Here is a 46,100-nt window from a genome sequence, read left to right as displayed (position 1 = left end):
CTTCCCTTCGGTGTTTCCGACTCTATCAGATCTTTTTCCGATCCGATTTCCTCGGTGCTTTCCAGGTTTCCGCTCTCGCGTTTCCCTTTCCGGCGACTCCGACTTTATCAGAGATTCTGAGTCGGATTTCCCGCCGCTTCCGGGAACGTCCTCCGAAGTGCATGAAGCCCTCGGGTTCCCGTCCTGGCGGAGCCGTAAACGTACTGGAGCGGGGCGCCCCGATGCAAATCGAGGTGCCCCGCCACCAGTTCGCGCGTCCCGGGGGACGTGCGGGGGTCAGACCTCCACGACGACCGGGAGGATCATCGGCCTGCGCCGATAGGAGTCCGAGACCCACTTGCCGAGGGTGCGGCGGATGAGCTGCTGAAGCTGGTGGGCATCGGCGATGCCCTCCTGGGCGGACTTCTCCAGGACTTCCGCGATCTTCGGGATGACCGCGGCGAAGGCGGAGTCGTCGATGCCCGAGCCGCGGGCCTGGACGTGCGGGCCGCCGGTGACCTTGCCCGTGGTGGAGTCGACCACCACGAAGACCGAGATGATGCCCTCGTCGCCGAGGATCTTGCGGTCCTTCAGCGCGGGCTCGCCCACGTCGCCGACCGAGAGGCCGTCGACGTACACGTAACCGGCCTGGACCTTGCCGGAGATCTTGGCATTGCCCTCGACCAGGTCGACGGTCACGCCGTCCTCGGCGATGACGATCCGGTCGTGCGGCACTCCGGTGAGGGCACCCAGTTCGGCGTTGGCCCGCAGATGGCGCCATTCCCCGTGGACCGGCATCAGGTTCCGCGGGCGGCAGATGTTGTAGAAGTACAGCAGCTCGCCGGCCGAGGCGTGGCCCGAGACATGGACCTTGGCGTTGCCCTTGTGCACGACGTTGGCGCCCCAACGGGTCAGACCGTTGATGACCCGGTACACCGCGTTCTCGTTGCCCGGGATCAGCGACGACGCCAGGATCACCGTGTCGCCCTGGACGATGCGGATCTGGTGGTCGCGGTTGGCCATGCGGGACAGGGCCGCCATCGGCTCGCCCTGGGAGCCTGTGCAGACGAGCACGACCTCGTGGTCGGGCAGGTCGTCCAGGGTCTTGACGTCGACCACCAGACCCGGCGGGACCTTCAGGTAGCCCAGGTCCCGGGCGATGCCCATGTTGCGGACCATGGACCGGCCGACGAAGGCGACCCTGCGGCCGTACTCGTGCGCGGCGTCCAGGATCTGCTGGATGCGGTGGACGTGGCTGGCGAAGCTCGCCACGATGATCCGCTTGCGGGCGCCGGCGAAGACCTGGCGCAGCACATTGGAGATGTCCCGCTCGTGCGGGGTGAAGCCGGGGACCTCGGCGTTGGTGGAGTCGGTGAGGAGGAGGTCGATGCCTTCCTCGCTCAGCCGGGCGAACGCGTGGAGGTCGGTCAGGCGGTTGTCCAGCGGCAGCTGGTCCATCTTGAAGTCGCCGGTGTGCACGACCATGCCCGCGGGGGTGCGGATGGCGACCGCGAGGGCGTCCGGGATGGAGTGGTTGACCGCGATGAACTCGCAGTCGAAGGGGCCGACGCGCTCGCGCTGCCCTTCCGCGACCTCGAGGGTGTACGGACGGATGCGGTGCTCCTGGAGCTTGGCCTCGATGAGGGCGAGGGTCAGCTTGGAGCCGATGAGGGGGATGTCCGGCTTCTCGCGCAGGAGGAACGGGACACCACCGATGTGGTCCTCGTGGCCGTGGGTGAGGACGATGCCCTCGATGTCGTCGAGGCGGTCCCTGATGGACGAGAAGTCCGGCAGGATCAGGTCGATTCCGGGCTGCTCCTCCTCGGGGAAGAGCACTCCGCAGTCGACGATCAGCAGGCGGCCGCCGTATTCGAAGACGGTCATGTTCCGGCCGATCTCGCCGAGGCCGCCGAGAGGGGTGACTCTCAGACCGCCGTCGGGGAGGCGCGGGGGCGAGCCCAGTTCAGGATGCGGATGACTCAAAAGACTCTCCTCACCACGCGCGCCACGTACCGGTGGGCACGTGGCGCGCGTGACGTTCGTGCAGAAGCAGTTGTCATGGTGGGATGCGGGCACCGGTGTGGCCCGCCTATTCAGTTGTCAGGCCTCGGGTGTTACGGGGTGGTGCGAAGTCTCGTTGTCAGAGCTGTACCCCGCCGGCGGCAAGATCGATCTTGAGCTGCTCGGTCTCCTCCGGCGTGAGCTCCACCATCGGGGGCCGCAGCGGGCCGCCGGGCAGGCCCTGCAGCGCGAGCGCGGCCTTGGTGGTCATGACGCCCTGGGTGCGGAACATGCCGGTGTACACCGGGAGCAGCTTCTGGTGGATCTCGGTGGCCTTCTGGACGTCGCCGGCGGTGAATGCCTCGACCAGGGCGCGCAGGTCCGGGGTGACGACGTGGCCGACGACCGAGACGAAGCCGACCGCGCCCACCGAGAGCAGGGGCAGGTTCAACATGTCGTCGCCGGAGTACCAGGCGAGACCGGAGCGCGCGATGGCCCAGCTCGCCCGGCCGAGGTCGCCCTTGGCGTCCTTGTTGGCAACGATCCGCGGATGCTCGGCGAGGCGGACGATCGTCTCGGTGTTGATCGGGACGCCGCTGCGGCCGGGGATGTCGTAGAGCATGACCGGCAGGCCGGTGGCGTCGGCGATGGCCTTGAAGTGGCGGTACAGGCCCTCCTGCGGGGGCTTGTTGTAGTACGGCGTGACGGTCAGCAGGCCGTGCGCGCCGGCCTGCTCGGCGGCGCGGGCCAGTTCGATGCTGTGGCGGGTGTCGTTGGTGCCGACGCCGGCCACGATGTGGGCGCGATCGCCGACCGCGTCCAGGACCGCGCGTACCAGGTCCGTTTTCTCCGCATCGCTGGTGGTGGGGGACTCGCCGGTGGTGCCGTTGACGATCAGGCCGTCGTTGCCTGCGTCCACCAGGTGGGCGGCGAGCCGCTGCGCGCCGTCGAGGTCGAGTGCGCCGTCCGCCGTGAAGGGCGTGACCATGGCGGTGAGGACCCGCCCGAAGGGGGTCTGCGGAGTCGAGGTCGGAGCCATGGGTAACACGCTACTCGCTGCTCAATGTGAGGGCTGCCCTCGGGGGGCGGGCCGGCGGGTGGTGGCAAAAGTGGAGCCCGGCACTGCCTGCTCGGGGGTTCAAGCAGTGCCGGGTCCGTTTGATCAGGCTAGATGAACTTCTCCAAAGGTCGCAATCCGGACACTTCGCGCGGCTGAACCGTACATCTGTACCTGAGTGGGCAGGCGGTCTCCGGCTACGGCGCGACCCGGCCGTTGGCGTTGAAGGCGGCGTAGGTCAGCGGCATGAGCCTGGCCCACTCGGCCTCCATCTTCTCGCCCACCATCTCGATCTCCCGCTGCGGGAAGGACGGCACCTTGGCCAGCTCGTGCTGGGTGCGCAGACCGAGGAAGTGCATCAGCGAGCGGGCGTTGCAGGTGGCGTACATCGACGAGAACAGGCCGACCGGGAGGACCGAGCGCGCCACCTCACGGGCGACGCCGGCCGCGAGCATCTCCTGGTAGGCCTCGTACGCCTCCCGGTAGGAGTCCGCCATGACCCGGCCGACCAGCTCCTGCTGGGCCTGGGTGCCCTCGACGAACCGGTACTTGCCCGGGCGTCCCTCCTGCACGAGCTTGCGGGACTCGTCGGGAACGTAGAAGACCGGCTCCAGCTCGCGGTAGCGCCCGCTCTCCTCGTTGTACGACCAGCCCACGCGGTGCCGCATGAACTCGCGGAAGACGAAGATGGGGGCGCTGACGAAGAAGGTCATCGAGTTGTGCTCGAAGGGGCTGCCGTGCCGGTCGCGCATCAGGTAGTTGATCAGTCCCTTGGAGCGCTCGGGGTCCTTGTCCAACTCGGCCAGGGACTGCTCGCCGAGGGTCGAGACGCGGGCCGCGAACAGCACGTCGGCGTCGGACGCGTTGTGCTTGACCAGTTCGACGGTGATGTCACTGCGGAAGCTGGGCTTCGGGTCGTCGGCGGGGGTGGCGGTCACGGCTCGGAGGGTCCCTTCCTTGACGGCTGACGGGCGGCGACCACTCTACGGCCCGGCTCTGACATCGGGGCGATCGGTGCCGGGGCACGACATCTTCGGTGAAGATCTGCGAATTCGGTGAAACCGGGCACCTTTTGGGACACTCGGTCGTCTGTATGGGTGAGACACCCCAGTTCGACCCCCGGAAGGAGTCGTACCCCCGATGCTCCGTCGGCGCGAGCCCGTACCGTTCGCCTTCGTCGCCGAAGCCGACCGGTTCCGCAGCAATGTCGCTCCCCCGCCCCGCGAACGCGCGTCCACCGGCCGAATAGCCGGGCGCTGCCTGCTGGGGCTGACCATCGTCGCCGCGCTCGTGGGCTCCGTGATCCTGGGGACGCCCGCGCTGACCATCAGCCACTCCCCCACCGAGACGCAGCAGTCCCAGGTCTCCCCCGGGCACTGAGCGGGTACGGGCCCCCTGCCGCCGCGCCGGTGGCCCGGCGGTCGCCTTCGCGGCCCCCACGGGTGGTGGGCACGGACACAGGCGGATAGCCTCACCGGGCACAGCCCATGCATGGATTTGAGTGAGGACCAGCCGTGCCCCTGTCCTTCCTGACGGCCGACCGCGCCTTCGACGCGGCGGACGACGTAGCGCTGCCGTTCGACGACCGCGAGCGCTGGCGACGCCCCTACCGGCCCGGGCCGTGGCGTGTGGGGGCGGCGGCCCTCCTGCTGCTGCTCGCCTCCTTCGTACTGCTCGCGGGGGTCGTCACGGCGCTCACCGCCACGCTGTCCTCCGCGGGTTTCTGCTTCGTCGTCGCCCTGATCGTGATCGCCGGCGCGCTGCGGCTGCTGCGCATGGGGGTCTGGGTCAGCGCACGCGGGCTGCGGCACGTGAGCCTCCTCGTCACCCGGACGACGCCGTGGGCTCAGGTCGCCGGCGTGCGGACGGTGCAGCAGCCGGTGCGCTGGCTGGGGCTGCCGCGCACGGTGCAGGGGCAGGCGCTGGTGCTCGGCCGCAGGGGCCGTGCGCAGCAGGAGCTGCCGGCGCTGGTGACCACGCACAACGCCGACTTCCTGGGTCGCTTCGAGGCCTTCGACCGGGCGGCGGACGCGGTGGAGGCGTGGGCGGACGAGAACAGGACGCACTGACCCCGGCCGACGGCATGCCAAAGGGGCCCGGTCCGCGCGCGGACCGGGCCCCTCCGCGTTCACGGGGGTGTTCCGGAGGTCAGGCGGCCTGCACCGGTTTACCGTCGTGCAGGGCGATCGCCCGCTGCATCGCCTTGCGGGCGCGAGGGGTGTCGCGGGCGTCGTGGTAGGCGACGGCGAGGCGGAACCAGGTGCGCCAGTCGTCGGGGGCCGCCTCCGTCTCGGCCTTGCGCCGGGCGAAGACCTGGTCGGCCGAGTCGCGGTCGACGCGCCCGCTGGGCGTGCGGGCCAGCTCGTCGACGGGCAGGCCCCCTTCGGCGTCGAGTTCGGCGGCGAGCTGGTTGGCCCGGCGGACGAACTGGGTGTTCTTCCACAGGAACCACAGGCCGATCAGCGGCAGGATCAGCACGGCGATCCCGAAGGCGACGGTGACGGGTGTGCCGTACTGGATGAGCATGACGCCGCGGCTGCCGACCAGGACGAAGTAGAAGACCAGGACGGCGGCCGTGACGAGGTAAGTGATCTTCGCGCGCATGAGGGGCTTCGGGGCTCAGTTCAGGTCGAGGAAGTGCTCCAGGCCGACGGTCAGGCCCGGAGTGGTCACCACACGGCGCGCGCCGAGCAGGATGCCCGGCATGAAGCTGCTGTGATGGAACGAGTCGTGGCGGATGGTGAGCGTCTCCCCCTCGCCGCCCAGCAGGACCTCCTGGTGGGCGAGCAGTCCGCGCAGGCGCACGGCGTGGACCGGGACCCCGTCGACGCTGGCGCCGCGCGCTCCGTCCAGGGCGGTGACGGTGGCGTCCGGCGCCGGGGCCGAGCCCGCCTCGGCCCGGGCCTCCGCGATGAGCTGCGCGGTGCGGGTGGCGGTGCCGGAGGGGGCGTCGACCTTGTTCGGGTGGTGCAGCTCGATGACCTCGACCGACTCGAACCAGGGCGCGGCGATCTGAGCGAACTTCATGGTGAGCACGGCGCCGATGGAGAAGTTCGGGGCGATGAGCACACCGGTCTGCGGGGACTGGGCCAGCCAGCCCCGCAGCTGCGCGAGGCGCTCGTCGGTCCAGCCGGTGGTGCCGACGACGGCGTGGATGCCGTGCCGTACGCAGAAGTCGAGGTTGCCCATGACCGACCCGGGGGTGGTCAGTTCGACCACCACCTGGGCGCCCGTCTCGGCGAGGGTCTCCAGCTTGTCGCCCCGGCCGAGGGCGGCGACCAGTTCCATGTCCTCGGCGGCCTCGACCGCCCGTACCGCCTCGGACCCGATCCGGCCCTTGGCACCGAGGACCGCCACGCGCAGCTTGCTCATCTCTTGCTTCCTTACCACCGACGGACGGACAGGGGGTTAGGCGACCGCGTCGTGCAGACGCGCGGCCTGCTTGTCCTTGAGCGGGCCGATGACCGACAGCGACGGGCGCTGTCCCAGGATCTCCCGGGCGACGGAGCGGACCTCGTCCGGGGTGACCGCCGCCATCCTGGCCAGCATGTCGTCGACGGAGATCTGCTCGCCCCAGCACAGTTCACTCTTGCCGATACGGTTCATCAGCGCACCCGTGTCCTCCAGGCCGAGGACCGTGGAGCCCTGGAGCTGGCCGATGGCGCGACCGATCTCGTCGTCGGTCAGGCCGTTCTCGGCGACGTGGTCGAGTTCGTCCCGGCAGATCTTCAGCACGTCGTGCACCTGGCTCGGGCGGCAGCCGGCGTAGACGCCGAACAGTCCGCAGTCGGCGAAGCCGGAGGTGTAGGAGTACACGCTGTAGGCCAGGCCGCGCTTCTCCCGGACCTCCTGGAAGAGGCGGGAGGACATGCCGCCGCCGAGGGCGGTGTTCAGCACGCCCAGGGCCCAGCGCCGGTCGTCGGTGCGAGCGAGGCCGGGCATGCCGAGGACGACGTGCGCCTGCTCCGTTCTGCGGTTCTGGAGTTCGACCCGGCCGGCGGTGCGCAGGGTGCGCCGGCCGTCGCGCGGGGCGATGGGGGCGGCCTGGGCGTTCTTGAGGGTGCCGGCCTTCTCGAAGGCGGCGCGGACCTGGCGTACGACCTTGGCGTGGTCGATGTTGCCGGCGCAGGCGACCACCAGGTGGGTGGGGTCGTAGTGCTTCTTGTAGAAGCGGCGGATGCGGTCGGCGGTGAGGGCGTTGACCGTGTCGACCGTGCCGAGGACGGGGCGGCCGAGGGGGTTGTCGCCGAACATGGTGTGCGCGAACAGGTCGTGCACGCAGTCGCCGGGGTCGTCCTCGGTCATGGCGATCTCTTCGAGGATCGCGCCGCGCTCGACGTCGACGTCCTCCTCGAGGATCAGCGAGCCGGTGAGCATGTCGCAGACGACGTCGATGGCGAGGGGCAGGTCGGTGTCGAGCACGCGCGCGTAGTAGCACGTGTACTCCTTGGCCGTGAACGCGTTCATCTCGCCGCCGACGGCGTCGAGCGCGGCGGAGATGTCCAGGGCGGACCGGCGGGACGTGCCCTTGAAGAGCAGGTGCTCCAGGTAGTGCGTAGCACCGTTGAGCGCGGGGGTCTCGTCGCGGGAGCCGACGTGCGCCCAGATGCCGAAGGTGGCCGAGCGCACGGAGGGCAGGGTCTCGGTGACGATGCGCAGGCCACCCGGGAGGGTGGTCCTGCGGACGGTGCCGATGCCGTTCTGGCCCTTGATGAGGGTTTGGGTACGGGCGACGGCCCGCGCCTCCGAAGAGGTGCGGGCCGTCGCCTTGAAGCTACGGGACGTCACTTGTCGGCGTCGTCCTTCTTGTCGTTGTCGTCTTCCTCGCCCTCGATCACGGGGACCAGGGAGAGCTTGCCGCGGGAGTCGATCTCGGCGATCTCGACCTGGACCTTGTGGCCCACACCGAGGACGTCCTCGACGTTCTCCACGCGCTTGCCGCCGGCCAGCTTGCGGATCTGCGAGATGTGCAGCAGACCGTCCTTGCCGGGGAGCAGGGAGACGAACGCGCCGAAGGTGGTCGTCTTCACGACCGTGCCCAGGTAGCGCTCGCCGACCTCGGGCATCGTCGGGTTGGCGATGCCGTTGATCGTGGCACGGGCGGCCTCGGCCGACGGGCCGTCGGCGGCACCGATGTAGATCGTGCCGTCGTCCTCGATGGTGATCTCGGCGCCCGTGTCCTCCTGGATCTGGTTGATCATCTTGCCCTTGGGGCCGATGACCTCGCCGATCTTGTCGACCGGGATCTTCACAGTGATGATCCGCGGCGCGTTCGGGGACATCTCGTCCGGCCTGTCGATCGCTTCCATCATCACGTCGAGGATGTGGAGGCGGGCGTCACGGGCCTGCTTCAGGGCCGCGGCCAGCACGGAGGCCGGGATGCCGTCCAGCTTGGTGTCGAGCTGGAGGGCGGTGACGAACTCCTTCGTACCGGCGACCTTGAAGTCCATGTCGCCGAAGGCGTCCTCGGCACCGAGGATGTCGGTCAGCGTCACGTAGTGCGTCTCGCCGTCGATCTCCTGGGAGATCAGGCCCATGGCGATACCGGCGACCGGGGCCTTCAGCGGCACACCGGCGTTCAGCAGCGACATGGTGGAGGCGCAGACCGAGCCCATCGAGGTCGAACCGTTGGACCCGAGGGCCTCGGAGACCTGACGGATCGCGTAGGGGAACTCCTCGCGTGCGGGCAGCACCGGCACGAGCGCGCGCTCGGCGAGGGCGCCGTGGCCGATCTCGCGGCGCTTGGGGGAGCCGACGCGGCCGGTCTCACCGGTGGAGTACGGCGGGAAGTTGTAGTTGTGCATGTAGCGCTTGCGGGTCACCGGGGAGAGGGTGTCCAGCTGCTGCTCCATGCGGAGCATGTTCAGGGTGGTGACGCCCAGGATCTGGGTCTCGCCACGCTCGAACAGCGCGGAGCCGTGCACCCGCGGGAGCGCCTCGACCTCGGCGGCCAGCGTGCGGATGTCGGTGACACCGCGGCCGTCGATGCGCTTCTTCTCCTTGATGACGCGCTCACGGACCAGGGTCTTGGTCAGCGAGCGGTACGCGGCGGAGATCTCCTTCTCGCGGCCCTCGAACTCGGGCAGCAGCTTCTCGGCGGCCAGCCCCTTGACGCGGTCCAGCTCCGTCTCGCGCTCCTGCTTGCCGGCGATGGTGAGCGCCTGGGAGAGCTCGGGGCGGACGGCGGCGGTGAGCGCCTCCAGGACGTCGTCCTGGTAGTCGAGGAAGATCGGGAACTCGCCGGTCGGCTTGGCGGCCTTGGCGGCGAGGTCCGACTGGGCGCGGCAGAGCACCTTGATGAAGGGCTTCGCGGCGTCCAGACCGGCGGCGACGACCTCCTCGGTGGGGGCCTCGGTACCGCCCTCGACCAGCTTGATGGTCTTCTCGGTGGCCTCGGCCTCGACCATCATGATCGCGACGTCGCCGTCCTCCAGGACGCGGCCGGCGACCACCATGTCGAAGACGGCGTCCTCGAGCTCGGTGTGCGTCGGGAAGGCGACCCACTGGCCGCGGATCAGCGCGACGCGGACGCCGCCGATCGGGCCGGAGAAGGGCAGGCCGGCCAGCTGCGTGGACGCGGACGCGGCGTTGATCGCCACGACGTCGTACAGGTGGTCGGGGTTGAGCGCCATGACGGTGCAGACGACCTGGATCTCGTTGCGCAGGCCCTTCCTGAAGGACGGGCGCAGCGGGCGGTCGATCAGGCGGCAGGTGAGGATCGCGTCCTCGCTCGGCCGGCCCTCCCGGCGGAAGAAGCTGCCGGGGATCTTGCCGGCGGCGTACATCCGCTCCTCGACGTCCACCGTGAGCGGGAAGAAGTCGAGCTGGTCCTTGGGGTTCTTGGAGGCGGTGGTGGCCGACAGCACCATGGTGTCGTCGTCCAGGTACGCGACGGCGGAGCCGGCGGCCTGCTTGGCCAGGCGGCCCGTCTCGAAGCGGATGGTACGGGTGCCGAAGGGGCCGTTGTCGATCACGGCTTCGGCGTAGTGGGTCTCGTTCTCCACTAGCGTTTTCTCCTCGTCGTCGTCCTCCCGCCCGTGTGGCGGGGGGACGGTGGCGGAGAAGCGCTCCGTCTGGTGCGGGCCGGTCTTCGATCGAAGCACCCGGGGTTCGTTCTCCCGGGGGCCACTACCGAGGACCGGCGGCGGCGAGGTGCGCTCCTCCTCGTTCGTCGGGCGCGATGACGTGCCGTGCCCTCTTCGGGCAGGCCGTATCACGCCGTGTTATGAGTACTGCGTCTACTGCGTCGTGCTACCACACTACAAAGCGGCACCGACACTCCGCACGTTCCCGTACGTTCCCTTGCGTACGGCAAAGGGAGCGGTCCCCTGTCTCCCGGGAACCGCTCCCTTCACGACGTCTTACTTGGCGCCCGCCGCACCACGGCGGATGCCGAGGCGGTCGACCAGCGCGCGGAAGCGCGTGATGTCCTTCTTGGCGAGGTACTGCAGCAGGCGACGGCGCTGACCGACCAGGATCAGCAGACCGCGGCGGGAGTGGTGGTCGTGCTTGTGGGTCTTGAGGTGCTCGGTCAGGTCGGAGATCCGACGGGACAGCATGGCGACCTGGACCTCGGGGGAGCCGGTGTCACCCTCCTTGGTACCGAACTCGGTGATGATCTGCTTCTTCGTTGCGGCGTCGAGCGACACTCGTACTCCTCGTGCTCCGTGAGTGGCCTCCGAGTGCCCCCGGTCTTCATCTCAGGGGAGCTTCCGTTACTCGGGAGGCGGGGATCCGCTGGGCGCGGCCTCCAGGACCCGCAGGACTTCCTGCGAGGGCTCCGGAGGTGCGTACACAAACGGCCGTCACACAGGGTACCAGGCCGCGACGGCCCGATTTCCCCCGGTTCTCCGATCCCGCCGAGGCGGGTGGGCGGGCCACTAGGGTGAGCCCGGCACCGTTGGGCGCGTCTGGAAGGGGTCGCTGCGACATGGCGGAGACGGAAGCGGAGATCAAGGCCCGCAAGGAGCGTGAGCGCGACGAACTGTACGCGCTCGACATCTCCGGCGTGCAGTGGCACTGCGCGCCGGGCACGGAGGAGCACGAGGAGCGCGTCGAGATCGCCTACCTGCCCGGCGGCGCCGTCGCCATGCGCTCCTCGCTCGACCCGGACACGGTGCTGCGCTACACGGAGGCGGAGTGGCGGGCGTTCGTGCTGGGCGCACGGGACGGTGAGTTCGACCTGGAGCCGGCTCCGCACAACGGGGGTCTCGCCACCGAGTGAGGGGTGCGCGGATACGAGAGGGGGCGGCACGTGCGCGTGCCGCCCCTTTCTTTGTCAACCGACCCGTCAGATGTGCGTGGTTGACGGGTCCGGTCTTCAATGACGCTGCCGGGCAGGCCGGTTCGTGAGCCCTGGTGCCTCGGGTTCAGTGTTCACCTTCTGTACGGCTTGGCCGCGGATGTGTCCGGTTTGCTTGCGGATGCCTTGCTGCGTACGGCGATTCCGGGCAGGTTGTCGTCGAGTGGGCGGGCGTCACGAGACGGATGGGCCTGCCATGGTGAGTCTCCTGGTGATTAGGCTGGTACATGGGGGCGCGATGTCAGAACCCGTGGACCGGACATCGTCGTCACGGGGGGAAGTCGGTGGATCGGACGACCTCGAACGACCAAGGACGACGAGAAATGGTCGCCCCCGCACGGCATTGAGGGTGCTCGACCACACCAGGAGGAACTGTGAGCAGCGATCGGGACGGGATCCGCGGGGGCTGGGCCACGCCCGGCGACGACCAGCCCGACGCGGCGTCCGCCATCGAGACGACGGGCGAGTTCACGATCGACTACGCACCGCCCGCCTGGTACACGCAGAACGCGTCGAGTGGTTCGGGGTCCGGGGCGGAATCCGGGTCGGGGCAGGGAGGCAACGCGGCCGGTGCGGCCGGGGGTCCTTCCGCTGGTGCGCCGGGCTCGCCGAGTGGTCCCGCGCGGCCCGCTGCTCCGAGCGGTCCGGTTCCCGGGCTGACTCCGCCGCCGCACGCGACGGGGGTGCCCGGCGCGCCCTTCACACCTCCTCCGCCTCCTCCGCCCGCGCCGGGAGCGCCCTTCACTCCGCCGGCTCCGGCGCCGGGAGCGCCCTTCACGCCTCCCCCGCCGCCGATGGGGAGCCCGATCGCCGTGCCGAAGCTGCCGGCGGGGAGCGGGTTCGAGCCGCAGCCGGCGGCGGGCTCCTCGGAGAGGGATCCGGCCGGTGCCGGGTCCCCGACGGCGGTGCCGAACATTCCGGTGGGCGGGTTCCCGTCGCCGGGAGCGCAGGCGGCGCGGCCGCAGACGGAACAGGATGCGGGTGCCGGGGCCGGTGACCTCGAGAGCGGTGCCACCATGCGGATCTCCGCCGTCTCCGTGCGGCGGGAGGTGGCGGCGGCCGCCGCCGAGGCGCAGCCGGAGCCGGCCGACGAGCAGGGTGAGGTGCCCGGCGTCGAGGACCGGGAGGACGAGTCGGCCGCGGTGGCGGACACGGGGGCCGAGTCAGAGGCCGGGGCCGACGCCGGGATCACGGCTCACGAGGCCGACAAGGTGGAGGACGACGAGGCGGACGAGTCCGGGGAGACCGGGCCGACCGAGCTTCGGGACGGCTCCGACGTAGCGGAGGACGCGGCCGAGGAAGTCGGCTCGGCCGACGTGGACACGGCCCCGGCGGACTCCGGCGCTGAGGTGTCCGGTGACGTGGAGACCGAGACGGACCAGGTCTCGGAGGCGGACGAGACGGAGGAGGGGGAGGCGGGTACCGCGGGTGTCCCCGATGCCTCGGCCTCCGACACCGAGGCGGCGGACGGCGAGGCAGCGGACGGCGAGGCAGCGGACGGCGCGCCCGAGGATTCCGCTGCCGCGGTCTCCCAGCCCGTCACCACCGAACCCCAGGACGCTGCTCCCGAAGACTCCACGCCCGCCGCGGAACCGCAGGACGCCGCCCCGCAGGACTCGGAGCCGCAGGATGTGGTTCCGCAGGACGCGGTTCCGCACGAGTCCGCACCGCAGGACGTGGTTCCGCAGGACGCCGTTGCTCGGGCCCCGGCGTCCCCGTCCCAGGACATGGCGTCGCAGGAAGTCGCCCCGACCGCGGCAGCCGAGGCTTCGCAGGGCGCGCCCGCCGCCTGGGCTCCGCCGCCGGTCCCGCAGGGTCCGGTGCCGCCCCTGCCGCCGTCGTACCAGCCCGCGGCGCCCGCGTCGGCGGCCCAGTGGCCCAGCGAGCCGCAGTCGGCGGCTCCGCAGGGGCAGCCGCACGAGCCGGCTCAGCAGCCGCCCTTCCAGCCGCAGGCACCTCAGCCGGCTCCCGCCGCCTGGAATCCGCCTGCCACGCAGACACCGCCGCCCCCGGCGCCCGCTCCAGCGGCCCCGCAGCAGGGCTACGGCTTCCCGCACCCCGGCACGCAGCAACCGCCCGCCCCGCAGTCGGCGACCGCTCCCACCGCACCCCCTGCCACCCCCCAGGCCGGTTACGGCTTCCCCCAGCCCGGCACCCCCGGTGCGCAGCAACCACCGACCAGCCCCACCGCACCGCCCGCCAACCCCAGTGCCGGATACGGCTTCCCCCAGCCCGGCACTCCAGGTGCGCAGCCCGCGCCGACGGTCCAACCGCCGACCAGCCCCAGCGCACCCCCCGCCAATCCCCAAGCCGGATACGGCTTCCCCCAGCCCGGCGCCCCCGGTACACAGCAACCGCCTGCCCACCAGCCGCCGGCCGGACCTCCCGCGCCCCCGGCCAACCCCCAGCCCGGTTACGGGTTCCCCCAACCCGGCACCCCCGGTGCGCAGCCCTCGTCGGCGGTCCAGCCGCCGGTTCCGGGCTCGGCAGGCGCGCAGCCGCCGAACGGCTACGGGTTCCCCCAGGCCCAGGCCGCCCCTCCCGGCGTCCCCAACCCGCCCGCGCAGCCCGGTGGCTACGGCTTCCCGCAGCAGCCCGCGCAGCCCGACGGTGCTCAGCCCCAGCCGCCGGCTTCCACGCAGCAGCCCGTCGACCCCCGTCTCGGGGCCAGTTGGCCGCAGCCGATACAGCACGACCAGCGGCAGCCGACCAACCCCGGTGCGGCGCCTCTCGGTTACACCGCAGCCGTGGAACTGTCCTCCGACCGGCTGCTCAACAACAAGAAGCAGAAGGCCCGCAGCACGCGGCCTGCCGGTCCCGGGCCGCGGTTCCGGATCGGCGGGAAGAAGGAGGAGGCCGAGCGGCAGCGGAAGCTGGACCTGATCCGTACGCCCGTGCTGTCCTGCTACCGCATCGCCGTCATCAGCCTCAAGGGCGGCGTGGGCAAGACGACCACCACCACCGCGCTCGGCTCCACGCTCGCCACCGAACGGCAGGACAAGATCCTCGCGATCGACGCCAACCCGGACGCCGGCACGCTCGGCCGCCGGGTGCGCCGGGAGACCGGGGCCACCATCCGTGACCTCGTCCAGGCGATCCCGTACATCAACTCCTACATGGACATCCGGCGGTTCACGTCCCAGGCACCCTCCGGCCTCGAGATCATCGCCAACGACGTCGACCCGGCCGTGTCCACGACGTTCAACGACGAGGACTACCGCCGCGCGATCGACGTGCTCGGCAAGCAGTACCCGATCATCCTCACCGACTCGGGTACGGGTCTGCTCTACAGCGCCATGCGCGGTGTGCTCGACCTCGCCGACCAGCTCATCATCATCTCCACGCCGTCCGTGGACGGTGCCAGCAGTGCCAGTACGACGCTGGACTGGCTCTCGGCGCACGGGTACGCCGACCTCGTCGCCCGTTCCCTCACGGTGATCTCCGGGGTGCGCGAGACCGGCAAGATGATCAAGGTGGACGACATCGTCGCGCACTTCCAGACCCGTTGCCGCGGTGTCGTCGTGGTGCCCTTCGACGAGCATCTGTCCGCCGGTGCCGAGGTCGACCTCGACATGATGCGGCCGAAGGTGCGGGAGGCGTACTTCCACCTCGCGGCGATGGTCGCGGAGGACTTCGTCCGGCATCAGCAGGCGCACGGGCTGTGGACCTCCGACGGCAACCCGCCGCCGGTTGCGGCCCCGCCGATGCCGGGCCAGCCCATGCCGGGTCAGCCGGTTCCGGGACAGCCGTACCCAGGGCAGCCGTACCCAGGGCAGCCGGCGCCTGGTCAGGCGTACCCCGGGCAGCCGGTTCCGGGGCAGTTCGCTCCCCAGCAGCAGCCCGGCCAGCCCGGCCCTGGTCAGCCGTACGCGGGTCAGCCGCAGCCGTACCCCGGCCACCCCTCCCAGCCGGAGCACTTCGCACCCCCGCAGCAGCCGGGCCGGCCCGACCAGTCTTACCCCCAGGCCCCTCACCACCCCCAGCAGCACCCGCAGCATCCGCAGCACCCCCAGGGGCAGACCCCGCCCCCTCCCCCGCCCCACCAGTAGCTCCACCGCACCCCTCCGGGCCCGCGCCGTTCCCGACGGCGCGGGCCTTCGCGTGTTCGCAGTCAGAACCGGTCGGATTCCGCCGCCACGCCCTCACCAGGGAGGCTTCAGTGGTCTCCACCAATGGGAGCAAGATCGCGGTCAAGTCGTTATTTCCGCAGGCCACATGGGGTTTGACATACCGTTGACGCGCGCAGACTGCCGCTGATAGACACTCACTTCATTCCGCCGGCGTCACCAGGTCAAGCCCGTTCAAGCCCGCCCGGCAGAAGGCGCAAACCGTCTTCTGCGTGCGACGACGCGAGGTCACCGAGCCATGAAGACACATGATCAGCACGGCAGAGGACGTACCGGCCCCCGCCTGAAGGGCATACGGCTCCTGGCCGCGGGCATCGCCGCCCTCGTCGTCACGGCCGGGCTCGCGACCCCCCTCGCTCCGGCCGCGCCGCAGGCCCACGCCGCGGAGAGCGCGCAGGGCAAGAAGGACGGCAAGAAGGTCCTCACGGTCGCCGTCGCGCAGAGCGTCGACTCGCTCAGCCCCTTCCTCGCAGGACGACTGCTCAGCACGAGCGTCCACCGGCTGATGTACGAGTACCTGACCAACTACGACCCCAAGGACGCCCACGTCGTCCCGGCCCTGGCCACCAAGTGGGAGTCGTCGCCGGACAAGCTGACCTGGACGTACACGATCCGCTCGGACTCCAAGTGGTCGGACGGACAGCAGGCCACCGCCGATGACGCGGCGTGGACGCTCAACAAGATGATGACCGACGAGGGCGCCGCCACCGCCAACGGCAACTTCGTCACCAACTTCGCCGAGGTCACCGCGCCCAGCCCCACCCAGCTGGTGATCCGGCTGAAGAAGCCGCAGGCCACGATGACCGCGCTCGACGTGCCGATCGTGCCCAAACACGTCTGGGAGAAGGTCACCGACTTCTCCAAGTTCAACAACGACAAGAACTTCCCGATCGTCGGGAACGGGCCGTTCGTCCTGACCGACTACAAGCCCGACAGCTATGTGCGGCTGGAGGCCAACAAGAACTTCTGGCGAGGCGCGCCGAAGTTCGACGAGCTGGTCTTCCGGTACTACAAGGACCAGGACGCGGCCGTCGCCGCACTGCGCAAGGGCGAGGTCTCCTTCGTGGCCGGCTCGCCGGCCCTGACACCCGCGCAGGCCGCCTCGCTCAAGGGCGAGCAGAACATCCACGTCAACGAAGGCCCCGGCCGCCGCTTCTACGCCCTCGCCACCAACCCGGGCGCCCAGGCCAGGAACGGCAAGAAGTTCGGTGACGGCGACCCGTCCCTGCTGGACGAGCGGGTGCGGCACGCGCTGTTCATGGCGGTGGACCGGCAGGCCATCGTGGACAAGGTCTTCCAGGGCCACGCGGAGCAGGGCCAGGGCTACATCCCGCCGCGCTACGAGTCGTACTTCTGGAAGCCGTCGGCGGACCAGGAGCTGGCGTACGACCCGGCGAAGGCCGCCCAGCTCCTCGACGAGGCGGGCTACAAGGAGAACGCGGACGGCAAGCGCGCCGGCAAGGACGGCAAGCCGCTGAACTACCGCGTGCTGTGCCACGCCACCGACCCCAACGACAAGGCGGTCGGCAAGTACCTCCAGGAGTGGTGGGGCAAGCTCGGCATCGGGGTCCAGCTCAACTGCCTGGACAACGTGACCGACCCGTGGCTCGCGGGCAAGTACGACCTCGCCTTCGACGGCTGGTCGGTCAACCCGGACCCCGACTACGTGCTCTCCATCCACACCTGCGCCGCGCTCCCGGCGACCCCGAAGGACACCGACGCCACCGACGACTTCATCTGCGACAAGAAGTACGACGAGCTGTACGCCCAGCAGTTGGCCGAGTACGACCCCGCCAAGCGGGCGGACCTGGTCAAGCAGATGGAGTCGCGGCTGTACGACCTCGGGTACATGAACGTCATGGCGTACCCGAACGCGCTCGAGGCCTACCGCACGGACCAGATCGGGTCGATCACCACCATGCCGGCCAAGGCGGGCAACATCTACGGCCAGGACGGCTACTGGAGCTGGTGGTCGGCCGTTCCGGCGAACTCCGACGATTCCTCGGGCGGTTCCACGTCGACGGGCGTCATCATCGGGATCGTCGCGGGCGTCGTCGTCCTCGGCGGCCTCGCGGTGCTCCTCACGGTGCGCCGCCGGGCGACGGCAGAAGACCGTGAATAGGCAGTGAGCGCACATGACCGCTGAAGCGACACCCGCGCTGGTCGAAGGGCCCGCCGCCGATCCGGGGAAGTCCGGGCCGGCGGCGGGCCGCGGGCCCCGGGCGCGGACCGGTACCGCGTATCTGCGGTACGCGGCGGGCAAGCTGGCCGGTGCGGCCGTGTCACTGCTCGCCGTACTCGTCACCAGTTTCTTCCTCTTCCGGCTGATCCCGGGCGACCCGGTGAAGTTCATGACCGCCGGCCGGCCGGTCTCCGCGCAGCAGCTCGCCGCCTACCGGCGGGAGTTCGGGCTCGACCTGCCCATGTGGCGGCAGTTCACGGACTACTGCGGCAAGGCGCTGACCGGGGATCTGGGGACCTCGTACCAGTTCCGCACGCCGGTCATCGACAAGATCACCGAGGCGCTGCCGAACACCCTGCTGCTGACCGGTACGGCCTTCGTGCTCTACACCGCTCTCGGAGTCCTTCTCGGCACCCGTTCCGCATGGCGGCACGGCGGGCTCGGCGACCGCCTCAACACGGGGCTGGCGCTGACGCTCTACTCGATTCCCTCGTTCTGGCTGGGCCTGCTGCTCATCATCGTGCTCTCGGTCGGCGTGGGCCCGGTCCCGGGCCTGTTCCCGACCGGGGGCATGGAGTCGGGCGGCAAGGAGGGCTTCGCGTACGCCGTCGACGTCGCCCACCACCTCGTGCTGCCGGTGGTGACGCTGGTCGCGGTCGAGTACGGGCAGACGTTGCTGGTCACGCGGTCGGCGCTGCTGGACGAGATGGGCAGCGACTATCTGACGACCGCACGTGCCAAGGGCCTTCGCGACGACCTCGTACGACGGCGGCACGCCGTGCCGAACGCGCTGCTGCCGACCGTGACACTGATCTTCGTCAATCTGGGGCGGACGGTCGCGGGAGTGATCCTCGTCGAGACCGTGTTCTCCTGGCCGGGTCTGGGCGGGCTGTTCTACCAGGCGTTGAGCGTGCCCGATCTGCCGCTGGTGCAGGGGCTGTTCTTCGTTTTCGCCGCGGCGGTGATCGTGATGAACACCCTTGCCGACATCCTGTATCCGCTGCTCGACCCGAGGGTGGGCCGATGACCGCCGACACCGCCACGACCGCCGGCCCGGACCAGGCGCCCGGCTCCGGCCCCGGCCCCGGTCCCCGCGCGCTCGCCCGGCAGCGCCGCCGGGCCTCGGTCGTCCGCTTCTGGAGGCAGTACCGGACGCACCGGGCGGGTCTGGTGGGCCTCGCCGCCCTCCTGCTGTGCGCGCTGGTCGCGCTGACCGCGCCGTTGACCGTCGGGGCGGACGTGCAGAGCGTGACCGACGCGCCCGGCAGGCCGCTGGAGAGTCCGAGCGCCCACTTCCCGCTGGGCACCGACCAGTTCGGGAGGAACCTGCTGGGCCTGGTGATCTGGGGCTCGCGCGTCTCGCTGCTGGTCGGACTGCTGGCCGCCGTGCTGTCGGTGGCGATCGGGACGGTCATCGGCATCACCGCCGGGCACTTCCGCGGCTGGTACGCCACGGTGATCATGCGGGTCACCGACTGGTTCCTGGTGATGCCGACGCTGGTGCTCGCCATCGCGCTGGCCACCGTCATGTCCCGCTCGCTGAGCACGATCGTCCTGGCGATCGGCGTCACCACCTGGCCGATCACCGCCCGGCTGGTGCGGGCGCAGACGCTGGCGGTGGAGTCACGGCCGTACATCGAGCGGGCCAAGGCGCTCGGCGGCGGACACTGGCACGTGATGTCCCGGCATGTGCTGCCCAACGTCATGCCGCTGGTGCTCGCCCAGACCACCCTGATCATCTCCTCGGCGATCCTGGCGGAGGCGACGCTCGCCTTCCTCGGGCTCGGCGACCCGACGGTCGTCTCCTGGGGCGGGCTGCTCCAGGACGCGCGCGAGGCCGGCGCGGTCAGCTCCGGCGACTGGTGGTACCTGGTGCCCCCGGGCATCGCCATCGCGGTCGTCGCGCTGGCGTTCACCCTGTGCGGGCGGGCCGTCGAGGCCGTCCTCAACCCCAGGCTGGGGGTGTCCCGTTGAACCTGCTCGAGGTGCGCGACCTGGAAGTGACGTATCCGTCGGGGGCGGCCGCGGTGCGCGGGGTGGACCTCACGCTCGCGTCCGGCGAGAAACTCGGCATCGCGGGCGAGTCCGGCTGCGGCAAGTCCACGCTGGCGCTGGCGCTGCTGCGGCTGTTGCCGGTCGGGACCCGGGTCGGCGGCGAGATCCTGCTCGACGGCGAGGACGTGCTGGCCATGAAGTGGGGCCGGGTGCGGGCGGTGCGCTGGGCGGGGGCGTCGATCGTCTTCCAGGGCGCGATGCACTCCCTCAACGCCGTGCACCGCGTCGGCGACCAGATCGCCGAGCCGATCCTGCTGCACCGCAAGGCGACGGCGGCGGGCGCGCGGAAGAAGACCGGTGAACTGCTGGAGCAGGTGGGGCTGCCGGCCGCGCGGGCCGGCGCCTACCCGCACGAGCTGTCCGGGGGCCAGCGGCAGCGCGTGATGATCGCGATGGCGCTGGCCTGCGACCCGCGGCTGGTCATCGCCGACGAGCCCACCACCGCGCTCGACGTGATGATCCAGGCGCAGATCCTGCGCCTGATCGAACGGCTCGTGAGTGAGCAGGACCTGGGCCTGCTCATGATCAGCCACGACCTCGCCGTGCTGGCCGACACCTGCGACCGGCTGGCCGTCATGTACGCGGGCCGCGTGGTGGAGGAGGGCCCGGCCCGCCAGGTCTACGAGGACGCCCGGCATCCCTACGGCAAGGCCCTGTCGGAGGCGTTCCCCCGCATCGGCGACCCGGCGTCCCGCTTCGCTCCCCGCGGTCTGGCGGGCGATCCCCCGGACCCGTCCGCCGTCCCCTCCGGCTGCGCCTTCCACCCCCGCTGCCCGGTCGCCCTCGACCTGTGCGGCACCCGGGACCAGTTCCTGAGGGAGGCGGGTCCGCGCCGACGGGCGGCCTGCGTCCACGTGGACGCGCGGGCGGGAGCGGGGGCGCCGGAAGCGGAGACGACGGAGGACGACGTGAGGAGCAGCACGCCATGACCACATCCTCGCTGCTGAGCGTCGAAGGGCTACGAGTCGTGTTCCCGGGCCGGCACGGCGGGCCCGCGGCCCGGGCCGTGGACGGGGTCGACCTCGACATCCGGCGCGGCGAGATCGTGGCGCTGGTCGGCGAGTCAGGCTGCGGCAAGACGACCCTGGCCCGCTCCCTGCTCGGTCTGGTGCCGCCGACCGCGGGCCGCGTCACGTTCGACGGTGCCCCGCTCGACTACTCCTCCCGCGCGCTGAAGGCGTACCGCAAGCGGGCCCAGCTGGTCCTCCAGGACCCGAGCGGCTCGCTCAACCCACGGCACACGGTGTACGACGCCGTGGCCGAGGGGCTGCGCGTCCACGGGTACCGCGGGGACGAGCGGGCCGCGGTCGCCGGGGCCCTGGCGCGGGCAGGGCTGCGGCCGCCCGAGCGCTTCTTCCTGCGCTACCCGCACGAGCTGTCCGGGGGGCAGCGTCAGCGCGTGGTCATCGCGGGCGCCCTGGTGCTCGAGCCCGAACTCGTGGTCGCCGACGAGCCGGTGGCCTCCCTGGACGCCTCGGTGCGCGGCGAGATCCTTGCCCTGCTGCTGCGGCTGCGCGCCGAACTCGGCCTGTCCGCGCTGGTGGTGACGCACGACCTGGGGCTGGCCTGGAACATCGCCGACCGGGTCGCGGTGATGTACCTCGGCCGGATCGTGGAGACCGGCGAGGTGGAGCAGGTCCTGACCGCTCCCCGGCACCCGTACACCCAGGCCCTGCTGTCCGTCCTGCCCGAGGCGCCCGGAGACCCGGTCGTCCTGGCGGGCGAGCCCCCGGACCCGTCCCGGATCCCCTCCGGCTGCCGCTTCCACGTCCGCTGCCAGATCCTGGCGAGCGGCAAGGCCGAGCGGGCGGGCGTCGCGCACGCGTGTCGCGGCCGGGACCTGGAGATCCTGGGCGGGGGCGGGGAGGCACAGGTGGCGTGCCACTGGGCACATGCCGGGTCCGGGGCCGAGGAAGAGGCGGGGGCCCGGGCGGAGGCGTAGGCCGGTCGCCGGTCGCCGGTCGCCGGTCGCCGGTCGCCGGTCGCCGGGGGAGGCTACCGGCCGCTGAGCGACCTGCGCTCCCGCTACGCCGTCTTCGCGTCCGCCGCGACGATCCGCCGGCACTTCTCGACGTCCTCGGCCATCGTCTCCAGGAGTGCCTCCAGCGAGTCGAACTTCGCCTGGCCGCGGACGAAGTCCAGGAAGTCGACGCCGACGTGCAGGCCGTACAGGTCGAGGCCCACCCGGTCGATGGCGTACGCCTCCACCGTGCGCTCGGTGCCGTCGAACTGCGGGTTCGTGCCCACGGAGATCGCGGCGGGCATGGCCTCGCCCTGGGCGTGCAGATAACCGGCGTAGACGCCGTCGGCGGGGATCGCGGTGTGCGGGAGGGTCTCGACGTTGGCCGTGGGGAAGCCCATCTCGCGGCCGCGCTGGGCGCCGCGGACCACGACGCCCTCGACCCGGTGCGGGCGGCCCAGGATCTCCCGGGCCCCCTGGACGTCGCCCTCGGCGACCAGGCGGCGGGTCAGGGTCGAGGAGAACGGCTCGCCGCCGCCCGCCTCTCCGTTGACGTACAGGTCGACGACCTCGACCTCGAAGTCGTAGGTCTTGCCCTGTTCGGCCAGGAACTCGACGTTGCCCGCTGCCTTGTGCCCGAAGCGGAAGTTCGGGCCCTCGACGACCGCTTTGGCGTGCAGCTTGTCGACCAGCACCTTGACGACGAAGTCGGCCGGGGACAGCTTCGAGAACTCGGCGGTGAAGGGCAGGACGAGGACCGCGTCCACGCCCAGCCCGGCCATCAGCTCGGCACGGCGGTGGTGCGGGGCGAGCAGCGGCGGGTGGCTGCCGGGACGCACGACCTCGCTGGGGTGCGGGTCGAAGGTGACGACGACGGCCGGGACGCCCAGTTGGCGGGCGCGGTCCACGGCGTGCTCGATGATCAGCTGGTGTCCGCGGTGGACTCCGTCGTAGGAGCCGATGGTGACGACGCTGCGCCCCCAGTCCTGGGGGATGTCCTCCAAGCCACGCCAGCGCTGCACTGTGACCGCTCCTCGTCGAACCCGTGTCCGTGTTGTCTCGGGTTGTCCTAGTTGTTCTTGCTGTCTTGTCCGCAGGTCTAAGGGTGCCATGCCCGGCGGTCGCCGCCTGCATCGGCATGGGGGCTGTGATCGGGCGCACGTCGTCGGGCGAGGACGGGTACATCGTCGACGGAGACGGGTGCGTGGTCAGGCGGGGACGGGTACGGCCGCCATGCTCTCGATCATCCGGCGGGCGCTGGGGCCCACCACCACGGCCCAGTCCCCTGGGGCGTCGGTGAGCCAGCCGGCCACGCGGGCGGCGAAGCCGGGCACCTGCCGACCCAGCTCCACCAGGCCCCGGTCGAACACGGCCGCGCCGTCGGGGGTGCGGACGAGGAGCAGGCCGACGCGGTGGACGAGGCCGCGCAGGTCCTCCTCGGCGCTGGTGGCGGCGGCGCGCAGCACGGCGTCCAGGACGGCCGGGGAGCCCTCGTGGGCCAGAAGGAAGTCCAGCAGCTCCCGGCGCAGCGGGCGGGAGGCCGGGGTGCCGGGGGTGGCGAGCACGGCGGCCAGCGCGGAACGCAACCGCTCCGGGCCGCCGTGGTCCCGACGACCCCGGTCAGCGGCGCCCTCGCCCTCACCGCCGTCGCCACCCTCACCGCCGCCGTCGAGTAGGCCTGCGACCAGGGGGAACAGCACCGAGCCGGCGGCGGGATCCTCGTCCAGGCGGTGGTCGACGTACGCCGCCACCGGCCCGGCGGCCTCCGGGTGCTGTGTCACCGCCTCGCGGACCGGGACGGCGACCCGGCGGGCGAGCGCCGGTGTGGCGACGTCGCCCAGGGTGCGCAGGACCTCGCCGATCCCGGTGCCCCGGCGCAGGCAGGCGCCGATGGCGGTGAGGACCGCCTCGGGGTGGGTGGTCAGGGCGGGCGCCAGCGCGCTCGGCGGCAGCTGCGGGTCGCCCGCCGCGAAGTGCCGCAGCGCCTGCGGCAGATGGCGGGCGCGGGTGTGCGGATCCCGGACGAGGAGGGCGAGCGCGCCGCCGTGCAGGGCGGAGTCGGCGGGTTGGTCGAGCAGGGTGCGCGCGGCGTGGCGCAGCAGTTCGCGGTCGGCCTCGGTGCGTGCCCGGGGCACGGTGCGCAGGCTGTACGTCAGGGCCGCCGCCCTCAGCGCCGGGCGGTCGTCGTGCGCCCACCGGTCCACGGCCCGGCACAGCGCGGACGGCTCCTCCTCGGCGAGCACGGCCAGCAGTTCCTCGGCGCGCGGGTGGGCGCACCCGGCCAGCGTGTCGGTGAGGTCGTCCAGGGCGCGGGCGCGGTGGGTGTGGAGCAGGGCCTGGGCGGCCGTGGCCACGGTGGCGTGCGGCGCGGCGGGCAGCGGGCGCTCGTCGTAGAACCAGCGCGTGAGGTGCGGTTGCACGGCGGCGGGGTCGGTGGTGAGAAGGCGTGCGACGGCGTCCAGGTACCGGGACGGGCGGCGCGGTCCGCCGCCCGCGCCGTGGGTGTCCCGCGCGCCGTCGGCGAGGAGGAGGCGCCTGAACAGGTCGCACCGGTCGGCGTCGGACAGGTGCAGAGCGGTCCAGAAGCCCGGCCCGAAGCCGGGCGGCACGGGCAGGTCGCACTGCTGCCACACCACGAGCCGCTCGGCGAGCAGCCGCAGCACGCGCAGGTACGGTGCAGCGTCCGCCACGCGCAGCAGTACGCCGGCGAGAAGGCGGGACGCCCACCAGGAGTGCGGGTCGGTGTCGAGGGCGCACAGCAACTCCTCGAGCCGGACCGCGAGTCGGCGTGTGCCGTGCTGGCGAGCCAGGAGAAGCAGGGCATGGACGACGGGGCCGATGCGGTGGTGCGGAACGGGCTGCGGGTGGCGCGGCGTGCCGGGTGTGTGCTGCCGGTGGACCAGGACGCGCAGGGCCTCGTCCAGGTCGAGGTGGGTGCCCTGGATCCAGTCGGCGAGCTCCTCGTGCGCGAAGCGGTAGCCGTCGCCCGCCGGGACGAGGAGGCCCTCGGTGAGGACGGCCGCCGCCCAGCCGGTGCCGCCGCCGAGGTCGGCCGGGGCGGGTCCCCGGGGAAACAGCTCCTCGAACGCGGCCCGGTCCAGTTCCCCCTGGCCGAGGCTGCGGCGGGCGGCCTCGTGCACCTGGCCGGAGACCTTCGCCGCCAGACGCCGTACGGCGGTGCCGCGCAGGCCGTTCTCCGCGGCGAGGCGGACGGCGATGCGCAGGCACATCAGGTCCAGGTGGGCGGCGAGGACGTCGTCGCGGTCGAGCGGGGGGTGGTCGGCGGCGTCGGGGAGGGCCGCGCGCACCTCTGCCAGGAGCCGGAGGGTGAGCGGGTGGCGGGCGGCGGCGTCCACCAGGGTGCCGTCCGGGATGCCGCGGCGGGCGCGGGCCTTGTGGGCCTCGGCAGGGGTGAGGCCGCCGAGGGGCAGGCAGGGCGGCAGATGGCCGCCGGTGCCGCCGTCCGTACCGGCCGCCACCGTGACCGGGGTGTGGAGCAGGTCAGCCGGGAACCGTGCTCCCGCCGCCTCCCAGTACGCCTCCCGGCAGGCCACCAACAGCCGCGCCCCCGTGCCGCCCAGCCACCGCGCGGTTTCCTCGGTCCACTCGGTGAGCCGGTCGGCCAGGGCGGGCGGCATCTCCTCGGGGCCGTCGAGGAGGAGCAGGAGGGGACGGCCGTGGGCGCGGGCGAGGCGGGCGACACGTTCCGGGGTGAGGTCGGTGAGCTCGGTGGGCAGGGGCGACCGGGCGGACGCGACGATCCGGGCCGCCCGGTCCAGCGCCCGGCCCACCGCGTCCGCGACCGAGGCGTCGGTGGCCAGCAGATCGGCCCCGCGCAGCCACAGGGTGGGCGCGGGCGAACCGCCGCGGGCACGACGGCCGGCCAGCGCGGCGAGCTCCGTCGTACGGCCGCTTCCGGAGTCCCCGACGAGCCCGAGCACGGCGGCCCGGCCGACACCGAACGCGGCCAGCTCCCCGGCCACGCCGGCGCGTTCGACCGGTCCGGCGGGCGATCCGGGCCCGCCCGGTCCCGGGTGGGGGGACGGCAGGGCTCCGGCGGGGCCGTCCTGGGCCAGGGAGGTGGCCGTGAGTTCGAGGACCGCCGCCAGGTTCAGATCGGGGCCGTAGGCGGCGACCGTGGCCGCGTTGCGGGTGAGGAGGTCGGCCAAGGGGCCCTCGCAGGGGCGGCGCAGCGATACCGCGAAGCCGGCGTCGCCGCGGCCGGACTCCAGGGCCGTGCCGAGGACGGCAACCACCGCGCCGGTCGTCACGTCGAGGACCGGTCCCCCGGCGGCCCCGCCGCCCAGCCGGAGCGCGTCGCGGCCCGCCGTGCCGATCGCCAACTCCGTGACGCCGTCGAGGAGATGGGAGCGGTGCGAGGCCGTGTACGTCACCGTGGCCGCGCCGAGCACGCGGGCCTCGCGCCAGCGGTCGGCCGCGATCCGGACGTAGGTGCCGCTACGGGCGCCGTCCCGCACGGTGACGGGAAGCGGCTCCACGCCGAGGCCCTCGGTGCGGACGAGGGCCAGGTTCAGGGCGGGCAGCGCGGTGATCGCGTCGGACGTCACCACGCAGGAGCGCTCGCCCGCGCCGGGGGCGTGCACCACGAGCCGGGACAGTCCGTCGACGGCCTCGTGGCTGGTGATCACCGTGCCCCGGTGGTCGGCCGCGAAGCCGGTGCCGCGGGGCCGTCCCGCCAGGTCGCGGATGCGGACCAGGGAGCGGTCCAGGGCACGGTCCCGGGATTCCGCCGCCGCCCGCCGCCGGATCGTGCCGTCCGGTTCCTGCGGGCTCCCGGCCGGCCGGAGCGTGTGGAGGCCGGGGCGGGATCCCTGTGGTCCATGCGTCTGTGTGGATTCTTGGAGGCCCCGCCCCGCCATGCCCGAACCTCCCCGCCGTAGCGCCGTGCCTGCTCTCGACGGTAGGCGGCGGATGATCAGCGGGACAGGCCGTGCGGCGAACGCGCCCCCCTGCACTCCCCCCGTTCACTCCGAGCGCCCGCACGGCCGGGTGAATGGGCGCGCGCCGCTGGATAAAGCTCAGGGGTGGGGGAACCGAGGGGGGACGGGACCGTGGAGCGGCGGCTGAGGAACACCCCGTGTTCGCCGCTCCACGGGCACCGCCGCGCGCGGTCAGCCGAAGACGGCCAGGCTCTTGGCCTTGCCCCGCTGCTCCTCCACGAGCGCGAGGAGGCGGCCGTCGGGGCCGTAGACGGCCACGGCACCGGCGCCCGCGTACTCGTCGGGCACCTCCAGCCGTACGCCGTTGATGAGCAGCCGGGCGCGCCGGTCGTCGACGTCCCAGCGGGGGAACGCGGCAGCGGCCGCCTCGCCGATCGGCATCACGGTCAGCTCCTGCTGGAGCTGGTCCAGCGTCCTGGCGGAGTCCAGCTTGTACGGACCGACCCGGGTGCGGCGCAGCGCGGTGAGGTGGCCGCCGACGCCGAGGTCGGCGCCCAGGTCGCGGGCGAGGGCGCGGATGTAGGTGCCGGAGGAGCAGACCACGGACACCACCAGGTCGAGCACGGGGGTGCCGTCGTCGGCGACGGCGTCGCGGACGTCGTGGACGGCGAAGGAGGAGACGGTCACCGGCCGGGCCGGGATCTCGAACTCCTCGCCCTCCCGGGCCCGCTTGTACGACCGCACGCCGTTGATCTTGATGGCGCTGACCTTGGACGGCACCTGCATGATGTCGCCGGTCAGTTTGGCGATGGCGGCGTCGACGGCGTCCCGGGTCACCTTGGAGGCGTCCGTGGCGGAGGTGATCTCGCCCTCGGCGTCGTCGGTGACCGTGTTCTGGCCGAGCCGGACGGTGCCGAGGTACTCCTTCTCGGTCAGCGCGAGGTGGCCGAGGAGCTTGGTGGCCTTCTCCACGCCGAGCACGAGCACACCGGTCGCCATGGGGTCGAGGGTGCCCGCGTGGCCGATCCGGCGGGTCCTGGCGATGCCGCGCATCTTGGCCACGACGTCGTGCGAAGTGAAGCCCGACGGCTTGTCGACGATGACGAGGCCGTCGGGCGGGGTGGGCTTGCTGGTCATGCGGTGGTGTCGTCCGTCCCGTCGTCGGACCCCGGCTTCTTGTACGGGTCCGCCTCACCGGCGTACGTGGCACCGGAGGACGTCTCGCGCACCTTCGCGTCGGAGGCACGGGCCTTGTCGAGGAGGTCCTCGATGTTCCGGGCGGTGTCCGGCAGGGCGTCCGCGACGAAGGCGAGGGTCGGGGTGAACTTCACTCCGGCCGCCCGGCCGACCTCGGAGCGCAGGATGCCCTTGGCGCTCTCCAGGCCCGCGGCCGCGGCCTTCCGCTCCTCGTCGTCTCCGTAGACGGTGTAGAAGACGGTCGCCTCCCGCAGGTCACCCGTGACCCGGGTGTCCGTGATGGTGACGTGCGAGCCGAGCCGCGGGTCCTTGATCCCGCGCTGCAGCTTCTGGGCCACCACCTCTCGGATGAGGTCCGCCAGCCTTTTCGCCCGCGCGTTGTCGGCCACTGGTCCGTCTCCCGTTCTTTCTTCTTTGCTTCTGCTTCTGCGGTGTGGATGGTGCGGTGGGGTGCGGTCTAGTCGTCCTCGCCGTGGAAGCGGCGTCTGACGGACAGCAGCTCCACCTCGGGACGGCCGGCGACCAGCCGTTCGCACCGGTCCAGCACGTCGGTCAGGTGCGTCGCGTCGCCGGAGACCGCGGCGAGACCGATGACGGTCCGCCGGTGGAGGTTCGCGTGGTCCACCTCCGCCGCGCTCACCGCGTACTTGCGCTGGAGCTCGGCGACGATCGGGCGGACGACGGAACGCTTCTCCTTCAGCGAGTGGACGTCGCCGAGGAGCAGGTCGAAGGACAGAGTCCCCACGTACATGTGTGTGCCCGGGTTGCCCGCCGGTACGGGGTCGATGGTCCTGCCTTCTCGGTGGGCAGGGACATCAAGAACGGTACCGCGAACCCCGCCGATGACTCGACGGGGTTTTCCGCGACCCAGGTGGGACGGGGTTTCCCGCTTCCGGGGGGCGCGGCTTCGCGCCCCGCACGGCTCGCGGGGCCCTGGGCCCCGCGGCCCCGGACACGGCCGTGCCGGCCGACGGGAGTGGTCCCGCCGGCCGGCACGGGTGTCTGCGGCGTTACGCCCGCGGCTTCTCGCGGAGCTCGTACGTCGCGATGACGTCGTCGACCTTGATGTCGTTGAAGTTTCCGAGGTTGATACCACCCTCGTAGCCTTCGCGGATCTCGGTGACGTCGTCCTTGAAGCGACGCAGACCCTCGATGTTGAGGTTCTCCGCAATGACCTTGCCGTCGCGGAGGAGGCGCGCCTTGCTGTTGCGCTTGACCTCGCCGGAGCGGATGAGCACACCCGCGATGTTGCCCAGCTTGGACGAACGGAAGACCTCGCGGATCTCCGCCGTGCCGAGCTCGACCTCCTCGTACTCCGGCTTGAGCATGCCCTTGAGGGCCGCCTCGATCTCCTCGATCGCCTGGTAGATGACCGAGTAGTACCGGACGTCCACGCCCTCGCGCTCGGCCATCTGCGCGGCACGCCCGGCGGCGCGCACGTTGTAGCCGATCACGATGGCGTCGGAGCCCATGGCCAGGTCGATGTCCGACTCCGTGACCGCACCCACACCGCGGTGCAGGACGCGGATGTCGACCTCTTCGCCGACGTCGAGCTGGAGCAGCGAGGACTCGAGAGCCTCGACCGCACCGGACGCGTCGCCCTTGATGATGAGGTTGAGCTGCTGGACCTCGCCGGCCTTGAGCACCTTGTCCAGGTCCTCGAGCGAGACGCGGCGGACGCGCTTGGCGAACGCGGCGTTGCGCTCACGGGCGGCGCGCTTCTCCGCGATCTGACGGGCCGTACGGTCCTCGTCCACCACGATGAAGTTGTCGCCCGCACCCGGGACGTTGGTCAGACCCAGGACCTGCACCGGCGTCGACGGGCCGGCCTCGGCCACGTTGTTGCCGTTGTCGTCGAGCATCGCCCGGACGCGGCCGTACGCGTCGCCGACCACCATGGTGTCGCCGACCCGCAGCGTGCCTCGCTGGACGAGCACGGTCGCCACGGCACCACGGCCGCGGTCGAGACGGGACTCGATCGCGATGCCCTGCGCGTCCTGCTCCGGGTTGGCCCGCAGGTCGAGCGAGGCGTCGGCGGTCAGGACGACCGCTTCCAGCAGCGAATCGATGTGCAGACCCTGCTTGGCGGAGATGTCGACGAACATCGTGTCGCCGCCGTACTCCTCGGCCACCAGGCCGTACTCGGTCAGCTGACCGCGCACCTTGGTCGGGTCGGCACCCTCGACGTCGATCTTGTTGACCGCGACCACGATCGGCACGTCGGCCGCCTTGGCGTGGTTGAGCGCCTCGACCGTCTGCGGCATGACGCCGTCGTTGGCCGCGACCACCAGGATGGCGATGTCCGTCGACCGGGCACCGCGGGCACGCATGGCGGTGAACGCCTCGTGACCCGGGGTGTCGATGAAGGTGATCGCCCGGTCCTCGCCGTTGACCTCGGTCGCAACCTGGTAGGCACCGATGTGCTGGGTGATGCCACCGGCCTCGCCCGCGATGACGTTCGTCTTGCGGATGGCGTCGAGCAGGCGGGTCTTGCCGTGGTCGACGTGACCCATGACGGTGACGACCGGCGGGCGGACGACCAGGTCCTCCTCGCCGCCCTCGTCCTCGCCGAACTCGAGGTCGAAGGACTCGAGCAGCTCGCGGTCCTCCTCCTCGGGGCTGACGATCTGAACCTGGTAGTTCATCTCGCCGGCGAGGAGCTGGAGCGTCTCGTCGGACACGGACTGCGTGGCCGTGACCATCTCGCCCAGGTTCATCATGACCGCGACGAGGGACGCCGGGTTGGCGTTGATCTTCTCCGCGAAGTCGGTGAGCGACGCACCGCGCGACAGGCGAATGGTCTCGCCGTTGCCGCGAGGCAGCATCACGCCGCCGACCGACGGGGCCTGCATGGCCTCGTACTCCTGGCGCCTCTGCCGCTTCGACTTGCGCCCACGGCGCGCGGGACCGCCGGGACGGCCGAAGGCGCCCTGCGTGCCACCACGGCCACCGGGACCACCGGGACGGCCGCCGAAGCCGGGACGGCCACCGCCGCCACCACCGAAGCCGCCACCACCGGGACGACCGGCGAAACCGCCGCCGCCACCGGGACGACCGGCACCGCCGCCACCACCGGGACGACCGGCGAAACCGCCGCCGCCACCGGGACGACCGGCACCGCCGCCACCACCGGGACGACCCGCACCACCCGGACCGCGACCGCCGCCGCCGCCGGGGCCGGGACGCGGGCCGGCAGCGGGACGCTGCGGCATCATGCCGGGGTTCGGGCGCGGACCGCCGGGACGCGGACCGCCCTGCGGACGGGGCATCGAGCCCGGGGTCGGACGCGGACCGCCCGGAGCCTGCGGACGCGGACCGCCGCCCTGACCGCCGGGGCCCTGCGGACGCGGACCGGCGCCGGGAGCACCGGGGCCGCCGGGCCGCTGGCCCTGCGGACGCGGCGCCTGCGGGCGCGCCATGCCGGTGGAGCCACCGGAGGTGAAGGGGTTGTTGCCCGGACGCGGACCGGCCGGACGGGCGCCCGGACGGGGACCCTGGCCACCGGGGCGCGCGGCACCCTGGCCGGGACGCGAACCCTGGCCCTGGCCCTGGCCGGGACGGCCACCGGGCTTGGGGGCGCCGGGACGGGCGCCGGACTTCGGCGCGGCCGGCGACGGGGCCGACGGCGGAGCGGTGAACTCCGGCGTGGTGGGCGCGGCCGGAGCCGGACGCGGCGCGGGCTTGGGACCCGGCACCGGACGCGGACCGGGGGTCGGCGCGGACGCCGACGGAGCCGCTGCCGCGGGCTGCTGCGCTGCCGCGGGCTGCTGCGCCGGGGCGGGCTTGGGCGCGGCCGGCGGCTTGGGCGCAGCCGGACGCTCCCCCGCCGCCTTGACGGCGCCAGAGGGACCCCCGGCCTGCGCCGGAGAAGGCGCGGCGGGCCTGGGGGCGGCCTTCTTCGGGGCACCCGGCTTCGCGGCGGACCTGCCGCTGCCGTTGCCCTGCTGGAAGGCGTCAGTCAGTTTGCGTACTACGGGCGCCTCGATCGTCGAGGACGCCGATCGGACGAATTCACCGAGTTCCTGGAGCTTGGCCATGACGACCTTGCTCTCCACACCGAACTCCTTGGCGAGTTCGTATACCCGGACCTTAGCCACTTCGCTCCTTTGAGGTCCGGGTTGCGGCCGGACCGTCGCTAGTTCATGCGCGTACTCATCGCGTACTCATCGAGTGCTCATCGCAATCTCGACCTGCTTTCGACTCGCGAGGTACCAGGCCGCACGGGGACTTCCGTACGGCACGTTTTCCTTGCCGTGTTGCCTCAGCAACCTTGTGCCTGCTCGACGTACCGGCGCAACGCCATTACGTCGAGCGGTCCCGGGACGCGGAGCGCCCGGGGAAACGCCCGGCGGCGCACCGCCTGGTCGAGACAGACCGGGGCGGGGTGTACATACGCACCCCGGCCGGGCAGCGTACCGCGAGGATCGGGGACGCACTCGTCCTCGACCGCCACGGTCCGCAGTAGTTCGATCTTGGCCGCTCGCTCCCGGCATCCCACACAGGTACGCTCAGGGCATGCGCGGGCACGCGTCCGGCCAGACACAACTAAGTCTACCTCCCCGCACCGACCTCACCCCTGCGGGGCAAAGATCGAACGGCTGTTGTCGTATTCCGAGCGGCCTGCGGCCCGGATCTATTCCCCCCGGACGGGTGAACTCCCCCGCGGTCCTGCCGCGCCGGCTCGTGCACCTGCTCGGAGGGGTTACTCGGGGGCCTGCTCGGTGTCCGGGCGGATGTCGATCCGCCAGCCCGTGAGCCGGGCCGCCAGCCGGGCGTTCTGGCCTTCCTTGCCGATCGCCAGCGACAGCTGGTAGTCGGGCACGGTGACGCGGGCCGACCGGGCGGCCAGGTCCACGACCTCCACCTTGGAGACGCGGGCCGGCGACAGCGCGTTCGCCACCATCTCGGCCGGGTCGTCCGACCAGTCGACGATGTCGATCTTCTCGCCGTTCAGCTCGCCCATCACATTGCGCACCCGGCCGCCCATGGGGCCGATGCAGGCGCCCTTGGCGTTCAGGCCCGATCGGGTGGACCGTACGGCGATCTTGGTGCGGTGACCGGCCTCACGGGCGATCGCGGCGATCTCCACGGAGCCGTCGGCGATCTCCGGGACCTCCAGGGCGAAGAGCTTCTTCACCAGGTTCGGGTGCGTACGGGACAGGGTCACCGAGGGGCCGCGGACGCCCTTGGCGACCCGGACGACGTACGACCGCAGCCGCATGCCGTGCGGGTAGGTCTCCCCGGGGACCTGCTCCTGCACCGGCAGGATGGCCTCCAGCTTGCCGATGTCGACGAGCACGTTCTTCGGGTCGCGGCCCTGCTGGACGACCCCGGTGACGATGTCGCCCTCGCGGCCGGCGTACTCGCCGAGCGTCGCGTCGTCCTCGGCGTCGCGCAGCCGCTGCAGGATGACCTGCTTGGCGGTCGTGGCGGCGATACGGCCGAAGCCGGACGGGGTGTCGTCGAACTCGCGGGGCTCCTGGCCCTCCTCGAGGTCCTGGGGGTCCTCCTTCGCCCACACGGTCACATGCCCGGTCTGCCGGTCGAGCTTCACGCGCGCGTGGCGGCGGCTTCCCTCGGTGCGGTGGTAGGCGATGAGGAGGGCCGACTCGATCGCCTCGACCAACAGGTCGAAGGAGATCTCCTTCTCTCGTACCAAGCCCCGCAGGGCACTCATGTCGATGTCCACGGCTACGCCTCCTCTTCCTTCTGGTCCTTGCGGCTGAACTCGACCTGCACCCGCGCCCTGACGATGTCCGGGAAGCCGAGTCTGCGGGTCGTGGGCTTGCGCCCCTTCACCCCGGGCACTTCGAGGTCGAGGCCTTCGTCATCGACCCCGAGGATCCTGGCCACCAGCTCGCCGTCGTCGGCCAGCTGGAACTTGGCCAGCCGGCCCGTGGCGCGCACGTAGTGCCGATGTTCCCTGAGGAGGCGCTCCGCGCCCGGGGTACCGACCTCGAGGGTGTACTCGCCCTCGCCCATCGCGTCCGTCTCGTCGAGCCTCGCCGAGAGCGCACGGCTCACATCGGCGATCCGGTCCAGATCGGCCCCGGTGTCGGAATCGACGACGACGCGCAGCACACGCTTGCGTCCTACGGAGTCCACGGCGATCTCTTCGAGATCCAGGCCCTGGGAGGTGACGAGCGGTTCCAGCAGTTCCCGCAGCCTCTCGCTCTGGGTGGTGCTCATCCGGGTGACTCCTCGGCCGCGTGTGCTGTTGTGGGTTGGTCGCGTGTCTGGTCAAAGGGTATCCGGTCCGCAGGGGTGTTGCCGTCCACCTGGGCGGCAGCGGTGCCGCTGAGTGATGCGTGCGCGGGGCACGGGTACCGTGATCACGGGCGAGCCGCCCCTCCCACTTTCTTCACGCACCCGAGGACGTCTGCCGTGCCGTTCCCCACACCTTCGCGCGCCCTGGCGGGCCCGCGCAGAAGGAGCCTGCTCGCCTCGGCCGCGGGGGCCGCCCTGCTCGTGGGCTGCTCCACCGGTTCCGACGACTCCGGCGGCACGGGCCAGGCACCGTCGGCCGCCGAGCGGATGCGTGCGCGTGCGGCACGCGACAGCGAGGAGCTGGCGCGGCGGTACGACGCTGTGATGGCCGCGTATCCGGCGCTGGCGGAGCGGCTGCGGCCGCTGCGCGCGCACGTCGCGGCGCACGTGGAGGCGTTCGGCGGCACCGCGAAGGCCTCGCCCGGCGCGACGGCGTCGACCACGCCTCCGATGGCCTCGACCGCGCCGCCGGCGGTCTCGGCCACGCCCGAGGGCTCCGGTTCGCCCGAGGACTCCAGGGCGCCTGCGGGAGCCGAGGCCTCGGGCTCCCCCGCCGCCCGGGAGACCGCGAAGTCCGCCCTGGCCGGGCTCGCCGCCGCCGAGCGTTCCCTGTCCGACCGGCGCACGGCGGACCTGGTCCAGGTGCCCGGTGAACTGGCCCGTCTGCTGGCCTCGGTGGCGGCGGCCGGTGCCGCGCACGCGTTTCTCCTGACGGAAGGTGGCAAGTGAGCCAGGTGACGGACCGGCGGCGGCTGGAGGCACTCCAGGCCTCGCTCGCCGCCGAGCACGCGGCCGTGTACGGGTACGGCGTCGTCGGCGGCAGGATCGGCGAGAGCCGGCGGGCCGAGGCGCGGTCGGCGTACGACGCCCATCGGGCGCGGCGGGACGCCCTGGTACGCGAGGTGCGGGACCTGGGCGGGCAGCCGGTGGCCGCGGCGGCCGCCTATGCGCTGCCGTTCCCGGTGCCGGACTCCGCGGCGGCGGTACGGTTCGCCGCCGAGCTGGAGGAACGCGTGGCCGGGGTGTACTCCGACCTGGTCCGGGCGGCCGCGGGCGCGCGGCGGCGGGCGGCCGCCGGGGCGCTGCGCGAGGCGGCGGTCCGGGCGGTGCGCTGGCGCGGGGGGAGCGTAGCCTTCCCTGGTCTCGCCGAACGGGCCGGTGCGGCGGGCACGCCCACGGCTTCGAAGGCACCGACGCCATAGGGCGTACGAATCCCGCGGACGGGCACGGACGGGAGGAACGGGACGGCACACGTGGCGCCCACGGCGCACGGCGACAGCGGAGACCGCGTCCAAAAAGACCAGGAAGTCCAGGAAGGAACGACTCGCGCATGGCTTTCGAACCGCCGCGGCGTCTGGTGCGGGCGCTGGGTGAGACCGCACCGGACGGGGACGACTGGCTGGAGACGCTGCCCGGACTGGCGCGGCAGGCGGTGGCGCTGCGCGAGCTGACCGTCGAGCGGGTGCAGATGCCCGGCGGACGCAGCAGCCTCGTCGTGCTGGTGCGGACGGCGGACGGGACGCCGGCCGTGCTCAAACTGGCCCCTGCCCGGGCCCGTCCGGAGAGCGAGCGGGCCGCGCTCGCTCACTGGGGCGGGCGGGGCGCCGTGCAACTGCTGGAGGACGGGCCGGTCGGGACGGTCCCGGTCGAGGGTGTGCTCCTGCTGGAGCGGCTGCACCCGGACGTGTCGGTGCGGTCGCTGCCGGAGGCGCGGGCGCTGCTGGAGGCGGCGGGCACGCTGCGGCGGCTGTGGGTCGAACCGCCCGCCGGGCACACCTTCGAGACGGTCGAGGAGCGGACCGGCCGGCAGGCCGGGGCGATGCGGGCGAGCGCGGAGGCCGACGCGGAGGTGGCGCCACTGGTCGAGGCGGCGCTCACGGCCCGCGCGGAACTGCTGGCCGCGCCGCCCGAGCGGCGGCTGCTGCACGGCACGTTCCGGCAGAGCAAGGTGCTCGCCGGGGACCGGATGCCGTGGCTGGCCGTGGGCCCGGACCCGGTGGTCGGCGAGACCTCCTTCGACCTGGCGCGGCTGGTCCGCGACCGGGTGGAGGACCTGATCGCCGCGCCGTCCGGCGCCGCCACCACCCGGCGCCGGATCAAGCGGCTGGCGGAGTCCCTGGAGGTCGACCGCGACCGCCTGCGCGGCTGGACGCTCTTCCGAGCCGTGGAGTCCGGCGTACGCGCCCGCCGCGTGGGCCGCCCGAAGGACGCGGAACTCCTCCTGGAATTCGCCACCTGGCTCTGACCCACCCGACCGCTTGGAACGAGGGGGCCCGCAGCCGACACGCGAACGCGGAGGCGGCCGCCTCTGCCGAAACCTCCCAGGCAGCACCGCCGTGACAACGGCCGCTCCCCCGCCCACCGGGCGACGGCCTTGGGAGAGCGGTGGCGCGGGGGCCGCGGACGGTCGGCGGATCTTGATGCGGGTGCGGGGTCCGGCGCGTCCTCGTTCGCCTTGTGGCTGGACGTGCCCGACCCCGCTTGATCCCGTGACCCGTTCCGCCGGGCGGGACTACGCCGTGAGGCGGGTGATCGCTTCCTCGATCGGGAGTTCCTCGCGCTCGCCGGTGCGGCGGTCCTTCAGCTCGACGACACCCTCGGGCGCGCGCCGGCCGACGACCAGGATCTGCGGGACGCCGATGAGTTCGGAGTCGGTGAACTTCACGCCCGGGGAGACACCGGCCCGGTCGTCGACGAGGACGCGGACGCCTGCCGCGGCGAGCTTCTGGGAGACCTCCAGGGCCACCTCGGTCTGCAGGGCCTTGCCGGCGGCGACCACGTGCACGTCGGCCGGGGCGACCTCCTTGGACCAGATCAGGCCCTTGTCGTCGGCGTGCTGCTCGGCGAGGGCCGCGACCGCGCGGGAGACGCCGATGCCGTAGGAGCCCATGGTGACGCGGACCGGCTTGCCGTTCTGGCCGAGGACGTCGAGCTTGAGGGCGTCGGCGTACTTGCGGCCGAGCTGGAAGATGTGGCCGATCTCGATGGCCCGGTCCAGCTTGAGGCCGGTGCCGCACTTCGGGCAGGGGTCGCCGTCCTGCACGACCACCACGTCGACGTACTCGTCGACCTCGAAGTCGCGCCCGGCGACCACGTTCTTCGCGTGCGTGTGCTCCTTGTTGGCGCCGGTGATCCAGGCCGTGCCGGGCGCCACGCGCGGGTCGGCGATGTACTTCACCTTGTCCAGGCCCTGCGGACCGACGTAGCCGCGGACCAGGTCCGGGCGGCCCACGAAGTCCTCGGCGGTGACCAGCTCGACGGCGGCCGGGGCGAAGTGCGCCTCGACCTTGTCCAGGTCCACCTCGCGGTCGCCGGGGACACCGACGGCGACGATCTCCCCGTCGACCTTGACGAGCAGGTTCTTCAGCGTGGCGGAGGCCGGCACGCCGAGGGAGGCGGCGAGGGTCTCGATGGTCGGAGTGTCCGGGGTGGGGATCTCCTCGGCCGCGGGCACGGCGGAGCCGTCCACCGGCACCAGCTCGTACGCGATCGCCTCGGTGTTGGCGGCGAAGTCGCAGTTCGGGCAGTCGGCGAAGGTGTCCTCGCCGGCGGCGGCCGGGGCGAGGAACTCCTCGGACTTGGAACCGCCCATCGCACCCGCGGTCGCGGCGCAGATCCGGTAGTCCAGGCCCAGGCGGTCGAAGATCCGCTGGTAGGCCTGGCGGTGCAGGGCGTAGGACTCGGCGAGGCCCTCGTCGGCGAGGTCGAAGGAGTAGGAGTCCTTCATCAGGAACTCGCGCCCGCGCAGGATGCCCGCGCGGGGCCGGGCCTCGTCCCGGAACTTGGTCTGGATCTGGTAGAGGATGACCGGCAGGTCCTTGTAGGAGGTCGCCTGGTCCTTCACCAGCAGGGTGAAGATCTCCTCGTGGGTCGGCCCGAGCAGGTAGTCGCCGCCCTTGCGGTCCTTCAGACGGAACAGCTCGGCGCCGTACTCGTCCCAGCGGCCGGTCGCCTCGTACGGCTCACGGGGCAGCAGCGCGGGCAGCAGCACCTCCTGGGCGCCGATGGCGTCCATCTCCTCGCGGACGATCCGCTCCACGTTGGCGAGGACCTTCTTGCCCAGCGGCAGCCAGGTCCAGATCCCGGCGGCGGTGCGCCGTACGTAGCCCGCGCGAACCAGCAGCTTGTGGCTCAGGACCTCGGCGTCCGCCGGGTCGTCGCGCAGCGTCTTCGCCAACAACTGGGACATGCGCTGGACCGGTGCGTTGGCCATGGTTCTCGTACTCCTGCCGATGGTGGCCCCCGCTCGGACGAGGCCGAGAGTGGGGGAAGCTGATGGCTAGGAGGTTAGCCGGGCTTGCCGCGCCGGTGGAAATCGGTTAAAGCCGACCAGGCGCCGGGCCCAGGCGGCGGCGCAGCGGCAGCGGGGCGCCCATCACGGCGTACGGTTTCGGCGCGCTGGGGAAGTGCACCTGGCGGGCGAGGTCCTCGTAGCCCAGGGAGTGGTAGAGGCCGCGGGCCGGGCTGTCGGTGTCGATCGCGGAGAGGATCGAGCGGGGCTCGCTCGCGCTGTCGGTGATGGTGGTGATCAGGGCCCGTCCGATGCCGCGGTTCTGGTGGCTCGGGTGGACGTGCAGTTCGGTGATCACGAAGGAGTCGTCGAGCCAGTCGTCGTGGCCGCGGGCGCGCAGGTAGGGCTCGACGACGGTGGACCACCAGTGGGTGCGGTCGTTGGGCATGCCGTAGACGAATCCGGCGAGCCGGCCGTCGGCCGTGGTGGCGCCGAGCGCGCGGGCCCCCCGGCAGGTCATGTGGCGCAGCACGATCTGCCGGCGTACAGCCACCTCGTCGGCGCCGAGACCGAAGGCGACGGCCTGCACGGCGAGCGCTTCGTCGACGCGGGCCGACAGGTCCAGGGGGCCGATCACGACGTCGTCGCTGCGGCGGTGTCCGTGACCGGGGAAGTGCGCCATGCCGGGAGACTACAGGGCGTGCACGGGGCGCTGAACAGCGCAGTGAGGCGCAGGTCAGAAGAGAACGCTCATGAACGCGCCGACCTCCTGGAAGCCCGCCTTCAGGTAAGTGCGCCTGGCCGCGGTGTTGAAGTCGTTCACGTACAGACTGACCACCGGGGCCACGTCGGCCAGCGCGTACCGCAGGACCGCCGCCATGCCGGGGACCGCCAGACCGCGGCCGCGGTACTCGGGGGCCACCCACACGCCCTGGATCTGGCAGGCCGCGGGGGTCGCGGCGCCGATCTCGGCCTTGAACATCACCTTGCCGTGCTCGTCGAGGCGGGCGAAGGAGCGGCCGGAGCCGACGAGTTCGGCGACCCGGGCCTGGTAGAGCAGGCCGCCGTCCCCGGCGAGCGGGGAGACGCCGACCTCCTCGGTGAACATCGCCACGCAGGCCGGCATGATCGTGTCCATCTCGTCCTTGCGGATGCGGCGGACGTAGGGATCGGGAGCGATGCCGGCCGGCATGCGGTCGGTGACCATGAGCGGCTGGTGGGCGCGGATCTCGCGGGCCGGGCCCCAGCCGGGTTCCAGGAGCCGCCACAGCTGGGCGGTGGGTTCGGCCGGTCCCACGATGGAGGAGCAGCGGCGGCCGGCCCGGCGCGCACGGTCCGCGAAGGCCCGGACGGCCCTGGGAGTCGCGCAGATCGGGACGAGGTTGGCCCCCGCGTAGCACAGGGACGTGAGTATGCCGTCCTCGTACCAGCCCCACATCTCTCCGCCGAGCCGCCACGGGTCCAGTCCGGCGACCTGAACGCGGGACGTCACGAAGGCGTTCACAACCGGCTCGCGGCCGAGGACCGCGAGCGCGGCGTCGAGGTCGCTCGGTCCGAGGACCGCGGTGGTCGTCTGGGTCAACACGTCGGCGGGGCCTCACCATGAGGATCTACTGGTTCCCGCACTGTACCTGGCAGCGACGGGGGACGCCGCCCGGCGGTGAATGCCGCCCGGCACCGCCCCTGCCAGTGAGAACGGCCGTCCCGTACCCGCGGGAACGGCCGCCCCCTGCCCGTCGGAACGGCCGTCTCCTACGCGGACCGGTCCTCCTTGACGCGGGTCACCAACTGGGTGGGGTTGACGAAGCGGAGGGCGATCACCAGCAGCACGAGCATCGACAGCGTGTACATCACGGCCATCGCGTCGATGGACTGCTGGGTGCGAATACCGGCCGAGAAGACGGCGTAGTAGAGCGCCACGACGAGGGTCTGGCTGTCCGGTCCCGCGGTGAGGAAGGTGAGTTCGAACATGCCGACCGTGCGGACCAGGACCAGTACGGAGGCGGCGAGGATGCCGGGCACGAGCAGCGGCGCGAGGACGCGCAGCAGGACGGAGCCGGTTCGGGCCCCGCACATCCGGGCGGCCGCCTCGATCCTGGGGTCGATCTGCTCGATGAACGGGGTCATCGTCAGGACGACGAACGGCACCGACGGCACCAGGTTCGCCAGCACCACCCCGGTCAGGGTCCCGGCGAGCTGGAACTTGTACAGGACGGTGGCCAGCGGGATGCCGTAGGTGAGGGGCGGCACCAGGATCGGCAGCACGAACAGCAGCAGCACGGCCTTCTTGCCGGGGAAGTCCCTCCGGGCCAGCGCGTAGGCGGCCGGCACCCCGATCACCACGGACAAGGCGACGACGAGCACGGACACCAGCGCGGTTGTCCAGAAGACCTGGCCTAGCTGGAACTCCCGCCAGGCGGAGCCGTACCACTTCGTCGTCCAGCCCTGCGGCAGCCAGCTGGTGAACCAGCGGGTGCCCAGGGAGTCGACGAGCGGTACGCCGATGACTCCGGCGAGTTGGAGGAAGAAGAACCCGAAGACGAGGGCGGCGATCCAGGTGCCCGGGCGGATCCGGCGCCACCGGGAGGGGGCGGCCGGGTCCGTACCGGACTGCGCCGCGGAGGTCTGGACGAGGTCGGCCATCAGCCCTTGCCTCCCGTCGCTCCTCGGTACAGCAGCGACCGCCAGGCGAGCACGAGGACGACGACCGCGAGCATCACCGCGGCCATGATCATGGCGATGGCGGAACCGAGGGAGTAGTCGAATTTCTGGAACGCCGCCTGGTACGCCTCGATCGAGATGACGTGCGTGGTCTTGCGCGGGTCACCGACCAGTTGGGCGGACGGGAACACCGCGAACGCCAGGACGAACGACAGGCAGAAGGTGATGGCAAGGCCCGGTGCGAGCAGCGGCAGGAGCACGTACCGCAGCCGCTTGCGCCAGTCCGCGCCGAGCGTCGCGGCGGCCTGCTCCAGGCTGGGGTCGATACCCGTCAGGTACGACAGCGTCAGCAGGTAGGAGAAGGGGAAGCCGGTGATAATCAGCGAGGCCAGCACACCCCAGTAGTTGTGCACGAGGGCGAGCGGCTCGTCGATGAGGCCGAGTCCCAGCAGGGTCTTGTTGAACCAGCCGTTGGGGCCGAGGTAGCCGAGCAGGCCCTGGGCGGTGAGGACCGTCCCGAGGGTGATCGGCATGACCAGCAGCGTGGTGATCAGCCGCCGGCCGCGGAACGCTCCGCGGGTGCGGAACGCGACCGGCACGGCGGCAAGGCAGTTGATCAGCGCGGCGGGCACGGCCAGGCCCAGGGTGATCCACAGGGTCTCCCGCAGGTACGGATCGCTGAAGAAGAGCCGGTAGTTGGCGAACAGCCCCCCGCCCTGGGCGGGTTGGAACGACAGTCCAAGACCGTAGAAGAAGGGGTAGCAGAACAGCACGGCGAGGAAGAGCACGCCCGGGACCGCGAGGAGCAGGAGCCGGTCGACCCCGCGCTCGGCCAGGCGGTGGCGCAGCGCGGGCCGCGCGGCCGGGGGTTCCGGCGGCGCGGGCGGCGGGACCGCGCGGGTGTCGGTGGCGCTCATGTGGCCACCTGTTTCGGAATGTCGCGCGCCTCCCGCGACTTCTCGGAAGGCTCCTTCGCGCCCTCGTCCGCCGGTGCGTCCGCCGGGTTCCGCGGGTCGCGGGAGCCCGGCTCCCCGGCCTCGGGGGCGGACTGCTCGGGGGCCGGTCCGTCCCCGGCGCCGGGGCCGCGAGACGGCCTCTTGCCAAGGTCGTTCGGCTGTCCGTCGCCGTCGTCGGTGGCGAAGACCAGGACCCGGTCGGCAGGTGCGACGAGCCGTACCGACTCGTCGGGCGCGAGCCGTTTCCGGGTGCGGAAGTGGACGCGGCGCCCGTCCGTCAGCCGTGCCTGCACGGCGAGTTCGCGTCCGTGGTACTCGACGACCTCGACCGTCGCGGGCAGTCCCGGAGTGCCGGAGGTGCCGGAGGTGCCGGAGGTGCCGGAGGTGCCGGAGGTGCCATCCGGGGGGTCGTCCCCGGTCACCGCGTCCAGGTCCTCGGGGCGGATGGCCGCCGTGACCCGGCCGCCGGCCGCCACGCCGTCACGGTCGAGCCCGACGAGCGGGCTGCCCGCGATGTCGACGACCACATGGGGGCCGCGGGTCCCGGTGACGGTGGCGTCCAGCAGGGTGCGGTAGCCCATGAAGGAGGCGACATAGCGGTTGGCCGGGCGGCTGTAGACCTCCTCCGGGGTGCCGATCTGCTGGGTGCGGCCGTCGCGCAGCACGACGAGCCGGTCTGCGAGGGAGAGGGCCTCCTCCTGGTCGTGCGTGACGTACACGGTGGTCAGTCCGAGCCGCTGGTGCAGGCGGCGGATCTCCGCCCGCATCTCCAGGCGCAGCGCGGCGTCGAGGTTGGACAGCGGCTCGTCCATCAGCACCAGTCGCGGTTCCAGGACGATGGCGCGGGCGATGGCGACCCGCTGCTGCTGGCCGCCGGAGAGCTGACCGGGCCGCTTGTGGGCGTGAGCGGCCAACTGGACCATGTCCAGAGCCCTGGTGACCCGTTCGGCGGCCTCGGCCTTGGGGACCTTCGCCATCTTCAGGCCGAAGCCGACGTTGTTCCGTACGGTCATGTGCGGGAACAGGGCGTAGTTCTGGAAAACCATGCCGAACCCACGTCGCTCGGGGGCGAGTTGGTCGATGCGCTCCCCGTCGAGGAAGATCCCGCCGCCGGTCAGCGGCAGCAGTCCGGCCAGGCAGTTGAGGGCGGTGGACTTTCCGCAGCCGGAAGGGCCGAGCAGCGCCACGAACTCGCCACCCGAGATCTCCAGGTCCAGTCCCCGCAGGGCCTGGTGTCCGCCGAAGCTGCGGGTGACCCCGGCCAGGCGCAGGGTCGAGATACGGGCCCCCGTCACTGGCCGGCCACCTGACGGTTCCACAGGTCGAACGCCTTGACCTGCGCCTGCGCGGACAGCGACGGCTTCTTCGGGAACTGGTCGATCCAGGTGTCGAACTCGGGGACGCCGTACTCCTTGACGACCTGCTGGGACTTGGCGGGCGCCATCGACAGCGGCACGTCCTTGACGGCCGGGCCCGGGTAGAAGTAGCCGTCGTCGTAGGCCTTCGCCTGCTGCTCGGGGGTGAGCATCCAGTGGAGCAGGTTGAGCACCGCGGACATCTTGTCGGCGCTGACGCCCTTGGGGACCACGGCGTACTGGGCGTCGGTCACCCAGGTCATGTCGTCGAAGTGACCGGCCTTCATCTTCTTCGGCACGGTGCCGAGCGCACGCGGGTTGATGTACCAGCCCGTAGTGCTCATGATCATGTCAACCTGACCGGTGGCCAGGTTCTTCATGGTCTCGGAGGTGCCCGAGCCGTACACGTCGACGTACTTGTCGAGTTCCTTCAGGTACGCCCATGTCTTGTCCCACCCCTTCTCGGGGTCGGACGGGTCCTTGTCGCCGAGGAGGTACGGCAGCCCCATCAGCCAGGTGCGGCCGGGCCCCGAGTTGGCCGGGTCGGCGTACTGGAAGCGCTTGGGGTGGGCCTTGGCCCAGTCGAGGAGTTCCTGCGGGGTCTTCGGCGGGTTCGGCACCTTGGCCGGGTCGTACTCGAACAGCGGCCCCGACGGGTAGTACACGACGGCCGTGCCCTTGCCCTGCGCCAGCTTCGCCATCTCCGCCGCCGGCGGCAGGTAGTCCGGATTGCCGATGGCGTCCTGGTGCGCGGCCATGTCCGCCCAGAGGTCCTGCTCGAGCCCAGCGGCGAGGCCGTCGGTGCCGGTGAGGACCATGTCGATCTGGACGCGGCCTGCCTGCTGCTGCGCCTTGATCTTGCCGGCGAGTTCCGGAGCGGGTGCCTTGGAGTACGAGATCTTGCCGACGATCTCCGGATGCGTCTTCCGGAACTCGTCGATCATGCCCTGGGTCAACTGGAGGTTCCCGGCGACGTCGAGGATCTCCAGCGAGACCGGCTTGCTCGGCTTGTCCGGCACCTTCTGGGCGGCGGACTGCCCCTCGTCCCCCGACGACTGACTGCTCGGTGCGCTGCATCCGACCACCGTGACCGCGAGCAACAAGCCGGCGGCGACGAGGCGCTGAACGGACGGCACACGAAGACTGGCTCTGTGGACGGTGCGGGACACAGCAACTCCCTGCGGGCGTCGGCCCGATATGCGTCAGCGACAGTGAGGAAACGCTTTCTCAGCCTGGTGCCCGAACAAAATCCTGCGAGCCATCGGATCTGTCAAGAAGGTGCGCCGGTCGAACTGCGAACGTGCAGGTCGACCGGGATGGATTCGCCCTCGATGTCGTCCTCGCCGGCCATCAGCCGCAGCAGCGCCGCACCGGCGGCCTGCCCGAGTCGCCCTCGGGGAATCGCTACCGTGGTGAGGGGCGGCGCCGAGAAGCGCGCCATGTCGATCTCGTCGAAGCCCGTCAGGGACACATCGTCCGGCACCCGTACGCCGAGTTCGGCGAACCGCGCGAGCAGCCCGAGCGCCACGAAGTCGTTGTAGGCCATCACGGCACTCGCGCCGGTGCCGAGGGCGGCGTCGGCCGCCGCGTATCCGGCGTCGGCGGTGGAGCCTGCGTCGACCGTGCGCACGCGCAGCCCGAAGTCCTCGGCGGCGGCGAGGGCGCGCATCCGCTCGTGGTGGGCCCAGGCGCCCCCGGGGCCGGCGACGTAGACGACGTCCCGGTGCCCGAGCTGGGCGAGGTGGCCGCAGAGGGCGAGGACGCCACGGAAGAAGTCGACGGTGATCGCCCGCAGACCGAGGCCGGGCTCCTGCCGGTTGGTGACCAGGATCGGGTTGTCGCGGCCGGTCAGTGCGATGAGGTCGGCGCGCGGCATGCGCGGGGAGCAGAGCAGCAGGCCGTCCGCGTACCGGATGAGGTCCTCGGCCAGCTCCCGCTCGGCGGCGGGGTCCTCGTTGGAGTCCATGACCAGGACGCGGGACCCGTTGGATCTGGCCACCGCGGAGAGGGCCTTGATGATGTCGTGGAAGTACTGGTTCGCCAGGTCCGGGACGAGCACCCCGAGCGTGCCGGAACGGCCCCGGGCCAGGCCCTGCGCCGCGGCGTTCGGGCGGTAGCCCAGGTCGGCGATGGCCTCGCGGACCCGGTCGGCGAGGTCCGGGGCGACGGTGCCGACCTGGTTGATCACCCGCGAGACGGTCGCCACGGAGGCGCCGGAGGCGCGGGCCACATCGGCGATGGTGACGCGTTTCTGCCCCCGCACGGAGGGCCGTCTCACGGACCCCTCGCCACCGTGTCCGGCGCGCTCTCCGCTGCGCCGCGCTGTGGTCATCGCATCCCCCCTGGAGTCGTCCCGTGCTGAGATAGCGTTTCCTCAGCCTGCTCGTCAGCAAGTTAGCAGTCACCAGCGAGCGGGAAGAGGCCGTGGACGGCCGCGGCGGGTGAACCGTCGCAACATTTCGATGAAAACGCTTTCCGAAGATCCCGCCTTCCGAAGACCAGGAAGCCCCGCCCTTCAGGGGCGGGGCTTCGGTGTGGGGCGGCGGGTGCGGCGCGGGCGGGCGCCGCCCGGGGGTCAGCCGCTGACCGAGATCTCCGGCTCGCCCGAGGCGACGCCGTCCTGCTCCATCTGCTCGGCGATCTTCATGGCCTCCTCGATCAGGGTCTCCACGATCTTCGACTCCGGGACGGTCTTGATGACCTGCCCCTTGACGAAGATCTGCCCCTTGCCGTTGCCGGAGGCCACACCCAGGTCGGCCTCACGGGCCTCACCCGGACCGTTGACGACACAGCCCATGACCGCGACGCGCAGCGGCACCTCCATACCGGTCAGACCCGCCGTGACCTCCTCGGCCAGCTTGTAGACGTC

The 46,100-nt window shown here is 71.9% G+C and carries 38 protein-coding genes and 1 pseudogene; 13 read left to right on the top strand and 26 right to left on the bottom strand.

The features are described from left to right. Positions 1–276: 276 nt before the first annotated feature. From ACIQFZ_RS36160 to thyX, 3 genes are all read right to left on the bottom strand, one after another. On the bottom strand, positions 277–1,962 hold the full coding sequence (locus tag ACIQFZ_RS36160; RefSeq protein ID WP_402693215.1) for a ribonuclease J: 1,686 nt from the start codon (positions 1,960–1,962) through the stop codon (positions 277–279). Positions 1,963–2,119: 157 nt separating this feature from the next. After that, positions 2,120–3,019 carry a 4-hydroxy-tetrahydrodipicolinate synthase gene (gene dapA / locus ACIQFZ_RS36155; protein ID WP_225080560.1) on the bottom strand — a complete coding sequence of 300 codons (900 nt, stop codon included), beginning with the start codon at positions 3,017–3,019 and terminating at the stop codon, positions 2,120–2,122. A 215-nt stretch (positions 3,020–3,234) separates the two neighbouring features. Then, positions 3,235–3,975: an FAD-dependent thymidylate synthase gene (gene thyX, locus ACIQFZ_RS36150; protein ID WP_361422222.1), complete on the bottom strand. Its 741-nt coding sequence runs from the start codon at positions 3,973–3,975 to the stop codon at positions 3,235–3,237. A gap of 202 nt (positions 3,976–4,177) precedes the next feature. Here thyX and ACIQFZ_RS36145 point away from each other — a divergent pair, with 202 nt between their 5' ends. Then, a complete protein-coding gene (locus ACIQFZ_RS36145) occupies positions 4,178–4,417 on the top strand; it encodes a hypothetical protein (RefSeq protein WP_361422219.1) in 240 nt (79 codons plus the stop codon). Between the two features lie 134 nt (positions 4,418–4,551). Then, entirely contained in the window at positions 4,552–5,106 is a 555-nt protein-coding gene (locus tag ACIQFZ_RS36140; protein ID WP_402693214.1) for a hypothetical protein, read from the top strand. Positions 5,107–5,185: 79 nt separating this feature from the next. Here ACIQFZ_RS36140 and ACIQFZ_RS36135 read toward each other — a convergent pair whose 3' ends face one another. From ACIQFZ_RS36135 to rpsO, 5 genes are all read right to left on the bottom strand, one after another. Continuing rightward, entirely contained in the window at positions 5,186–5,641 is a 456-nt protein-coding gene (locus tag ACIQFZ_RS36135; RefSeq protein WP_365424296.1) for a hypothetical protein, read from the bottom strand. A 15-nt stretch (positions 5,642–5,656) separates the two neighbouring features. Beyond that, positions 5,657–6,409: a 4-hydroxy-tetrahydrodipicolinate reductase gene (gene dapB, locus ACIQFZ_RS36130; RefSeq protein WP_402693213.1), complete on the bottom strand. Its 753-nt coding sequence runs from the start codon at positions 6,407–6,409 to the stop codon at positions 5,657–5,659. 36 nt (positions 6,410–6,445) lie between these two features. Beyond that, positions 6,446–7,825 (bottom strand): pitrilysin family protein, encoded by a 1,380-nt coding sequence (locus tag ACIQFZ_RS36125; RefSeq protein ID WP_365424299.1) that lies wholly within the window; start codon positions 7,823–7,825, stop codon positions 6,446–6,448. Further along, complete coding sequence (locus ACIQFZ_RS36120; protein ID WP_365424300.1) at positions 7,822–10,041, bottom strand: polyribonucleotide nucleotidyltransferase; 2,220 nt, start codon at positions 10,039–10,041, stop codon at positions 7,822–7,824. The genes ACIQFZ_RS36125 and ACIQFZ_RS36120 overlap by 4 nt, the downstream gene beginning before the upstream one ends. A gap of 357 nt (positions 10,042–10,398) precedes the next feature. Continuing rightward, positions 10,399–10,686, bottom strand: coding sequence for a 30S ribosomal protein S15 (gene rpsO / locus ACIQFZ_RS36115; RefSeq protein ID WP_141357759.1), 288 nt, complete (start codon positions 10,684–10,686; stop codon positions 10,399–10,401). 281 nt (positions 10,687–10,967) lie between these two features. Between rpsO and ACIQFZ_RS36110 the strand changes: the two genes are divergently transcribed. From ACIQFZ_RS36110 to ACIQFZ_RS36075, 8 genes and pseudogenes are all read left to right on the top strand, one after another. After that, entirely contained in the window at positions 10,968–11,261 is a 294-nt protein-coding gene (locus ACIQFZ_RS36110; RefSeq protein ID WP_365424303.1) for a DUF397 domain-containing protein, read from the top strand. A gap of 452 nt (positions 11,262–11,713) precedes the next feature. Next, a pseudogene (locus tag ACIQFZ_RS36105) lies at positions 11,714–11,845 on the top strand (SCO5717 family growth-regulating ATPase); the annotation flags it as partial. Positions 11,846–12,355: 510 nt separating this feature from the next. Next, on the top strand, positions 12,356–15,388 hold the full coding sequence (locus ACIQFZ_RS36100; RefSeq protein WP_402693216.1) for an AAA family ATPase: 3,033 nt from the start codon (positions 12,356–12,358) through the stop codon (positions 15,386–15,388). Positions 15,389–15,704: 316 nt separating this feature from the next. Next, positions 15,705–17,588, top strand: coding sequence for an ABC transporter substrate-binding protein (locus tag ACIQFZ_RS36095; protein ID WP_402693212.1), 1,884 nt, complete (start codon positions 15,705–15,707; stop codon positions 17,586–17,588). Between the two features lie 13 nt (positions 17,589–17,601). Continuing rightward, a complete protein-coding gene (locus ACIQFZ_RS36090; RefSeq protein WP_402693211.1) occupies positions 17,602–18,675 on the top strand; it encodes an ABC transporter permease in 1,074 nt (357 codons plus the stop codon). After that, the gene (locus tag ACIQFZ_RS36085) at positions 18,672–19,622 is read left to right on the top strand and encodes an ABC transporter permease (protein WP_402693210.1); all 951 of its coding nucleotides are present in this window, start codon (positions 18,672–18,674) and stop codon (positions 19,620–19,622) included. The genes ACIQFZ_RS36090 and ACIQFZ_RS36085 overlap by 4 nt, the downstream gene beginning before the upstream one ends. After that, entirely contained in the window at positions 19,619–20,632 is a 1,014-nt protein-coding gene (locus ACIQFZ_RS36080; RefSeq protein ID WP_365775765.1) for an ABC transporter ATP-binding protein, read from the top strand. The genes ACIQFZ_RS36085 and ACIQFZ_RS36080 overlap by 4 nt, the downstream gene beginning before the upstream one ends. Then, positions 20,629–21,645, top strand: coding sequence for an ABC transporter ATP-binding protein (locus ACIQFZ_RS36075; protein ID WP_402693209.1), 1,017 nt, complete (start codon positions 20,629–20,631; stop codon positions 21,643–21,645). Before ACIQFZ_RS36080 ends, ACIQFZ_RS36075 begins: the two co-directional genes overlap by 4 nt. Positions 21,646–21,728: 83 nt before the next feature. On the opposite strand, the gene ACIQFZ_RS36070 is transcribed toward ACIQFZ_RS36075, so the two are convergent. The 9 genes from ACIQFZ_RS36070 to rimP form a co-directional block, all read right to left on the bottom strand. Beyond that, positions 21,729–22,685, bottom strand: a complete 957-nt coding sequence (locus ACIQFZ_RS36070; protein ID WP_365431431.1) for a bifunctional riboflavin kinase/FAD synthetase — start codon at positions 22,683–22,685, stop codon at positions 21,729–21,731. Between the two features lie 186 nt (positions 22,686–22,871). Beyond that, positions 22,872–26,543, bottom strand: a complete 3,672-nt coding sequence (locus ACIQFZ_RS36065; RefSeq protein ID WP_402693208.1) for a trypsin-like peptidase domain-containing protein — start codon at positions 26,541–26,543, stop codon at positions 22,872–22,874. 252 nt (positions 26,544–26,795) lie between these two features. After that, a complete protein-coding gene (gene truB / locus ACIQFZ_RS36060; protein ID WP_365431436.1) occupies positions 26,796–27,701 on the bottom strand; it encodes a tRNA pseudouridine(55) synthase TruB in 906 nt (301 codons plus the stop codon). Then, positions 27,698–28,150 (bottom strand): 30S ribosome-binding factor RbfA, encoded by a 453-nt coding sequence (gene rbfA, locus ACIQFZ_RS36055; RefSeq protein WP_365431439.1) that lies wholly within the window; start codon positions 28,148–28,150, stop codon positions 27,698–27,700. Before rbfA ends, truB begins: the two co-directional genes overlap by 4 nt. Before the next feature lie 68 nt (positions 28,151–28,218). Further along, positions 28,219–28,512, bottom strand: a complete 294-nt coding sequence (locus tag ACIQFZ_RS36050) for a DUF503 domain-containing protein (RefSeq protein ID WP_365431444.1) — start codon at positions 28,510–28,512, stop codon at positions 28,219–28,221. A 259-nt stretch (positions 28,513–28,771) separates the two neighbouring features. Continuing rightward, positions 28,772–31,858 carry a translation initiation factor IF-2 gene (infB, locus tag ACIQFZ_RS36045; protein ID WP_402693207.1) on the bottom strand — a complete coding sequence of 1,029 codons (3,087 nt, stop codon included), beginning with the start codon at positions 31,856–31,858 and terminating at the stop codon, positions 28,772–28,774. A gap of 164 nt (positions 31,859–32,022) precedes the next feature. Then, positions 32,023–32,304 (bottom strand): YlxR family RNase P modulator, encoded by a 282-nt coding sequence (locus ACIQFZ_RS36040; RefSeq protein ID WP_361422162.1) that lies wholly within the window; start codon positions 32,302–32,304, stop codon positions 32,023–32,025. 159 nt (positions 32,305–32,463) lie between these two features. Further along, entirely contained in the window at positions 32,464–33,450 is a 987-nt protein-coding gene (gene nusA / locus ACIQFZ_RS36035) for a transcription termination factor NusA (protein WP_361422159.1), read from the bottom strand. Between the two features lie 2 nt (positions 33,451–33,452). Further along, entirely contained in the window at positions 33,453–33,950 is a 498-nt protein-coding gene (gene rimP, locus ACIQFZ_RS36030) for a ribosome maturation factor RimP (RefSeq protein ID WP_365427256.1), read from the bottom strand. Positions 33,951–34,145: 195 nt separating this feature from the next. Between rimP and ACIQFZ_RS36025 the strand changes: the two genes are divergently transcribed. The 3 genes from ACIQFZ_RS36025 (at position 34,146) to ACIQFZ_RS36015 (ending at position 36,273) form a co-directional block, all read left to right on the top strand. Next, positions 34,146–34,757: a hypothetical protein gene (locus tag ACIQFZ_RS36025; protein ID WP_365427259.1), complete on the top strand. Its 612-nt coding sequence runs from the start codon at positions 34,146–34,148 to the stop codon at positions 34,755–34,757. Then, positions 34,754–35,230 (top strand): ferritin-like domain-containing protein, encoded by a 477-nt coding sequence (locus tag ACIQFZ_RS36020; RefSeq protein WP_365775767.1) that lies wholly within the window; start codon positions 34,754–34,756, stop codon positions 35,228–35,230. Before ACIQFZ_RS36025 ends, ACIQFZ_RS36020 begins: the two co-directional genes overlap by 4 nt. Positions 35,231–35,358: 128 nt before the next feature. After that, positions 35,359–36,273 (top strand): aminoglycoside phosphotransferase family protein, encoded by a 915-nt coding sequence (locus ACIQFZ_RS36015; RefSeq protein WP_402693206.1) that lies wholly within the window; start codon positions 35,359–35,361, stop codon positions 36,271–36,273. Between the two features lie 267 nt (positions 36,274–36,540). Here the strand turns inward: ACIQFZ_RS36015 and ACIQFZ_RS36010 are convergent, their stop codons facing one another. The 9 genes from ACIQFZ_RS36010 to ACIQFZ_RS35970 form a co-directional block, all read right to left on the bottom strand. Further along, complete coding sequence (locus ACIQFZ_RS36010; RefSeq protein WP_361422147.1) at positions 36,541–38,241, bottom strand: proline--tRNA ligase; 1,701 nt, start codon at positions 38,239–38,241, stop codon at positions 36,541–36,543. 106 nt (positions 38,242–38,347) lie between these two features. Continuing rightward, positions 38,348–38,941: a GNAT family N-acetyltransferase gene (locus ACIQFZ_RS36005; protein WP_365427269.1), complete on the bottom strand. Its 594-nt coding sequence runs from the start codon at positions 38,939–38,941 to the stop codon at positions 38,348–38,350. A gap of 54 nt (positions 38,942–38,995) precedes the next feature. Further along, positions 38,996–39,844, bottom strand: coding sequence for a GNAT family N-acetyltransferase (locus tag ACIQFZ_RS36000; RefSeq protein WP_365427272.1), 849 nt, complete (start codon positions 39,842–39,844; stop codon positions 38,996–38,998). Between the two features lie 167 nt (positions 39,845–40,011). After that, a complete protein-coding gene (locus ACIQFZ_RS35995; protein WP_365427275.1) occupies positions 40,012–40,902 on the bottom strand; it encodes an ABC transporter permease in 891 nt (296 codons plus the stop codon). Beyond that, complete coding sequence (locus ACIQFZ_RS35990; protein WP_376653900.1) at positions 40,902–41,837, bottom strand: ABC transporter permease; 936 nt, start codon at positions 41,835–41,837, stop codon at positions 40,902–40,904. Before ACIQFZ_RS35990 ends, ACIQFZ_RS35995 begins: the two co-directional genes overlap by 1 nt. Beyond that, positions 41,834–43,171 (bottom strand): ATP-binding cassette domain-containing protein, encoded by a 1,338-nt coding sequence (locus tag ACIQFZ_RS35985; protein ID WP_402693205.1) that lies wholly within the window; start codon positions 43,169–43,171, stop codon positions 41,834–41,836. Before ACIQFZ_RS35985 ends, ACIQFZ_RS35990 begins: the two co-directional genes overlap by 4 nt. Further along, positions 43,168–44,367 carry an ABC transporter substrate-binding protein gene (locus ACIQFZ_RS35980; protein WP_402693204.1) on the bottom strand — a complete coding sequence of 400 codons (1,200 nt, stop codon included), beginning with the start codon at positions 44,365–44,367 and terminating at the stop codon, positions 43,168–43,170. The genes ACIQFZ_RS35985 and ACIQFZ_RS35980 overlap by 4 nt, the downstream gene beginning before the upstream one ends. A gap of 134 nt (positions 44,368–44,501) precedes the next feature. After that, complete coding sequence (locus ACIQFZ_RS35975; RefSeq protein WP_402693203.1) at positions 44,502–45,509, bottom strand: LacI family DNA-binding transcriptional regulator; 1,008 nt, start codon at positions 45,507–45,509, stop codon at positions 44,502–44,504. Positions 45,510–45,806: 297 nt separating this feature from the next. After that, positions 45,807–46,100: flavodoxin-dependent (E)-4-hydroxy-3-methylbut-2-enyl-diphosphate synthase (locus ACIQFZ_RS35970; RefSeq protein WP_402693202.1), on the bottom strand; the 294-nt coding region annotated here is incomplete at its 5' end.

This window comes from Streptomyces sp. NPDC093064 (assembly GCF_044754605.1).
GTDB lineage: Bacteria > Actinomycetota > Actinomycetes > Streptomycetales > Streptomycetaceae > Streptomyces.
This window is presented reverse-complemented; position numbering and strand designations above follow the sequence as displayed.

Excerpts from the sequence above, each read along its gene's own strand:
- dapA (WP_225080560.1), bottom strand. The coding sequence starts at position 3,019 with ATGGCTCCGACCTCGACTCCGCAGACCCCCTTCGGGCGGGTCCTCACC.
- ACIQFZ_RS36145 (WP_361422219.1), top strand. The coding sequence starts at position 4,178 with ATGCTCCGTCGGCGCGAGCCCGTACCGTTCGCCTTCGTCGCCGAAGCC.
- ACIQFZ_RS36135 (WP_365424296.1), bottom strand. The coding sequence starts at position 5,641 with ATGCGCGCGAAGATCACTTACCTCGTCACGGCCGCCGTCCTGGTCTTC.
- dapB (WP_402693213.1), bottom strand. The coding sequence starts at position 6,409 with ATGAGCAAGCTGCGCGTGGCGGTCCTCGGTGCCAAGGGCCGGATCGGG.
- ACIQFZ_RS36110 (WP_365424303.1), top strand. The coding sequence starts at position 10,968 with ATGGCGGAGACGGAAGCGGAGATCAAGGCCCGCAAGGAGCGTGAGCGC.
- ACIQFZ_RS36100 (WP_402693216.1), top strand. The coding sequence starts at position 12,356 with ATGCGGATCTCCGCCGTCTCCGTGCGGCGGGAGGTGGCGGCGGCCGCC.
- ACIQFZ_RS36095 (WP_402693212.1), top strand. The coding sequence starts at position 15,705 with ATGAAGACACATGATCAGCACGGCAGAGGACGTACCGGCCCCCGCCTG.
- ACIQFZ_RS36090 (WP_402693211.1), top strand. The coding sequence starts at position 17,602 with ATGACCGCTGAAGCGACACCCGCGCTGGTCGAAGGGCCCGCCGCCGAT.
- ACIQFZ_RS36085 (WP_402693210.1), top strand. The coding sequence starts at position 18,672 with ATGACCGCCGACACCGCCACGACCGCCGGCCCGGACCAGGCGCCCGGC.
- ACIQFZ_RS36075 (WP_402693209.1), top strand. The coding sequence starts at position 20,629 with ATGACCACATCCTCGCTGCTGAGCGTCGAAGGGCTACGAGTCGTGTTC.
- ACIQFZ_RS36065 (WP_402693208.1), bottom strand. The coding sequence starts at position 26,543 with ATGGCGGGGCGGGGCCTCCAAGAATCCACACAGACGCATGGACCACAG.
- truB (WP_365431436.1), bottom strand. The coding sequence starts at position 27,701 with ATGACCAGCAAGCCCACCCCGCCCGACGGCCTCGTCATCGTCGACAAG.
- ACIQFZ_RS36050 (WP_365431444.1), bottom strand. The coding sequence starts at position 28,512 with ATGTACGTGGGGACTCTGTCCTTCGACCTGCTCCTCGGCGACGTCCAC.
- rimP (WP_365427256.1), bottom strand. The coding sequence starts at position 33,950 with ATGAGCACCACCCAGAGCGAGAGGCTGCGGGAACTGCTGGAACCGCTC.
- ACIQFZ_RS36015 (WP_402693206.1), top strand. The coding sequence starts at position 35,359 with ATGGCTTTCGAACCGCCGCGGCGTCTGGTGCGGGCGCTGGGTGAGACC.
- ACIQFZ_RS36010 (WP_361422147.1), bottom strand. The coding sequence starts at position 38,241 with ATGGCCAACGCACCGGTCCAGCGCATGTCCCAGTTGTTGGCGAAGACG.
- ACIQFZ_RS36005 (WP_365427269.1), bottom strand. The coding sequence starts at position 38,941 with ATGGCGCACTTCCCCGGTCACGGACACCGCCGCAGCGACGACGTCGTG.
- ACIQFZ_RS35995 (WP_365427275.1), bottom strand. The coding sequence starts at position 40,902 with ATGGCCGACCTCGTCCAGACCTCCGCGGCGCAGTCCGGTACGGACCCG.
- ACIQFZ_RS35990 (WP_376653900.1), bottom strand. The coding sequence starts at position 41,837 with ATGAGCGCCACCGACACCCGCGCGGTCCCGCCGCCCGCGCCGCCGGAA.